The 56,700-nt window shown below is 48.3% G+C and carries 43 protein-coding genes, 6 tRNA genes and 1 rRNA gene; 6 read left to right on the forward strand and 44 right to left on the reverse strand.

The genetic code is table 11. The features are described from left to right. Window positions 1–151: 151 nt before the first annotated feature. Genes asrA through asrC form a run of 3 tightly spaced genes read left to right on the forward strand, consistent with a single transcriptional unit; the run spans window position 152 to window position 2,937 of the window. The gene (gene asrA / locus CI595_RS23345; protein ID WP_095176018.1) at window positions 152–1,165 is read left to right on the forward strand and encodes an anaerobic sulfite reductase subunit AsrA; all 1,014 of its coding nucleotides are present in this window, start codon (window positions 152–154) and stop codon (window positions 1,163–1,165) included. Continuing rightward, complete coding sequence (gene asrB, locus CI595_RS23350; protein ID WP_095176019.1) at window positions 1,162–1,956, forward strand: anaerobic sulfite reductase subunit AsrB; 795 nt, start codon at window positions 1,162–1,164, stop codon at window positions 1,954–1,956. The genes asrA and asrB overlap by 4 nt, the downstream gene beginning before the upstream one ends. Before the next feature lie 12 nt (window positions 1,957–1,968). Continuing rightward, on the forward strand, window positions 1,969–2,937 hold the full coding sequence (asrC, locus tag CI595_RS23355) for a sulfite reductase subunit C (RefSeq protein ID WP_095176020.1): 969 nt from the start codon (window positions 1,969–1,971) through the stop codon (window positions 2,935–2,937). Window positions 2,938–3,060: 123 nt separating this feature from the next. Here asrC and CI595_RS23360 read toward each other — a convergent pair whose 3' ends face one another. From CI595_RS23360 to CI595_RS23405, 10 genes are all read right to left on the reverse strand, one after another. After that, window positions 3,061–4,074, reverse strand: coding sequence for an aldo/keto reductase (locus CI595_RS23360; RefSeq protein ID WP_095176021.1), 1,014 nt, complete (start codon window positions 4,072–4,074; stop codon window positions 3,061–3,063). 7 nt (window positions 4,075–4,081) lie between these two features. Continuing rightward, a complete protein-coding gene (locus CI595_RS23365) occupies window positions 4,082–5,164 on the reverse strand; it encodes a zinc-dependent alcohol dehydrogenase family protein (RefSeq protein ID WP_205728121.1) in 1,083 nt (360 codons plus the stop codon). A gap of 136 nt (window positions 5,165–5,300) precedes the next feature. Beyond that, window positions 5,301–7,970 carry a family 78 glycoside hydrolase catalytic domain gene (locus CI595_RS23370; protein WP_095176022.1) on the reverse strand — a complete coding sequence of 890 codons (2,670 nt, stop codon included), beginning with the start codon at window positions 7,968–7,970 and terminating at the stop codon, window positions 5,301–5,303. 107 nt (window positions 7,971–8,077) lie between these two features. Beyond that, complete coding sequence (locus CI595_RS23375) at window positions 8,078–9,577, reverse strand: FGGY-family carbohydrate kinase (protein WP_095176023.1); 1,500 nt, start codon at window positions 9,575–9,577, stop codon at window positions 8,078–8,080. After that, complete coding sequence (locus tag CI595_RS23380; protein WP_095176024.1) at window positions 9,574–10,506, reverse strand: transketolase family protein; 933 nt, start codon at window positions 10,504–10,506, stop codon at window positions 9,574–9,576. Before CI595_RS23380 ends, CI595_RS23375 begins: the two co-directional genes overlap by 4 nt. Further along, on the reverse strand, window positions 10,499–11,329 hold the full coding sequence (locus tag CI595_RS23385; RefSeq protein WP_095176025.1) for a transketolase: 831 nt from the start codon (window positions 11,327–11,329) through the stop codon (window positions 10,499–10,501). The genes CI595_RS23380 and CI595_RS23385 overlap by 8 nt, the downstream gene beginning before the upstream one ends. A 14-nt stretch (window positions 11,330–11,343) precedes the next feature. Next, complete coding sequence (locus CI595_RS23390) at window positions 11,344–12,750, reverse strand: L-fucose/L-arabinose isomerase family protein (protein WP_095176026.1); 1,407 nt, start codon at window positions 12,748–12,750, stop codon at window positions 11,344–11,346. Between the two features lie 24 nt (window positions 12,751–12,774). Beyond that, window positions 12,775–13,821 carry a uroporphyrinogen decarboxylase family protein gene (locus CI595_RS23395; protein ID WP_095176027.1) on the reverse strand — a complete coding sequence of 349 codons (1,047 nt, stop codon included), beginning with the start codon at window positions 13,819–13,821 and terminating at the stop codon, window positions 12,775–12,777. Continuing rightward, window positions 13,818–14,960, reverse strand: coding sequence for a uroporphyrinogen decarboxylase/cobalamine-independent methonine synthase family protein (locus CI595_RS23400; protein WP_095176028.1), 1,143 nt, complete (start codon window positions 14,958–14,960; stop codon window positions 13,818–13,820). Before CI595_RS23400 ends, CI595_RS23395 begins: the two co-directional genes overlap by 4 nt. An 11-nt stretch (window positions 14,961–14,971) precedes the next feature. Beyond that, window positions 14,972–16,726, reverse strand: coding sequence for an extracellular solute-binding protein (locus CI595_RS23405; RefSeq protein ID WP_162291962.1), 1,755 nt, complete (start codon window positions 16,724–16,726; stop codon window positions 14,972–14,974). Between the two features lie 147 nt (window positions 16,727–16,873). On the opposite strand from CI595_RS23405, the gene CI595_RS23410 reads away from it, so the two are divergent. Beyond that, window positions 16,874–18,694, forward strand: a complete 1,821-nt coding sequence (locus tag CI595_RS23410) for a sensor histidine kinase (RefSeq protein ID WP_095176030.1) — start codon at window positions 16,874–16,876, stop codon at window positions 18,692–18,694. 3 nt (window positions 18,695–18,697) lie between these two features. Here CI595_RS23410 and CI595_RS23415 read toward each other — a convergent pair whose 3' ends face one another. The 7 genes from CI595_RS23415 to CI595_RS23445 form a co-directional block, all read right to left on the reverse strand. After that, window positions 18,698–20,998 (reverse strand): glycoside hydrolase family 31 protein, encoded by a 2,301-nt coding sequence (locus CI595_RS23415; RefSeq protein WP_095176031.1) that lies wholly within the window; start codon window positions 20,996–20,998, stop codon window positions 18,698–18,700. Beyond that, window positions 20,995–23,019 carry a beta-galactosidase gene (locus tag CI595_RS23420; RefSeq protein ID WP_095176032.1) on the reverse strand — a complete coding sequence of 675 codons (2,025 nt, stop codon included), beginning with the start codon at window positions 23,017–23,019 and terminating at the stop codon, window positions 20,995–20,997. The genes CI595_RS23415 and CI595_RS23420 overlap by 4 nt, the downstream gene beginning before the upstream one ends. A gap of 20 nt (window positions 23,020–23,039) precedes the next feature. Beyond that, window positions 23,040–24,383 carry an alpha-L-fucosidase gene (locus tag CI595_RS23425; RefSeq protein WP_095176033.1) on the reverse strand — a complete coding sequence of 448 codons (1,344 nt, stop codon included), beginning with the start codon at window positions 24,381–24,383 and terminating at the stop codon, window positions 23,040–23,042. A gap of 25 nt (window positions 24,384–24,408) precedes the next feature. Beyond that, window positions 24,409–27,126, reverse strand: a complete 2,718-nt coding sequence (locus CI595_RS23430; RefSeq protein WP_095176034.1) for a hypothetical protein — start codon at window positions 27,124–27,126, stop codon at window positions 24,409–24,411. A 134-nt stretch (window positions 27,127–27,260) separates the two neighbouring features. Then, window positions 27,261–28,925, reverse strand: a complete 1,665-nt coding sequence (locus CI595_RS23435) for a type 2 periplasmic-binding domain-containing protein (protein WP_095176035.1) — start codon at window positions 28,923–28,925, stop codon at window positions 27,261–27,263. Window positions 28,926–28,967: 42 nt separating this feature from the next. Further along, window positions 28,968–29,873 (reverse strand): carbohydrate ABC transporter permease, encoded by a 906-nt coding sequence (locus tag CI595_RS23440; RefSeq protein ID WP_095176036.1) that lies wholly within the window; start codon window positions 29,871–29,873, stop codon window positions 28,968–28,970. Window positions 29,874–29,900: 27 nt separating this feature from the next. Then, entirely contained in the window at window positions 29,901–30,842 is a 942-nt protein-coding gene (locus tag CI595_RS23445; protein WP_095176037.1) for an ABC transporter permease, read from the reverse strand. Between the two features lie 276 nt (window positions 30,843–31,118). Between CI595_RS23445 and CI595_RS23450 the strand changes: the two genes are divergently transcribed. After that, window positions 31,119–32,633 (forward strand): response regulator, encoded by a 1,515-nt coding sequence (locus CI595_RS23450; protein WP_095176038.1) that lies wholly within the window; start codon window positions 31,119–31,121, stop codon window positions 32,631–32,633. A 101-nt stretch (window positions 32,634–32,734) separates the two neighbouring features. Here CI595_RS23450 and CI595_RS23455 read toward each other — a convergent pair whose 3' ends face one another. The 4 genes from CI595_RS23455 to CI595_RS23470 form a co-directional block, all read right to left on the reverse strand. Further along, window positions 32,735–33,649: an RpnC/YadD family protein gene (locus CI595_RS23455; RefSeq protein ID WP_095176039.1), complete on the reverse strand. Its 915-nt coding sequence runs from the start codon at window positions 33,647–33,649 to the stop codon at window positions 32,735–32,737. A 432-nt stretch (window positions 33,650–34,081) separates the two neighbouring features. Then, window positions 34,082–35,194 (reverse strand): trimethylamine corrinoid protein 2, encoded by a 1,113-nt coding sequence (locus tag CI595_RS23460; RefSeq protein WP_095176040.1) that lies wholly within the window; start codon window positions 35,192–35,194, stop codon window positions 34,082–34,084. Between the two features lie 160 nt (window positions 35,195–35,354). Then, complete coding sequence (locus tag CI595_RS23465; protein WP_162291963.1) at window positions 35,355–36,218, reverse strand: helix-turn-helix transcriptional regulator; 864 nt, start codon at window positions 36,216–36,218, stop codon at window positions 35,355–35,357. After that, on the reverse strand, window positions 36,199–37,140 hold the full coding sequence (locus tag CI595_RS23470) for a nucleoside hydrolase (RefSeq protein ID WP_095176042.1): 942 nt from the start codon (window positions 37,138–37,140) through the stop codon (window positions 36,199–36,201). Before CI595_RS23470 ends, CI595_RS23465 begins: the two co-directional genes overlap by 20 nt. Before the next feature lie 404 nt (window positions 37,141–37,544). Between CI595_RS23470 and CI595_RS23475 the strand changes: the two genes are divergently transcribed. After that, complete coding sequence (locus CI595_RS23475) at window positions 37,545–38,408, forward strand: TraX family protein (protein ID WP_095176043.1); 864 nt, start codon at window positions 37,545–37,547, stop codon at window positions 38,406–38,408. A 110-nt stretch (window positions 38,409–38,518) separates the two neighbouring features. Here the strand turns inward: CI595_RS23475 and CI595_RS23480 are convergent, their stop codons facing one another. The 23 genes from CI595_RS23480 to CI595_RS23600 form a co-directional block, all read right to left on the reverse strand. Further along, window positions 38,519–39,868 carry a M23 family metallopeptidase gene (locus CI595_RS23480; RefSeq protein ID WP_243135242.1) on the reverse strand — a complete coding sequence of 450 codons (1,350 nt, stop codon included), beginning with the start codon at window positions 39,866–39,868 and terminating at the stop codon, window positions 38,519–38,521. 120 nt (window positions 39,869–39,988) lie between these two features. Then, window positions 39,989–40,303: a hypothetical protein gene (locus CI595_RS23485; RefSeq protein WP_018595182.1), complete on the reverse strand. Its 315-nt coding sequence runs from the start codon at window positions 40,301–40,303 to the stop codon at window positions 39,989–39,991. Between the two features lie 95 nt (window positions 40,304–40,398). Then, a complete protein-coding gene (locus tag CI595_RS23490; protein WP_095176044.1) occupies window positions 40,399–40,959 on the reverse strand; it encodes a Fe-S-containing hydro-lyase in 561 nt (186 codons plus the stop codon). After that, on the reverse strand, window positions 40,960–41,802 hold the full coding sequence (locus CI595_RS23495) for a fumarate hydratase (protein WP_095176045.1): 843 nt from the start codon (window positions 41,800–41,802) through the stop codon (window positions 40,960–40,962). 26 nt (window positions 41,803–41,828) lie between these two features. Beyond that, a complete protein-coding gene (locus CI595_RS23500) occupies window positions 41,829–43,430 on the reverse strand; it encodes an FAD-dependent oxidoreductase (RefSeq protein ID WP_095176046.1) in 1,602 nt (533 codons plus the stop codon). 11 nt (window positions 43,431–43,441) lie between these two features. Continuing rightward, on the reverse strand, window positions 43,442–44,116 hold the full coding sequence (locus CI595_RS23505) for a 4Fe-4S dicluster domain-containing protein (RefSeq protein ID WP_095176064.1): 675 nt from the start codon (window positions 44,114–44,116) through the stop codon (window positions 43,442–43,444). A 308-nt stretch (window positions 44,117–44,424) separates the two neighbouring features. Beyond that, a complete protein-coding gene (locus tag CI595_RS23510) occupies window positions 44,425–45,279 on the reverse strand; it encodes an FAD/NAD(P)-binding protein (protein ID WP_095176047.1) in 855 nt (284 codons plus the stop codon). After that, window positions 45,279–46,319: a 4Fe-4S dicluster domain-containing protein gene (locus CI595_RS23515; RefSeq protein ID WP_095176048.1), complete on the reverse strand. Its 1,041-nt coding sequence runs from the start codon at window positions 46,317–46,319 to the stop codon at window positions 45,279–45,281. Before CI595_RS23515 ends, CI595_RS23510 begins: the two co-directional genes overlap by 1 nt. Before the next feature lie 3 nt (window positions 46,320–46,322). Then, window positions 46,323–47,288 (reverse strand): 4Fe-4S dicluster domain-containing protein, encoded by a 966-nt coding sequence (locus CI595_RS23520; RefSeq protein WP_095176049.1) that lies wholly within the window; start codon window positions 47,286–47,288, stop codon window positions 46,323–46,325. Window positions 47,289–47,356: 68 nt separating this feature from the next. Continuing rightward, window positions 47,357–47,803, reverse strand: coding sequence for a hydrogenase iron-sulfur subunit (locus CI595_RS23525; RefSeq protein ID WP_095176050.1), 447 nt, complete (start codon window positions 47,801–47,803; stop codon window positions 47,357–47,359). Beyond that, a complete protein-coding gene (locus CI595_RS23530; protein ID WP_095176051.1) occupies window positions 47,794–49,782 on the reverse strand; it encodes a CoB--CoM heterodisulfide reductase iron-sulfur subunit A family protein in 1,989 nt (662 codons plus the stop codon). The genes CI595_RS23525 and CI595_RS23530 overlap by 10 nt, the downstream gene beginning before the upstream one ends. 6 nt (window positions 49,783–49,788) lie before the next feature. Further along, window positions 49,789–50,178, reverse strand: a complete 390-nt coding sequence (locus tag CI595_RS23535; RefSeq protein WP_018595172.1) for a 4Fe-4S dicluster domain-containing protein — start codon at window positions 50,176–50,178, stop codon at window positions 49,789–49,791. Next, complete coding sequence (locus tag CI595_RS23540; protein WP_095176052.1) at window positions 50,175–50,975, reverse strand: CoB--CoM heterodisulfide reductase iron-sulfur subunit B family protein; 801 nt, start codon at window positions 50,973–50,975, stop codon at window positions 50,175–50,177. The genes CI595_RS23535 and CI595_RS23540 overlap by 4 nt, the downstream gene beginning before the upstream one ends. Window positions 50,976–51,062: 87 nt before the next feature. Then, window positions 51,063–52,010, reverse strand: a complete 948-nt coding sequence (locus CI595_RS23545) for an L-lactate dehydrogenase (RefSeq protein WP_095176053.1) — start codon at window positions 52,008–52,010, stop codon at window positions 51,063–51,065. 805 nt (window positions 52,011–52,815) lie between these two features. After that, window positions 52,816–55,092 (reverse strand): sensor histidine kinase, encoded by a 2,277-nt coding sequence (locus tag CI595_RS23560; protein ID WP_095176056.1) that lies wholly within the window; start codon window positions 55,090–55,092, stop codon window positions 52,816–52,818. Beyond that, window positions 55,067–55,765 (reverse strand): response regulator transcription factor, encoded by a 699-nt coding sequence (locus tag CI595_RS23565; protein ID WP_095176057.1) that lies wholly within the window; start codon window positions 55,763–55,765, stop codon window positions 55,067–55,069. Before CI595_RS23565 ends, CI595_RS23560 begins: the two co-directional genes overlap by 26 nt. Window positions 55,766–55,954: 189 nt before the next feature. Continuing rightward, a tRNA-Leu gene (locus tag CI595_RS23570) sits at window positions 55,955–56,040 on the reverse strand. Window positions 56,041–56,044: 4 nt separating this feature from the next. Continuing rightward, window positions 56,045–56,118: transfer RNA gene (locus tag CI595_RS23575), tRNA-Asp, on the reverse strand. 34 nt (window positions 56,119–56,152) lie between these two features. Continuing rightward, window positions 56,153–56,226 (reverse strand) — tRNA-Ile (locus CI595_RS23580). Between the two features lie 4 nt (window positions 56,227–56,230). Then, window positions 56,231–56,303 (reverse strand) — tRNA-Thr (locus CI595_RS23585). Window positions 56,304–56,339: 36 nt separating this feature from the next. Then, window positions 56,340–56,411 (reverse strand) — tRNA-Glu (locus CI595_RS23590). A 6-nt stretch (window positions 56,412–56,417) separates the two neighbouring features. After that, window positions 56,418–56,490 (reverse strand) — tRNA-Asn (locus CI595_RS23595). Window positions 56,491–56,579: 89 nt separating this feature from the next. After that, window positions 56,580–56,700: ribosomal RNA gene (locus tag CI595_RS23600) — 23S ribosomal RNA — on the reverse strand; the annotation flags it as partial.

Genomic DNA, 56,700 nt, shown 5'->3' on the forward strand with positions numbered 1-56,700 from the left:
AGAATCATCACGGCATTTTAAAAATACTGCGGCTATACTTATCTGCATAAGCATTGGAAACCGAACGGTCATACCTTACGTTCCATTGCAGCCAAATAAGTGAAGCCGCAGTTTTTTGCGTTCTCACACCATTTATGAAAGAGGTGAAATTATGGGTTATTGTTACAAGACGCAGGATTTACGGCAAGTCTTTTCTGCTCTTACCGAAACTTATGACCTTTACGCTCCCAAACATTTTCCGAAAAAGGGAGCCTTTTCCGACACGGATCTGATCCACTATGACAGGATCACATCCCCTGAAGAGATCGTACTTGACAGGAAATCACGCTTCTCCCCCAAGGAGGTGCTGCTGCCCATTTCCCAGACCTTATTTTATTTCACAGAGGATAAGGTAACGGAACCAAATCCCCCTAAAAAGGACGCCATTATCTTCCTGAGAAGCTGCGACCTTCACGCGATCCGCCGTCTGGACTACATGTATCTGGAAAACGGCCCCGAAGATTCCTACTACAGACAGCTTCGTGACCATGTAAGATTCGCGCTCCTTGGCTGTTCCTCCTGCTTTGACTCCTGCTTCTGCGTGGATATGGGGACAAATAAAAACTCTGATTATGATTTCAGCCTGGATTTTGCGGACGAAACCTGGAAAATAGATGTAAAATGGGAAGAACAGAAAGAACTCTTCCAAAAATATGCGGTTTCTGAAGAAGCCGTCTCCCCCTCTTTTGTGACAGAGACAAAGACCCGCGTACATATTCCCGAAAATCTCACCGCCAAAGCAGCCAAAAGCTCCATTTGGAAAGAATATGACAGCCGCTGCATAAACTGCGGACGCTGTAATCTCTCATGTCCAACCTGCACCTGCTTCACCATGCAGGATCTGTTCTATACAGATAACGGCAAGGTGGGCGAACGACGCAGAGTGTGGGCCTCCTGTATGGTGGATGGCTACACCGATGTGGCAGGCGGAGGAAGTTACCGCAAAACCAACGGGGAACGTATGCGCTTTAAAGTCATGCATAAGGCACTGGATTTCAAACAGAGAGCCGGCTATCAGATGTGTGTGGGCTGCGGACGCTGTGACGATGTCTGTCCGGAGTACATTTCCTTCTCAAACTGTCTGAACCGTCTTTCTGATGCCATGAAGGAGGTGGAAGATTTATGATAAAAAATGAATATATCCCTTTTCGCTCTGAGATCAAAGAAGTGATCCGTCACACAGACATAGAGTACACCTTCCGCATGGAATACACCGGCGATGTAAGACCCGGCCAGTTCTTTGAGGTATCCATCCCCAAATACGGCGAGGCTCCCATCTCTGTCAGCGGCATAGGGGACGGCTTTGTGGATCTGACCATACGCCGTGTGGGTAAAGTCACAAATGAAGTATTTGAACAATATGAAGGGGACACCCTGCTCCTGCGTGGTCCTTACGGAAATGGATTCGACCTGGAAATTTATAAGAATAAAGAGCTTGTCATCGTAGCAGGCGGTACCGGTGTGTCCCCGGTACGCGGCGTGATCGATCATTTTGCCCACAATCCCCAGACAGCAAAAAGTGTCACAGTCATTGCCGGTTTCAAATCCCCACACGACATTTTGTTCCGCCGGGATCTGAAGCTCTGGGAAGAAAATCTGAACCTGATTCTCACGGTTGACAGCCGGGAGGGTGATGAATCCTACAGAGAAGGGCTGGTAACTGCCTATATCCCTGACCTGGAGTTCCGGAATATGGAGGACGCCTGTGCCATTGTAGTAGGCCCGCCTGCCATGATGCGTTTTTCCACCATGGCGCTTATGGACCGGGGATTAAAAGAAGAACAGATCTGGATCTCCCAGGAGCGCAAAATGTGCTGCGGCCTTGGAAAATGCGGCCACTGTAAGATCAATGATGTCTATGTATGTCTGGACGGTCCTGTCTTTAACTTTACCAAGGGCCGCCAGCTGTTGGATTAGGAGGTGCAGGGAATGGATGTCAATACAAAGGCTTTAAAGAAAAATGCATTCCGCGTCACAAAAGAGCGCGGCAAAACAGCCTCCCGTGTCCGTGTGCCGGGCGGCCATATGGATGCCTGTTATCTGTCCATGATACAGGATATCGCAGAGAAGTACGGCAACGGAACGGTACACATTACCAACCGGCAGGGATTTGAGATCCCCGGCATAGACTATGCGGATATGCCCAAAGTCAATGAGATGCTTCAGCCCATTATAGAAGGGCTGGACATCAACCAGACTGACCCAGGCACAGGTTATCCTGCCTCCGGCACCAGAAATGTAAGTGCCTGCATTGGAAACCGTGTATGTCCTTACGCCTGCTACGACACCACCGCATTTGCACAGCGGATTGAAAAGGCCATCTTCCCCAATGATCTGCATTTCAAGATCGCTCTCACCGGATGTCCCAATGACTGCGCCAAGGTCCGCATGCACGATTTCGGCATCATGGGCATGACGCTTCCCCGCCTGGACCCTGATCGGTGTGTAAACTGTGGTGCCTGCGTGAAATACTGCCGCCGCAAATCCGTGGAGGCTCTGGAGACCGTAAACTACCGCCCAAAGAGAAACGAAGAAAAATGTATCGGCTGCGGCGAATGTGTCCTGAACTGCCCTGCTTCCGCATGGACCAGGGACGAAAAGAAATATTACCGCCTCACACTTCTCGGACGAACCGGAAAGAGAAACCCGCGTCTGGGCGAAGACTTCATCAAATGGGCGGATGAGGACAGTATAATTAAGATCATCCTGAATACCTACAAATACGTGGAACACTATATCGACCGCTCCGCACCGGGCGGCAAGGAACACATTGGCTATATTGTGGACCGCACCGGATTTGAGGAGTTTAAAAAATGGGCGCTTGACGGCGTGGAACTGCCGGAAATCGCAGAGGTCACCACACCTATGTATTGGAAAGGCGTCCACTATACAAAATAACATCCTGCACGGCATAAACCGGGAGGCAGACAACAGTAAGTCTCTTTGCAAAGCTCCTGTTGTCAGAAAAAGAAACAGCACAGTGAATCGCCTCCGCAGTTCTCTGTGCTGTTTTCTATGCTTCTATTTTGTAATGTTTCCGTCCATATCCCACAGATCTTCCCATCCCTTTGCACCGGCCCAGAGAAATACCTGGCCTTTTACCAAACGGCAGTTCTTGTCGGCAAGACGGATCTTCTCCATCTCCTCATCTGTGAGCGGGTCCTCAGTGATGCATTTCAGATTGCTGATATACTGGGGTTCCTTCACAGAGAAGGGGATTGGCACCTGTCCCCGCTGCACAGCCCATTTCAGGCACACGACTGCCGGGTGTATCCCGTGTGCTTCCGCGATCTCCAGGATTTCCGGCATCTGGGTATCCGCAACATCCTCAGAGGTCCTGTCACGCTCCGGGCGTGAAGGGGAGCCAATGGGACAGTAGCCGATTGGCACGATATTGTGTTTTTGCACGTAATCAAACAATTCCGGCTGCTGAAAGCCCGGATGAAGCTCCATCTCAATGGCTGCAGGCTGGATCTTGCAGAGGGGAAGCACTGCTTCCAGCTTCGGTATGGTCATATTAGACATGCCGATGTGGCGCACAAGCCCCTCCTCCAAAAGCTGCTCGCACTGTCTCCACACACCCATGAACTCCTCTATGGAAAAGGGTTTGGAATCCGGGTTCCTGGAATCCCCGTCACACCCCGGTGCATGATAATTGGGAAACGGCCAGTGTACAAAGTACAGATCCAGATAGGAAAGACCCAGATCCGCAAGGCTCTGCTTACAGGATGCTATGACCTCCCCATCCCCGTGCATGTCATTCCACACTTTTCCGGTGATAAACAGTTCCTCTCTCTTTACAACCTGATCTTCAAAGAGCCTCCCAAGGACAGCGCCGATTTCTTTCTCGTTCTGGTAAACGGAAGCGCAGTCTATGAGGCGGTATCCGCTTTCGACGGCACCATATACGGCGTCAGATACTTGCTTTGCAGAATATTTATCAGAGCCAAAGGTACCGATACCCATAGCGGGCATTCTGGCTCCTGTATATAAAGTTTTGTATGGCACTATTGCCGGGTCTACTCCTTTTGCCATAATAAACCTACCTTTCATCCTGGTCGCCGAAAATAACCGCAACCTTGCCGCACTGTCCGCCTGCCATCAGCTTATAAGCCTCCCCGGCTCTCTCAATGGAAAATTCATCTGTGATCAGGTCCTCCGGATGGATATTCCAGCGCACCAGACGCTCCACCAGTTCTTCCATCCTCCACAGACTTGTCACCCAGGAACCGTAAATGGTCTTCTGTCCGTGTATAATATCCGGGCTGGGATTGAAGGTACAAGTTCCGCCCTCTCCCACAAATGCAATTTTGCCCCACTCTCTTGTGGCACGGATGGCAAGCTGACGGCCTGCATCATTGGCGCTGGCATCAATGGCCCGCTCCACGCCATGGCCTCCGGTCACTTCCAGAATCTCATCCAGGGTGTTCTCGCCTGGTTTAAATACATGGTCCACAAGCCCCAATTTTTTAGCCAGATCAATGCGGTACTCATTCATTTCCACGCCGATCAATTTATTCGCCCCCAGCGCTTTGGCAAGCATAAGGGCCGCCAGTCCTACCGGGCCAAGCCCTGTGACCAAAACCGCATCATTTCCGCTGATACCGATCTTTTCAATGGCCTCATAAACCGTACCGAATCCGCAGGCCACCTGTGCACCGTCCTTGTATGTAAGCTCATCCGGAAGTGCGATCAGGTCTTTCTCCTCTGCCAGTATGTACGGAGCCATGCCGCCGTTTCTCTGCCAGCCGTATGCCTGGCGGAATCTGCTTTTACAGGAGATATAATATCCTCTGCGGCAGTCATTGCACACTCCGCACCCTGAAATGTGATACACGATCACTCTGTCGCCTTTTTTGAATCTGCGGAGGCCTTCGCCTTCCTCCACGATCACACCGCAGGGTTCATGGCCTGCCACCATGCCCGGAATATATCCCTCAGGTCCTTTTCCCACGTGTTCCCTGTAAATGCAGCGGATGTCACTGCCGCAGATCGTAGTTGCCTTTGTCTGGATCAGCACCTGTCCATGGCCCGGTTTCGGCACATCAAACTCTTTCATTTCAACCGAGCTGTTCCCCGGAAGTATCGCACCTGCCATTTTTTTCGGAAGCATTTTCACTGCCATAATCGTTATCCTCCCAATCCTTCAATTCCAGCGTTTTCTGCTGTTTTTTATTTGTCCTTATTATACCATTCTGTCTGCAGGTTATTAGAGATATCTGCGACACCTTGAAATCTATCATGTCGTGTTTTCGTATATTTTACAGATTCCCAAATCCGTGCTGTTCTCCTCTCCGGAAAAGGATACGGTAAGTGCCTGACCCGGCTTCTGCCTCCATATAGCCACTTTTCTGTACAAAGGAAAGGCTGTCCGCCTCCAGAACCTCTTCTGCCTCGTCCAAACGCACGCTGGCAGTGGTATTGGCAGGGATCCTGACTGTTAGTATGACCTTGTCCTCCTCCGTTTCCCAGCGCACACCCTCCTCCCCATAGATGGAATGATAAGTACCGTCCACGAACTGCAGGCCGCCGCCTATGCGCGGATAAAAAACAGCATGTTTGAACCCTGTGCAGGCTTCATCAGCCTCAATACCGGCCATGACCCGGTACATCCATTCTCCGATGGCGCCGTAAGCATAATGGTTAAAGGAATTCATGCCGGGGCTCCACATGGAACCGTCGGGCTTAATGCCGTCCCAGTGTTCCCAGACCGTAGTGGCACCCATTTTCACCTGATACAGCCAGGAGGGGAAATCCTCCTTCAGAAGCAGATCATAAGCCTCTTTTACACACCCATTCTGACTGAGGGCATGACAGAAATACGGTGTACCCACAAAACCGGTGACCAGATGCCCGTTTTCCTTATCCAGGAGCCGTTTCAGTCCCGCCACAGTCTTCTTCACATATGCCTGCGGTACCAGTTTGAAATACAAGGCAACAATATGGGCTGTCTGTGTCTGGGCTGTCATGGTTCCGTCATCCTTAAAAAATGTCCTCTGGAATTTTTCTACAATATGGCTGTACAGCTTTTCATATTCCCGGGCAGTCTCCTCTTTCCCAAGGACTCTTGCCATCTTTGCAAAAAGTCCGGTGGAATACGCATAATATGCCGTACAAGTCAGGTCATTGGGCGTGGCGCCGAAATAGCTCCCCTCCTCCGCGTCCAGGGCAACCCAATCCCCAAACTGCAGTTTATAATTCCAGATATGATCTTCCGAATGACACCTCAAGAAATCGATCCAAGCTTTCATACTGCTGTACTGCCTCTCTAAAATGGCCTTATCCCCATACATGAGATATAAAGTCCAGGGATTGATCACTGCCACGTCCGCCCAGGCTGCTGCGGAATGAGGGCCCTGTCTCAGAAGCCAGTTTCCGTCCGTACGGCCCTCTTCTATATTGGGCACCACATGGGGCACGCCCCCTTCCGGTGTCTGGTCCGCCTCCACATCTCTGAGCCACTTTTTATAAAAGGTGTAGGTATTCATAAGATAGCAGGCGGTACGGCAGAAAATCTGTGCATCCCCTGTCCATCCCAGGCGCTCGTCTCTCTGGGGACAGTCTGTGGGCACATCCAGAAAATTCCCCTTCAGCCCCCACAGGTAATTGTGGTGAAGCTGATTTAAAAGCGGATGGGAACAGGTTATGTTTCCTGTCCTCTCCATCTCTGAATGCAGGGTACAGGCCGTAAAATCTTCTTTCTCTGCCTCTCCGGGCCAGGAGACGATCTTTGCATACTGAAAGCCCATATAAGTAAAATGAGGATGGTAAGTGACGGTTCCCTCTCTGGCAAATGTATATTTCATGGAAGCCTTTGCATGCCGCAGATTATCCAGATATACGTTCCCTTCATGATCCAGCACCTCAAAACAGTGCAGCTCGATCACGTCTCCCGGTTTTCCGTATGCAGTCACCCGGATGCGTCCTGCCAGGTTCTGGCCGAAATCAATGACCAGTTCCCCTTTCGGTGTTCTGAAGATCCGCTTTGCAGGCAGTTCATCCATTACCCGGACCCTGGAACCGCTCTGTGCCCGGAGAACTCCTGTATCAAAGGGTACCAGTACCACATCTCTCCATTCTCCCTGTGGGGCTGCATCCACGGCCCAGTCTGGGATTTCTTTCGCCGCATCATAAATTTCGCCGTTGTAAATATCCGCAAACACAACCGGAGCGTCACAACCCTTCCAGGATGGGCCGGTGCACACTGTCTCTGTACTTCCGTCCTCATACCGGATATATATCTGCATGGCAAATCCGGTTTTGCTGCCATAGTTGTTTCTGGCACGTGTAAGACCCATAATTCCCTTATACCATCCGGCGCCCAGCATAGCCCCTGCCACATTTATGCCTTCTTTCAGAGCAGAAGCCACATCATAGGTCTGATACAGCAGATGTCTGCGGTAGGAGGTCCAGCCCGGTGTCATCTCGTCTTCCCCCACCTTCTCCCCGTTCAGATAAAAGTTATAAAGACCAAGGGCAGTGGTAAATGCGTAGGCTTCCCTTACTTTTCCCTTTACCCGGAAAGTTCCCCTTACATATGTGCCTTTTGACTCCTCTTTATAGGAATCATCCGTCTCCCCGGAGACAAACGGAGCCTTAAGACCCTCATCCAAAAGAGATGTGACAAACCAGGCCGTTTCACTCCATCCTGTCTCCTCTTCTGCTGTCCATACCCGGACGCGGACAAAATATTTAGATGCCGGCATGATCTCTGTATCCTTAACAAAAATATGCGCTGATTCACGGTCCTGTATTTGCCCGCTGTCATATATAAGTTCCGAAAATGCCCGGTCCGCTGCGATCTGCAGTCTGTAGCTTGTCTGCACCACATTTCTTCTGTCACTTTCCAGTTCCCATCCAAACTGCGGCATAGCCTCCACGCCCACCGGATTGACCTGATAATCCATATGTATCTTTTTTACTTTCAGCATTCTGACTCCTTTTCTATCCTGAATATACAGTAATGTCCCGTCCATTCACAGTCTCGGGCAAAAATCCATGCAGGACCACAGCGCCGTACCCGGCTGCCCTCCAAGCGTCATCCATCCTCTGTATTACTTTTCAGAAGCATAGACAGGGCATCCTGCCATCCTCTGTATTTTCTTTCCCGCTCGGCCCCTGACATCACAGGTGTATAAAACGTGCCGTGTTTTCCTTCAAAAAGCATCTCTTTTTTGTAGATCCCGCACCCCAGTCCGGCAGCATAAGCCGCCCCGATTCCGGACAGCTCCTCGGCATCCGGCACATAAACGGTGCTGCCCAGAATATCACTTTGAAACTGCATCAGCCATTTATTGTTGGTGGGCCCGCCGTCAACACGCAGTTCTATACGGGGAACCTCCCCCGCCTTTTTCATAAGAGACACCACATCCGCGATCTGATATGCAATACTTTCAAGCCCTGCCTTGACCAGCTCGGCCTTTCCTGTTGTACGGCTCATGCCGCAGAAGGCAGCCGACACGTCGCTTCTAAAGTAGGGCGCCCCAAGTCCGGTAAATGCAGGCACAAGATATGTCTTATCCGCCGGATTGGCTTCACGGGCCAGGGTTTCCGACTCCCCCGGGGCAGTCAACAGGCCAATCCTGTCCTTCATCCAGGTGATCACGGCACCTGTATAATTGATATTTCCTTCCAGTACATACCGGACCTCCCCCTCTGTCTTCCAGGCAAGGGAGGTCACAACTCCCAAATCCGAAAATACGGGCTTTTCCCCGATATTCATCATAATAGAAGATCCGGTGCCGTAGGTGGTTTTCATCATCCCCCGCCGCAGACACCCCTGTCCGAACAATGCTCCGTGGGAATCTCCCAGAACACCGTGTATGGGCACTGCATGGGGTAAGAGTCCTTCAAAGTCTGTCTCTCCGAAGAAACCGTCGGAATCTGTGACCTGCGCCATACACGCCTTTGGTATCCCGAAATAAGCCAGAAGTTCTTCATCCCACGCAAGGGTGGTAATATTAAAAAGCTGTGTTCTGGATGCGTTGGAGTAATCTGTCCTGAATTCTTTTCCTTTGGTCAGGCGGTATATAAGCCAGGAATCCACTGTGCCGCAGCAGATATTTCCCCGTTCGGCCTCCGTTCTGACACCCGGAACTTGTTCCAGGATCCAGGCCAGCTTGGCTGCGGAAAAATAGGGTGATAAAAGCAGCCCGGTCCGCTTCCTGACCTCTTCTGAGACGCCGCTTTTTTCCAGCCTCTTACAGATGCCTTCTCCTCTGGCGCACTGCCATACAATTGCGTTATATACAGGTTTTCCTGTGTGACGGTTCCAGGCAAGCGCTGTCTCCCTCTGGCTGCTGATACCCACACAGGCAATCTTTCCCCTGTCTATCCTGCTTTGTTCCAACAAATCTTTTACAGTCTTCAGGGTATTTTGGTAGATTTCCACCGGATCATGCTCCACCCACCCTTTCTCATCTATAAGCTGGGCGTGGCATTTATCCGTGCGCAGAAGCAAATCTCCCCGGCCGTCAAACAGCATGGCCTTAGTGCCCTGGGTACTCTGGTCTATTCCGATACAATATGTTTGCTTCATCCCAATAACTCCACTGCCTTTTTGGCGATCCCTTCTTTGTTCAGACCATAATGATCAAATACTTCCTTTGATGTTCCCGTGATCACAGGGGCGTCCGGAAGTGCCATGCAGGCTGTCCTTTTCGGACAGTCTGCACCAATTATCATGCTGACCATAGAACCAAGACCGCCGTATGGCGCATGTTCCTCCACAGTGATCACTGCTTTTGCACGGGAGGCCGCCCGGATCACCGCTTCCTCGTCCAGCGGTTTCAGACAGTACATATCAAGGACTGAGGCAGAGATGCCTTTCTCCTGCAGTATCTCTGCCGCCTCCATGGCAGGGCGCACCATCTCCCCGCAGGCAATGAGTGCCACGTCTGTACCGTCCCGAAGGATAGTTGCCCTGTCCATAACAAACGGTACATTCTCCTCTGTATAGATGTCCTCCACCGGATTTCTCCCCACACGGATGTAAGCCGGTTTCTCATCCTTTAAAAGGTTCTCTATGAGCTTTTTGGTCTGGTGCCGGTCACTGGGCACATAAACACGCATATTGGGAATTGCACACATAGCTGCAAAATCCTGGGCAGAATGATGGCTCATGCCCAGTGCCCCATAGCTGATGCCTCCGCTGATACCGATCAATTTTACATTTGTATCGGAGTAGGCCACATCCACCTTTGCCTGCTCATAACTTCTGGTGCTTAAAAAACAGGCCGGGGACGCTGCAAAAGGCTTCTTGCCTGCCTTGGCCATTCCCGCGGAAATACTCACCAGATTCTGTTCCGCTATCCCCACCTCCACAAACTGTTCCGGATGTGCCTCTGCAAATGGAGCCAGGGAAGCGCTGCCTCTGGAATCACTACAGAGCACTACAATATCTTTATCGGTATCCGCGTGCTCATTTAATACATGGCAGATCGCCTGCCTGTTAGGTATTTTATTCATTGCGGGCTGCCTCCTCTTTTTCTGTTAATTCCCTCACAGCCTGTTCATACTGCTGGACTGTGGGCACTTTGTGATGCCATTCTGCCGCATTTTCCATAAAGGAGACCCCGCAGCCCTTTATGGTATCCGCTATGACAACTGCAGGCCTTCCCTTCGCCTTTCTTGCATTCCCAAATGCCTTTAAGAGCGCATCCGTATCATTCCCATCCGCAGTCAGCACCTCCCAGCCAAAGGCTGCAAACCGGGCGGCCAGATTGTCATGATGCATGATATCCTCCGTACACCCGGATATCTGCAGGCGGTTTCTGTCCACAACTGCCAGAAGGTTATCAAGACCATACTGGGAGGCCGCCATAACCCCCTCCCATACAGATCCCTCGGCCAGTTCACCGTCCCCCATTACCGTATAAACACGGCTTGGCCGCTTATCCATCCTGCATGCCTTTGCAATGCCCACACAGACAGGAAGCCCATGCCCCAGGGAACCGGAATTCATCTCAATACCGGGCAGCTTATTGTTGGGATGCCCAATATATTTTGAGCCAAATACAGAAAACTGTTCTTTCACTTCCTCTGCCGGAAAAAACCCCTTTGCAGCCAGAACTGCATAATAAGCCTCCACCGAATGCCCCTTACTCATGACAAAATAATCCCTGTCCGGGTCATCCTGATTCTGCGGACTTATATTCATCTCTTTAAAATACAGCGCTGTCAGTATGTCCATCACACTGAAATCACCGCCGATATGGCCTGTTTTGGCCCGGTAAACCATGTCCAGGACATCTCTTCGCATGGCATATGCCTTTGCCTTTAAATCATTCATCTGTCTTTGCTCCTTTATTTAACCGGGTTATAAACCGCTTCCCTGACTTTATCCTCCACCGGGTCATATAGATCCGGTGTCACGCCTATATATTTACATGCTTCATACAAAATAGGGACCACGTTCTTATGGATACCCACACAGTGATGGATGTAGGGGCCGCAGACCAGTTTGTTTTCCAGCCGTTTTAAGTTCTCCACTTCCACCCATACATAGGTCCCCTTTGTGTAAGGCCCTTCCACACCCCTGGCGCTGCCAAGAAGCAGAGAATACTCCCCGTTATCACCATCGAAACGGCACAGGGTCATCTCACCGTGCTTTGCCTCTGCCTCCACTGCCCCCGGATGCTCAAAGGCAAGAGGATATCCTATAGCCGGTTTCTCCTTTGCCACGGAAACAGGCCATGGGCCGCAGTGCTGAAGCAGCTCTCCGTTCTCATTGTCAGGATGGCGTACGGTCCAGTCCGCGAAAAAGGTACGTGCCTCATCCATGCCGGCAGCCTCCGCCATAACCGCTGTAACGGCACCATGGATATCCGTCTCACATACAACAGGGATCCCTTCCTCATTAAGCAGGGAGTTGGCGGCGCAGGGCATAATGCCGATCTCACCCTGCAAAGCGTTCCAGCACTGAATGGCAATGGCATTGCATCCGTATTTCTTTGCAAGGTTTTTCATGGCCACTTTCAGGGCCGCCACATTTTCCAGCTCATGTTCCCTGATCTTTATATACATATTTTCTTTGCACCAGGCAGCCACCTCTGCAGCTTCAGTACCCTCCTCTTTTACCCTCTTCATCTCTGCGGTCAGCTCGGGAATGGGCACCGGGGAAAGCTGGATATTGAATTTTTCCAGAAGTTCTCCCTCATTGCACATGGTTGACCAGAAATCGAAGGGACGCGGCCCAATCTGTAAGATCCTGGTGCTTCTAAATGCCTTCACCACGTTACACACAGCCAGGAAATTGGAAATGCCATTGGCAAATTCCGGGTCTGTCAGCCTGCAGTTTGTCAGGTATGTAAAAGGAATCCCAAATCTTCTGAATACCTTTCCCGTTGCAAAAAGCCCGCACTGGCTGTCCCTTAACCGGACCCCGTTCTCATCCGGCCGCTCATCTCTCGGCCCCCACAGAAGAACAGGGATCCGCAGTGTTTTTGCAAGCCTTGCGCACACATACTCTGTGCCGAAATTACAGTGCGGAAGGAAGAGGCCGTCCACCCCCGCTTTTAAAAACTTTTCAGCTATCTGCGAAACATCCCCGTCATCGTAGAGGAGTCCTTCCTCATTTATATCCTCAATATCTACCACCTCTATGCCCAGTTCCAAAAGGCGGGCTTTTGTAAGAGCTGCATATTTCAGGGCATCCGGGGCGCTGAAAATACTTCTTCTGGTTGGGGCAAAGCCCAGTTTTATCCGTTTCATTTATATATCCTCACTTATCTCTCTTTACTCTATTCCTTTTATCTCCCTGCACGCCCGGAGAAAATACCGTATCTGTGTATCGGGGACCTGACTGTCAATGCCCACACAGGACACGGACACCTTTCTGCCGTTTTCCTGCCCATCCCTTACAAGGGCCTGCACCTCCTCCGTGATCTGGGTTTCTGAGGCGCTCATCAGACGGACCGGGCTGTATCTGGCATTCAAAAACACACCCGGCAGCTTTCCCCGGACCGCCTTTATATCAGAGAAGGCCCCCACCTCGGCAAACGCAAGGTTCTTTATCTTGGAATACCCATCCACCACGTGTTCCATACTTTTCCCACAGTGATGGATGCCAAAATGTCCGAAGGCATCTGCCAGTCTCCGGTCGTGCTTCAGGAGAAATTTTTCATAAATATCATTGGACACCATCTCAACGGAACAGTTTGAAGTCAGATATACATCCGGCACCGTCCTGCGGACAATGGCGGTCACTCCCCCTGAAATATCACCGGAAAGACGGTAAAAACGTTTTCCCACTTCCAATGAAAGCTCCGTTATCTTTTCCAACAGAGTTTCCACCTCCTCCGGGGCTGTATAATAGGAGAGGAGCACCTCCTGCCCCATAAGGTCCATGGCTATATTCTGGATTCCCATGAGGTTCACATAGGTCTCCACATAGCCGAATCTCTCTTTCAGGTAATCCATCTGTTTCTGTATTCCGGCCCATACCGGGCTTTCATCCAGATTGGGCACTTTCACCTCCCCTATGGCATCCTCATCCAGATTCAGACATTCCACCTGCGGCGAATTATCTGCCTGGAAGCGTATCCGGCAGCCCAGTATCTCAGAATGCAGATACCCTGCTGCCAGCAGGTCTGTGCCCAGAAGCGGACGTCTCTTTGGCTCCTTTTCCCCAATCCCGTAATCCCCGAAGTGTTCGTACAATGTTTTTCTCATGCGCACATCACATTCTATCCGGTACCTGGGGTCATCAAAAAATTCCTGGGTAAAATCCACGCCGGCATTCTTATGCCACCAGCTTGGATGAAAGGTTATATCATATCTCATAGTCCTGTCTTTTCCTCCAACTCATGCAGACGCCTGTACAGCCTTTCCTGTTCCTCCGGTGTTTTGCAGTATGTCACACAGATCAGGCGCCGCCCCGGCCTCCAAAGCTGTTCAAAAGCCCGGAAGCTGTTTTCCTCATCTCCCACTGCCCTGGCATTGAGAATAATCCCGCTGTGGGCAAACGCCTCGCCAAACACCCCCGGATCATTTGGACTGGGATCTGTCTCAATGGTAAATGCCCCGTCTGCGCTGAGGATATTCCCGAACCCCTTCACCATGGGGATTTTTTTCTCCCACACGCCGCAGGAATGATATGCCATGCCGCCCAGGATATTTCCGATCCTCTCGTCTGATCCCTGAAAAAGTTCCCGGTAATCATCACCACTTATCATGATAGAGGTATCATCACTGAGTCCCACACCCGCAAAAGCCCTGCTGCTGGCAAATCCATGTCCCGGGCTTGCAAGTGCATCGCCGATCAGTTTTTTCTGTTCCTGCAGAAAGCCGATCAGAAGGTCCGCACACAGTGCCGCAGCACTTTTCAGTCCATCCGGGTCCTCGAAAACTTCCATGAACAGGTCTGTCACCGGAAGCAGGTACGTGAGCATATTGAGGGGCGATTGGATATCGCTGAAGGATACCGGAACCTTTCCCTTGGTCTTATCCATGAAATATTCTATCATTTCCAGGTTCCTGCGGCCCTCCGGTGTCTGTGATATGGGGACAAAGTCCGCATCCAGGATTTCCCGGGAAGATGAAAATTTTGCCTTAACGCTGGGCGCCTGCTGGGGCAGCCACTGGTAACTGCTGCCGAAACAGGATGCAATATACCCAATTCCATACCACGGCTCCAGAAAATTGGCGATATCTGCTTTATAATCCATGCTTTTTTTCAGGGCCCCGAGCTGCAATGCCAGAGATTCTCTGTAATCCCTGCATTTATCATAAAATACGCCGTCTGCCCGCACTCTCCGGTACACCAGCAGACCCTGTTGTCCTTCCCAAAAATCCCTGTTTTTTTCCAGCATGGATGCTTCATATTCCCCATATGCTTCAAGATCAAAGTTTTCCGGGTCTATGGGCGCCACCTGCGTCCCCTGGGAATCTCTCAGTGTCGTGTCAAATTTTATCTGTTTCAAAATATTTCTCCCTATTCATAATCCTCCACCTTTTTAACCGCAGCTTCCCAGGCATCCCTGTAATATGTCTCAACCTGTTCCATACCAAGCTGTCCGGCCTGTGCCCTCATGGACTCCCAGAGTTTTTCAAACTCCTGCTCATCCTGTGCATAGACCATTTTCCATGAAATGTCCCGGACGATCTCACCGATAGCCGAAACTTTTGTCTTCATCTCATCCGACGCGGTGGGTATCATATTGACTGCCATGGTGGATTTTGCTATCATATCATTTTTCCTCAGATACTCACCGATGGTATCTGTGCCTAAAAATCCATTGATCTCCCGCTGAACCAGCGTCTCGTTATTTTTCCCGCTGTCCGGCCAGTACCTGTAACTGATGGTGTGTCCGTCTTCCATAACTGTGGACGCCTGGAGTCCAAGGGCATTGAAGGGGTCAATACCGTCTGCAAAGGAGCCGCCGTTCTCAAACGGCATCAGATCCTCTGACTTATTATTGATGATCTCCCAGCCCTCTTCTGTGACTTTCGGCGTTTTCTCACTGTCATACTCCCACAGACATCCCTCCGGCCCGTTATACAGATATTTTTCCACCTGAGGATCATAAAACCAATTGAGAAATTCACACGCCTTCTCCGGATTTCTGCAGTTTTTGCTGACTGCATAGTACCAGTTCCTTCCAATGGTCTGGTCCGGGGCTTCATAAATCTTCATATCGTCCGCCGGAATATTTACATAACCGTCCGGAATGTATTTGTTATTCACATGTCCGGAAGGAACATCATTGTAGGCTCCTGTCAGCCAGGAAAACCAGGAGAACAGGATCCGCCCCTGACTGAATTTTTTCTCTAGGTTACTGTAACTCTGGGTCCTGGAATCCGGGTCAAGAAGACCTCTCTGATTGGCTTCATAATAAAAGTGGAGTGCCCGCTTATAAAAACTGTTCTCGTCCAGTATGGAACTGGTGGCCTTTGTCAGAACATTTGTCTCCATGAGAGGTGATATATACTCAGTGTCAATACCGTAGAAATAAGAGAGGGCCGCAATCTCCAGAACCGAATATTTATCCCAGTCGGTAAAAAGTGAAAATCCGTATACCTTCTCCCCGTTTTGGGTGTATGGCTTGATCTCCACCATTTTCTCCACAACATCCAGATAATCCTCCAGCGTTTCCACCTTTGGCTTTCCTGCTTTCTTGTAAGTATCCCACTGCAGCATAGGCATCCAGTTGTAAGCATTCTCTGAGACAGGGCCTATGGATGTGGGCATAATATATAAATCTCCCGTTTTGCCGCTGTTGTACTCTCTGGAATAATCCACTGCCTTCTCATAATACTCAGTCTCGAATATGGATGGAAGAATCTCCTCATACTCATTAAGCGGCAGCAGCAGCCCGGCGTCCATGGCCATCTGTGCCTGGTCCAAATCCTTAAAGCCTATAATATCCGGAAGGTTACCGGATGCCATATACTGCTTCAGCTTCTGCTCCACTCCGGTCCCGGTGGGATAAAATTCTATTTTGATATTCGTATCCTCATAAAGCTTTCTGGCTGCCCATCCTTCCCAGATCCCTGCGTCTGCCGTAACTGCCTGTTGGACAAAAGCCGTCAGCACTACATCATTTTCCCCGTTTTCCTCAGTCAAAGCACTTTTTCCCCCGGCTCCGCATCCTGTCAGAACCAATACCGCCGTCCCTGCTAAAAACAGCCTTCTTTTCCATCCTGTTTCAGCCTGTTTCTTCCTTCTGCCCTTATCTGATCCAGCCATTTCCTCTTCCTCCCGTATCTGCATCCTTTGGTATCGTAATTGCATTTTTTAATATCCACTGCTATAATATAGGCATCTTAAACCGCCATTTTACTGTCTTCATTATAACAGATAACACTATACATTCCCATAAACAAGGAGATACCCATGATCAAGAAACTGGCATCCGGATATTATTCTAAAATGCTGCTGATTTGTATCATCACTGTATGTACGGTCACCGTTTCTCTTTTTCTTTTAAGCAGCCGCCTCATTAAGGAGCAGGAAAAAAATGATTTTCTCAAAGATTATGATATTGTGATCAGCAATCTCTCCGCCATCCTGACTGCCAGGCAGAATTCCATGGCCAACACCCTGGCCCCTGTATTTTCCAGCGAATCCAGATACCAGACACTCTGCAGGCTTTACAGAGAAGACTTTTCCCCTGATTCCTCCACAAACTATTCCATTGTGCAGATGCTGGGGGAGATCTGCCGGTATGACCAGAATCTGCGCGGCATTCTTCTGCTGACCAGAACAGGACGGCTTTACCAGTACAGTCCCGCTTACGACACCATCACGCCCCTGAAGCTCAGTCAGAACACTTATAAGATGGAACCTTACCGGCTCCGTGTCCTTTCTGATGCCCAGCTTGATTCCCTCAGCTCCGAATATGAAAAACCGGGGGATCATGTGTACGGCCTTACAGGAACTATTTTTGACTACTCCGGAGACGAGCTGATCCCCTTTGGACAGATGATTCTTCTGTATGGGGTATCAGAGTTTTCCAATACCATAGCAGACTCCCATCTGAACGAATCGGGAGTCTTCACCATTACGGATAAGGAGGATCACATCATCTATAACTCTGCAGGTGAATACACCTCCCCGGAAGATCTGATCCTTCCTGACATTACCTCTGTTGATGGCAATACCCAGCAGACCTCCGCGGTCCGCCGGATGCTGCATGGGGACCCTTATTACCATGCCTGGACAGGCAGCAGCCGCTATGAATATTATACCGGCTACCAGGTTCCCGCTTCCCTGGTGGAAAACAGCTTTTCCCAGATAATCCTGGCATCCCTCGCCCTTGTTATCTGCCTTTCATCCATACTTCTCTACGTGGTCACCCTGCGTACTTCAGACCGGAAGATCAAGACCATCCAGGCCGGTATGGGCCTTGTAGGACAAAACAACCTGGATTACCGGCTGCCCGTACCGAAAAGCAATGATGAATTCACACAGATCATCAGCAGCTTCAACGGCATGTGTGATGAGCTCCAGCGAAATGTGGAAAAAGCATACCTCTATGAAATATCACAGAAGAAGGCAGAGCTGTATGCCATGCAGACCAGTATCAACCCCCATTTCCTGTATAACACCCTGGAACAGATCCGGGTTCAGATCATGAAGGGTCAGTACAGTGATGCCTCCCAGATGCTGCTGCTTCTCTCAAAAATGTACCGGAACCAGACAAGACGCAACCTCTATGTCTCCATCGGCGAGGAACTGAATCTCTGTGAAAACCTGATCAACCTGTACATGTACCGCTATGGTAACTTTGACTACGAATTCATCATCGGAGGCTCCCTGAAAATTTACGGCATCCCCAAAAACACCCTGCAGCCCCTTATAGAGAATTATTTTGTACACGGTCTTGTCCCGGACCGGGATGACAATTTTCTTACCGTTTCTGTACAGCCGGTAAAACAGAATGGGGAAAACTGGCTGGAATTCTACATTGACGATGACGGTTATTCCATATCCTCAGAAGACCTGGCTGCACTGGAGGAAAAACTTTCCCAGCCTGTCCTAAGCCGCAACGAGGATAACGGTTTTGCACTTTCCAATGTAAATACACGGCTGATGCTGGTATTCGGCAAGGATTCCGGCCTGCATGTCTCCAGAGGTTTCGGAGACCATGGATTCCGGGTAACTTTCCGGATCCCACCCATGCTTCCTGAAACCCTTGGAAGCCCCCAGGGGTAAGTCTCAGCCAAACATATAGGAGGCTGTTTTTCCGCAGTAATCCATCCTTCCCTTTTTCAGCGTGCCGTCTTTCCTGTAAAAGCAGATGCCAAAAGTCCTTGGATAGTCATAGCTGCCCTGCACTTTGTCCAGAGATAAGGTCTTCGTCTCATCATTGTACTGCATGGAAATGGCTGCATACTGACCTTCCCGGTACCGGTAATCCATACCGTTATCCATATAATACAAGAAACGGCCATCCGCACCCTCATAAACCTCAATGGTATCGGCAATGCCTTTTTTGCCGCATTTGCTGTCCACGGGAATTATGGAACCTGCCCGGATAAAAACAGGCTGCCAGGTCACAGGGGCTTCCACCTCATAAGCCCTGCCTCCTGCATAGAATTCCTTTGTCTTCTGGTGATACCACTGTGCACCCGCCGGGAGATATACTTCCCAGCTCTTGGGACCCTTCAGCTTCTCATTCTCAGGACCGTATTCCATGGCTTTTGTCACGGGGCAGACCAGATAGGCAGGGCCGTACATAAACTCTCCCGCCATATTCTTTACCTGCGGATCACAGGCAAAGTCAAACATCAGGCTTCGGAACATGGTATAGGAATCCTCCTCAACCATATGGGCCAGGGAATAGGAATAGGGAAGCATCTTATAACGGAAACGAATGTAGGATACTATGGTGTCATAATATTTCTCCCCGGGCTCCCCGAAGTTCCATGGCTCCCTCGGTGTATCTGTTCCGTGGGAGCGCATGACAGGAAGGAAGGTTCCCATCTGCAGCCATCTGGTATATAATTCCCTGTATCCCAGATCCTGTACACCTTTTTCAAAAAGCCCCTGCCAGAACCAGGGCGCCTCCCCCTCACACACATTGCTGAATCGGCGGAATCCCTGGGTGGATCCTGCAAAAAAGGCGCCGATATCCAGTGTCCAGTAAGGGATGCCTGACATACACATGGAGAGCCCTTCGGCGATCTGCCTGCGGAAAACATCCCAGGTGGCCATGATATCCCCTGACCAGAGAACCGTTCCGTATTTTTGAATGGAGAGGGAACCGGAACGGGTCAGGTTTACTACTCTCTTCTCCCTGCACGCTGCCGTCTGATGTTCATAGATCCCTTTGGCATGAGCCAGTGCAAAGTTATTTGCGATCCTTGCATCAAAATATTTTGTCAGCTCACTTTTTGCCAGCTCATACCGCTGTCCATCCTCTCTTTTCTCCAGCCCATTCCAGTCCGGTGTGAAGGGTTCTGTGGAGTCACACCACCAGGCATCCGTGCCCCCTAAAAACAATTCCTGTTCACACTGGCGCCAGTATAGATCCCTGGCTTCCGGGTCAAAGGCATCATAGGTGGAAAGGTTTGCCAAAAGCTTTCCAGCCTCCAGCATTTCCCGGTTATTTTCGCATCCCCGGTTCATATTCGGCCATATCGATACCATGAATGCCGTGTCATCTTCGTGGAGCTGCTCCGTCATGGATGAAAGATCCGGAAAACGGTTTTTATCCATGATCTTGTTGCCCCATTTGCCCTCCTCCCAGGATTTCCAGTCAAGCACCAGGCAGGACAGGGGGATCTGCCTGTCTTTAAATTCCTTCTGGGTATCCAGGATGTCTTCCTGGGATACATACCGCTCTTTTGACTGTATGTACCCAAATGCCCAGCGCGGGAGCATGACAGCTTGCCCTGTCAGGCAGCGGATCCCCTCAACCAGTCTGTCAAAACCTTCCCCGGTGATCACATAGTAATTGATCTGATCCGCAGCATCCAAATCCAGACGGATCTCATTCTGGGCTTCCTCGTAAGTCATCAGGCAGTCCGCGTCAAAAACAACCGCATATCCGGCGGAGGACAGGAACACCGGCATGGGGATCTGCATGTTATTCTGATAGAGGTACTCTTTCGTATTTCTGTAGTTGTAAGTCCCTCTCTCATGCTGCCCCAGTCCGTAAATGGCTTCCTCCCCGCTTATCTTAAATCTAAGCGTACAGGAATAAGAATCCCCGGTCTTCACTGTGGCTGCATTCTCCACAAAGGAGCGCTCTCCGTCAATGGTCTTTTTTGTGACGATCCTGGCTTTTCCGCCCTCGATCATGAACCTGCAGATCTCCCGGGGCGTAAATTCATATTCTGTCTGTACAAGGAACTGTGTCTTATGGTTTTCAAAAATAACAGCTTCTTTTTCCATTCCCGGGGTGCACACAACCGTGTCATAGGTCCCCGGATCTGTTATGGTCATTCCCGGTTCTCTCACCAGCCCATCAGGGGTACACACCACGCGGGTAATAAATCCTGTCTTTTTAATCATCTCTGCCTCCACCTTTTTACCAGTACAAATCCGTTTCTCTCCATTGGTATGTCATTTTCATACACACACCCTAACAGATGATCGTATACGGGAACCTCTGTCTTTACCACAGTATCCCCGGCTGTAAAATTAAAGATATAATAATAGTCTTCGCCGTCCAGCACCCTGTGCACCACTTCCACATTCTTTTCTGCCCTCACCGGGTTGGGGGCTATCCCAGCTTCCCTGCACAGGTCTGCCAAAAGTCCACCCATAGCCTTCTCACTCAGATTGGTCCCCAGATAACAGGCTTTTCCTTTTCCAAAGGAATTTTTGCTGACGATCATAGCACCCTTTTTGTAGTCACTGGTATAGGTTCCCAGAGCCTCCGCGGTTCCCCCCAGCAGGTCACACCACATACCGTCCCCGCTGTCTGCCTCCGTATCTTTTAAAGTCAGATGTACCTGATTACGGTTGCCCGCAAAGATTGGCTCCACCTCCTCCACAGACACACCGAACACATCTGTGAGGCCTGCGGGAAGTGTTTCCGTATATCCCACATTATCTTTGTTTTTTACGGATGTCAGGAATGTGGCAAGTAAGATGCCTCCATTTTCCACATATCCGCGCAGCTTCATCTGAAACGCCCCGGACGTGATAAATGCCGCGGGGAGCACCAACAGTTTATACTTGGAAAAATCAGCGTCAAAGCTGATAACATCCGCATTGTATCCCCGCTCCGCCAAGATCCGGTACATCCTTCCCGCGTAGTCCAGATATTGAAAGTCCGGATCATTGACCGGCTTCATGCGCAGTGCCCAGTGGGAATCATAATCCACACAGACTGCAGCCTGGTTGGAAAATTCCGCTCTCTCCACAGGCGCAAGCTGTTTCAGTAATTTTGCTGTGTCCTGCATTTCATAATATCTGCGTCTCGGAACACCATCCATATCCACAATGGCGTAATTGAGCTGTTCCGCTCCAAACGGAAATGTCCTGAACTGAAAATGCAGCATCATATCCGCTCCGTGGGCAAAAGACTGGATGACGGCCTGTTTCAGTGCTCCCGGATTGGGCTGAACACGCCCGGAACCGCCGAACCGATGGCCGCCGCCCGACATAAATTCCATCACCCAGAAGGACTTCCCTTCCTTTACTCCCCTGGCAAAGGCATAAGGGAACGAATCTACCGCCGCGTCCCTGAGGCCCGGGTAATAATCAAATCCGTAGCAGTCCAGTTTTTTTGTGCTCTCATAATAGTCAATACTGTTGGTGGCAAGTCCGGTTCCGTTGGTTGTCACCGGATAGTCCGTATATCTGTGCAGGATATCTGCCTGGATATTCTGGTATTCGATCTGGGACCGGCTGCTGAAGCGCTCAAATTCAAGCCTTAAAGTGGGATTTTCAAAGTATACCGGCATATCCTGCCAAGCGCTGACCTCTATTGTATTTACCGGCGGCTTTATCTGGTCAAAATCCTCATAATCCTGTCCCCAGAAGATATTGCCGCTGCGCCTGTTATATTCACGGATGGTCTTATATTTATCTTCCATCCACCTGGAGAACTTTTTCCGGCACACCGGACAGCGGCACCTGCCGGATGCCTCCTGAGCCGGCTCATTGTCAATCTGGAATCCTGAAACGTACGGATTTTTCCCAAAACGCTTTGCGATCTCCTCTGTGATCTTAGCAGAATACTCCCGGTACACCGGATTATTGTAACAGTAGAAACGGCGGCCGCCGAAAGGCCGCTTTTTTCCTCTGTTATCCACATACAGCATTTCCGGATGCCGGTAAACCAGCCATGCCGGAGGGCAGGCGGTAGGCGTGCAGATGATGCTGCGGATCCCTGCTTTTCCGAGACGCTCCACCGCCTCCTCCAGCCACTCAAAATCATATCTGCCTTCCTCCGGCTCCATCCTGCACCAGGCAAACTCCCCCATGCGCACTGTGTTGATGCCGGATGCTGTCAAAAGCTCCATATCATGGTCCAGCTCCCCGGCGCTCTTATGCTCCGGGTAATATGCCACTCCATACTGCATGATCCTTCCTCCTGCTCTCTTTATTTTCCGGTGAAATGTATCTCCGAATTTTCTTTTCTCTCCACTTCCCTGTCCAGGGTCAGCACAACAATGGTGTCTGTCTCCGGATTTTTTACGCCGCTTAAATCCAGCGAAAACGCTTCATCCTTCTGTTCAAAAGGCACCTGCTCCCCATGGAACAGGGCCGCAGTCACAATTCTATAGCCCTCAAATGGGATCTGGCTTTTGCTGCACGCATCTGTATCCAGTACATGTAAGTATATTTTATTCTCTTTTGATGTGCTCCCGTAAACTCCATCCAGCGGCTCAATGGGACCGCCTCTTGTTCCATAGACAGCCTCCCCGTACTCTGCAAGCCATGCGCCAATCTCCCGCATACGGTTTTTCACCTCATCCGAAAGCTTTCCGTTTCTGTCAGGTCCTACGTTCAAAAGCCAGTTGCCGTCACGGCACACAACGTCCACCAGCATTTTTATCAGCCATTCAAAACTGGAAACCGGGTCATCTGCCATCCAGCCCCAGGAACAGCCGCTGCATACGCACATGTTTTTTTCCCAGGGTACAGGAAGGATCTTTCCTGTAATCTCATGAGAACCCTCGTCACAGTAAAAATCGCCTTCGTAACCGGACCGCGGATTCAGCAGAGTTTTGGGATTATATCTGCGCACTAATTTGTTGAGTTTTACCGGCTCCCAGAACCAGGCGCTGGAGGTATCGCTTCCCTTGTGGGCCAGCCAGCCTCCGTCGTACCACATGATATCCACAGGGCCATATTTGCTGCACAGTTCTTCCACCTGCCCGTAGCACTGGTCTTTCATAAGCTGTGCATTCTTTGGCAGTCCCTCCGGATCAAAATATCCGGGGAACCTCCAGTCCATAGGGGAATAATAAAGCCCCACCTTCAGGCCTGCCGCCCTTGCCGCCTCTGTATATTCTTTTACAAAGTCTCTTTTTGCCCCTCTCTCATAGGAAGTAAACCCTTCATAGCTTGCAGGACTGTCCCACAGGGCAAATCCATCATGATGTCTGGTGACCATCACCATATATTTCGCGCCGAAATCCTTTGCCAGCTCTGTCCACTCGGTCATGGAAAAATCCTCTGGAATGAACTCGTCAGCCAGGGCCTCATACTCTTCTTTCGGTATCTGCTCATTAAAGCGCGCCCATTCTCCTCTTCCCAGGATCGAATACAGACCCCAATGCACAAACATGCCCACCTTGGCATCTCTCCACCACTGCAGATCCTCCGGCGCAAGCTTCAGCTCCGGGCATTTGACACCTCCCAGGCTTTTCAGGTTGATGCTGCTTTTCAGCATGGATTTCAGTTCCGCTCCCGTCATCTCTCTTGGTAATTTATCTGCCACTTGAAATTCTCTCCTTTTGCTCTTTCTATTCCTCATAAAGCCAGTCCAGGGTTTCCAGTCCCTCACCGGCCAGATTTGCATTTCTCGGCTTCATCACTGTATCCGATGCTATCACGCCTGCTATCAAAAAGGCTCCTGTGCCAAAATAAATCTCATGGGTTCCCTTCTCATAGCGGTAGGCATGTATATTGATGGGCGGGCACGCCTCCGCCTTCATGGCATTTGCATAGACCACCGTCAGGCCTCCCCTGTCATCCGCATGGGTGTTGGTCTCCAGGTCCGGAAGCTGCAGCCACTCCACGCCTTTTGCATTCATATACCCTACCAGCACATAAGAGTCCTGAGGAAGCTCCAGCTTCACCGTAACGCCCTCCTCAATGGCTGCTCCCAGTCCCATGCGCACACCTGTAAGACTAGCAAGCTCCGGTGCCAGATTGATGATCTTGCAGGAGCAGTCAGAAAATACACTCTCTCCCTTTTTCAGATCATAAGTCTCACAACTTTCGGATTTCAAAAGCGTATAAGGCGCCGGTATCAGAGGTTCTGCAGTGACTTCCTTTGCATGATCTGTGGGCAGAATTCCCTGCTGCAGCTCTGACAGATGTGCTCTGAAATGCTCCAACTCCTTCCGGTATTCCGGCAGGCAGGCTGTCCAGTGCCCGTAGGTCTCTCCATTTGGAAAGGGGATCTTTCTCTGGGGTGTCTGCATACTGTTGGCATAGAGGTAAGTCTCCTGCGTCAGCGCGGCCAGTTTTTTGTACTCCTCCAGGGACTCTGCCATTTTCTGCTCTGCTTTTTCAAGAAACGTGATATCCCCCCTGCATTTTTCATCCATGGTATACTTATACCGCAGGATCTCCATAGCTGCCTCTATCTTTCTGCAGTAGGAAATGGTCATACTGTAGACAGCCTGTGCGTCCGTATAAAGGCGGTTCAGTTCCTCCCTGTCCTCCCCTTCCGCTTTTATCACCGCTTCGCACAGCACAAGGGCTTTCTTTGCATGGGCGCTGACTTCTTCCACACAGTCATAAGGGGTTTCACCCAGATGCGGTTCCCGGTTCACTTCTTTTTTCATATAGTCATCCGGCTGCTCGCCTTTTCTTGCCACAGATTCCCATAATTCCCGGTTGGGCCGGAATCTTGTCACATTGGTAAACTGGCTCATGCTCATGCCCAGGCTGAGTGTCTGGCGGTTTCCCTCCGTAATGCCCACACGGCCCAAAAGCTTTGGCGCACACTGGGCGGCATTTTCCTGTGCTGCCAGAAGTTTTTCTGCTGATTCTCGTGAGATCCCATAGTGCCGTGCAAAAACATTTTCCCAGTATTCCCTCTCCGTGTTTTCCTCCCGGTCCGGATTCCATGCATACCTAAACCATGCGGCAAACCAGATATGATCACGGTCCATCTGCAAAAGGCGAGGTGAAACTTTATCCGGTGTGTACGGCCAGTCCCAGTAAAACAGCGGGTAAAGATGAAGTCCGTTGCAGCCATAGCGGCTCTGCCCCGCCTGTACGCATTTCTGGATATAGAGAGGTGCATTGAACTGGAATGGCTCTAAATCCGCCAGAATATGTATATTCATTATATGAGTGGTTCCAAGACCGGAAAGGGACTGGTGTATTTTCTGCCAATTGCCTTTTGGATAGTAGGTTGAAAGGCTTTCCCCGTTATATTTCCACATGGTGTACAGATTGGTATATTTTTTCTTTGCCTCCTCCATGGCCCCAATAGGGTCACAATCATGGCCCCTCAGGATAATGGGCGGTTCCTCCGCAAGTCCCGCTTCCCTTACTCCGTCTTTTACGCCCGGAATAATGGTGTCAATAAACCAGTCCGTCTTATTCTGTGTTCCCCTAAGCGCTTCTCCCAGGCAGACCATAAGGCCGATATGAGGAAAGGATTTTATGAACTCCCGGATAGATTGTCTTGTGTAATCCGCCACCAGGGGACTGATATTGCTCTGAAGCAGTTCCAGCCCGTGAGCACGGGCAAACGGAAGCGGAATGTGGATATTGTAAAACTTCAGCACCACCCAGATCCCTCTTCTGTCACATTCCTTTGTAAGCCAGCCGAAAAGCTCTCTGTTCTGCTGAAACTCCTCCTCTGTCACTTCCAATGCCTCCGGATAATCCGGCACCTTTACAAGAGAGGAAAACGGATGTCCGCTCCAGATATAGAGGACATTACACCGCATATCCAGCAGCATATCCATGAATTTCGTCCACATTTCCCTGTCATAAAACCAGGGAAAACGCCCCGGTGTGATGGGATATTCATAGGTCAGGCGGGGAGCCTCCACTTTTGTCTTCTGAAGGCCAACGGCCGGACCGCGCAGTTTGAATACCGGTGCATCTCCAAAGGTGATCTCTGCCGGCATCTCCCCCATCCGTTCCACTCTCTCCTTCAGTTCCATACAGCCGTACAGGGCTCCCGTCTCACTTCCTCCGCTGATGACCGTAAGCCGTGCAGGGCAGGACTCTATGTAAAATCCTTCCTCCTCCGGCTCCTTTGTATGAAAGATAAGAATCTCGTTTTCCTCCAGCCATTGAAGAAATCTATCCTCCTTCCTAACCCCTGCATAAAGCTTTTTACCCGGTATATTTCGGTAATCCTCAAAATTTTCAGGCATTTTCTCCTCTGCCACCGCATATCCTGCATGTTGGAGTGCTTCTGTGATTCTCTGTATCCCCAGTTCTATTCTGACGCTGCAAGTCTCATTTTTGATTATTGTGATCTGTTCCATAATTCCTCCCAGTCTATAAAAACAGCCCCCTCAGTACCAAATACCTGATATATTTTTGTACTGAAGAGGCTTTTCTCTGCTGCCGCGGTTAGACAAAAGAAAGTATGCTTTGCGAACTTTCTATTGTCATGATCTTATTTTCCGCCCTTAGCGGAGTCTTTGAACTCTTTCTGTATTGCCTTGTAGTCGGCAGAGTCAACGATACCTTTCACAAAAGTTTCCCACTCTGTCTCACCGATCTGCCCCATAACATACTGCGTGCACATGGTATTCACATCGTCTGTCAGCACATTCCACTGATTGTTGTATGTCTCTGACTGCAGGTTCTGGATCTCATTTTTCATTCCTGTGGCCTGCAGGTCATTGGTGACAAATTCCTTCAGTTCTTTTGCTCTCTGAATACTCTCATCAGAAGCTTTCTTTGCGCCGTCTTTCATAAATTTGTCTGTTATCTGGTCCACGTCTGTTTTCAGGAGGATCTGGTTCCACGCACCTACATATCCATCCTGTCTGGCCTTTTTATATTTTTCGTCTGTCGTATCCTTTGTTCCGTCCTCCAGAAGGGTATAATGTACATCCTGGATACCAAATTTCATCACATCATTATATCCCGGATATTTTTCTTCTGTTGCATTGAACATATCCATGATCTTTTCCAGTTTTTCCTCGGAACAGTCTGCGCTTATGGCGATACAGGAATCAATGTCAGTATAGTTTGGACTTACCGTATACGCCTCCGGTCCTTTCACCGGCTTCAGGCACCATGCTTCACATCCCTCCGGTGCGCTCTCATCAAAGTTTTTGTCGCTTACCAGGTCTGCGGACTGGTTCCAGTTATACCAGGTTGCCAGATAGGCAATGGAATTTCCGGCTTTCCACTTGGAAGTATCGCTGTTATTCAATGCAAATTCAGGGTCAATGACGCCCGCGTCATAAAGGTCTTTTACCCAGTTCAGGAAATCAATATATTTCTCATTGAACTGCATATACTGATACTCTCCGTTCTCATCTATAGTCCAGTCCGTTTGTCCCGTAAATGCAGTTGCAAAAGCTTTCAGATGGGTATCCATGAAGTTGTCCCCAAAGTATTCCAGGGCATAGATTTTTTTGCCTTCTCCCTCTGTGGCCGCATTGGATAAGTCGATCAACCATGTCTTCAGCTCGTCCATAGTGGCCGGCTCCTCTTCAAACCCATATTTTTTCATCAGATCCCTGCGCACTTCAATACCGGAATACTGGCCTTTTTCCGTATTGGACCGGGGCATGATATAGATACCTTCATTATATTTTGCCTGGTCCCACATATCCTCGCCCCAGTTTTTCATAACTGCATTGGTCTCTGCGATCCCGTTTCCGTTGTCAAAAAGGTAGGGTGTCATATCAAGGAAAACGCCTGCATCTATAGCCTGTGTGAAGATTGGATAATAATAAGAACCATTTCCCTCCTTGCTGATCTGCACTACATCCGGAATACTTCCCGCGGCGATCATAGTGTTTACCTTCTGATCGTAATCCTCCCAGTTGATCCACTGGATATCCAGATTCACATCAAAGAGATCTTCCCAATATTTTTCCATCTCACTGTCCTGGGCCGGTCCATATCCCCAGTCAATTCCCATTACGGAGATAGTCATTCTGCCATTGCTGTCCTTTGAAGATTCCTTTTCCTCTTTCTTTATATCCGTTCCTTTTTTTGCCGCCGCATCCGCATCCTCGGAGCCGCCGCACCCTGCCAGGCAGGACACTGCCATGGCTGCTGCCATTGTGAGGGCTGCATGTTTTTTAAACTTCTTTTTCATTTTGAAAACCTCCTGTAATGATATAATTTTATTTTTTTATACTCAGCCTTTTACTGCTCCCACCATCATACCTGACTGAAAATATTTTTGCAGAAACGGGTAGATGACCAGCACGGGCAAAACTACAACAACTACTGCTGCCATTCGCATAACTTCCTGCGGCACAGCATTGGCAACGCTGGACTGGACGTCAATCACGTCTGAAATATTGGATGAGAGAACTACTTTCTGTACATACACCTGCAGACTGGATTTTGCCGTGGATGTTATGTACATGATGGAGTTAAAATAGGTATTCCAGTAACCGACAAAAGCGAACAATGTCATGGTTGCCAGCATGGGCTTGGACAGTGGGATTACAATCGTGCCAAAAATCCTAAGCTGTCCGCAGCCGTCTATTTTAGCTGCCTCCTCCAGTTCTATGGGCAATGACTGGAAGAAAGAACGCATAACCATAATGGACCACGCCCCGCAGGCCGCGGGAAGGATACAGGCCCAATAGCTGTCGATCAGATGCAGGGACTTCATATTCATGAAGTTGGGTACCATACCTGCTGCAAAAAGCATTGTGAACATGACATAGGTATTGATAAATTTTTTACCCGGAATGGGTTTGGAGAGCATATATGCCACACCTGCATTTAAGAATACACTCAGAGGCGTACCCACTGCCGTGATGATCAGTGTGGATTTCAGCGAATTCAAAAATCCTGTCCCTGTAACGATCAGTTTATATGCTGCCATAGACCATTTTTTCGGCCAGAGCGTAAACTCACCTGCCACATAAACGGAGGAGTCTGTAAAGGAAAGCACCACCACATATACAAAGGGAAGTATCATGCTGGCAGCAATAGCCAGGAGGAACACCCACAATATAGCCTGGTATACATTCTCTTTTGCCCTCATACCCAGGTCATTTTTTTTCTTAATTTTTACCACGTTCGACATCTCTGTAAACTCCTTTCCTTCCTTCCATTACATAACCCCTTCATAACCCTTACGGTTGGTGATCCAGTTTGTCAATATGACCAGTGCAGTATTGACAACAGATTTGAAGAGACCAATGGCAGTTGTATAGGAATACTGGGTGCTGCCTGTTGCAATACTATTGTTAAATATGTATACCTCGAATACTTCCAGATGAGATTTGACCATGGGGTTGTTCATCAGGAATACCTGCTCAAAATCCACAGAGATGATGGTTCCCATACGAAGAATCAGCATAACCATAACGGTCGGCATAATACTTGGAAGTGTTATTTTCATCATACACTGAAATTTGTTGGCTCCATCCATTTTGGCTGCTTCATACAGGCTCTGGTCAATCCCCGAGATCGCGGCCAGATATACAATGGAATTCCAACCAATGCTTTTCCACAGAGACTGGACAACAATGATCAGATAGATCCATTTGGTACTGAACAGATATGCGGTAGCCTCATTTCCTCTCATCTCTGCCAGTTTATTCAAAAATCCCTGTTCCGTGGATAACAGGAAAAAGGTAAGGCTGGCTACAATTGCCCAGGAAAGAAAGTGAGGCAGGTATACAGAGGTCTGCACAAATTTCTTAAAGGTCTTATTTCTGACCTCATTCATGATCATTGCCAGAAAGATAGGGACCGGGAACGTCAGCAGACTCAGTCCGCTGATGACCAGCGTATTCTTTAACATATTGTAAAATTTCGGTTCTGCTAACAATGTCTTAAAATGCTTCAGCCCCACCCACGGACTCCCAAGAATACCTATTTGGGGATTGTAATCCTGAAATGCCATCAAAAGCCCGCGCATGGGCATATAAAACATTAAAAACATAACGATCAGCCCCGGGATTCCCAACACATAAATCCACCTGTATTCCCAAAGCTGTTTTTTCAAAGTTTTCCGGGCAGCGTATCCTTTTCCCCGCTTTGCCACCATAATCCATTCCCTCCTGTTTCCTTTTATTCCGGTTCCTTCCGGTTTCCTTTTCTTTATAACAAGAGTATATCTTCCGCCCCATGGGTTTTATATAGTAGAGATTCAACATTTTTGAACTAATTTCATATAAATCTTTTTGGCATTCTTGACTTTGTGAAATTTATCCGATACCATTAGAACTACAGCAAACATTTTAGTTTTTCTTTCTATGCGACAGATATGCGCAATGGTTCCGTCGTATATGATAACTTATAATAAATCAAGGAGGGCCTCCCCATGTATCAGGCTGTGATCGTAGACGATGAATCTTTTGTGCTGGACGGTATGAGAACCGCCATTGACTGGTCGGGTTTCAACTTTGAACTCTGCTGCTGTACTACCAATCCCTGTGATGCCCTTACCTATCTGGAACACCACTCTGCGGATCTGCTGATCACAGACATATCCATGCCGCAGATGACGGGGATCGAGCTGATCGAACAGGTTCGGAAAATCAATCCTCTCATTTCTATACTGGTACTTTCCGCCTATGATAATTTTGAGTATGTGCGTTCCGCCATGCGCCATGGAGCGGAAAATTATCTGCTGAAGCCTCTGGACCCCGACGAACTGCGGGAATCCATCAGTAATATTGTGGGCCATATCCAGGAGCGGGCTGAGTTGTCAGGAACCTACGGCTCCACCATGCTGACCTTCAGAAGCCTTTTTATTGAGAACTGGGTAAAAGGCATTCTAAGTGAAGATGAGTTTATCACCCGTGCGCAGATGCTTGGCATTAACCTCAACCTGGACAATTATACGGTCATGATCTTTACCGTTTCCGCATCCTATCCACAAGGCAAAGAAAAAATGGCCGGGCTGTTTGATTACCTTCTCTCTCTTTTCGTAGGAAATTATATCAGCCATTTTTATTTTGAGACGCCCACACGGCTGGTCTGTATTGTCAGCAGCCCCAATCAAACACACTCCATCGACAGTCTTTTGTCACAAACAGACAATGCGCGGATCATCCTGGACTTTCCGTTTTTTATCTCAACCGGGAATACCGTTGATAATTATGAGGAAGTCAGTGTCAGTTACCGGAATGCGGCCAAATACCTTTTTCTTCAGTACAGCCCCATGCACCGTATCATCTCAAAGGACATGGATCTATCTATGGTTTCTGTCAGCATCATTGAGCGTGATTATGACACTGTGCCAAAGGATATCTACATGGAACAGTTGAAGAATCTGTTTTCCACGATTCCCTCCTCAAGGCGTTCGGCATTTGTACTTGGAACCTTAAACTGGGGTGTGTTTCAGACCTCCGCTGAGATGCAGCCGGAACCGGAGATCATTGAACTTTTGAAAAATATTGTATGTGACTTTTCTGATGAATCCCGTGTTTTTCAATATCTGCACACATTTATCTCTACCTGTTACGAAATTGTGGATAGAAAGCACAAGGACCAGTCAGCCACATACCCATGCGTGGACGCGGTGATCGCTGCGGTACATGAGTTCTCAGACAAAGATATTTCCCTGAAAACTCTGGCTGCCAGGCTGAATATGCATCCCTCTTACCTAGGAAATATTTTCCGCCAGCAGACCGGATATTATTTCAATGATTATGTAAATGAAGAACGCCTGAAATACGCGGCAGATCTGGTAGAACATACAGACATGAAACTCAAGGAAATCGTGGACCGGGCCGGTTTTTCCAGCCAGACCTATTTTAACCGCCAGTTCAAAAGGAAATACGGCGCAGCTCCCAATGCTTACCGCCGAGAGATGAAGTTGAAAAACCTATAGAACGCAGAGTATATAAAAAGCTATCCTCTATGGTGCTGACCACAGAGGATAGCCGCTGACTATCTCTTCTTAGAGTATGTATTCTTCTTTGTTTTCGGAAATCAGGTATCCTGTAACATCTTAACGATTCCGGCGATCACCTCCCGGCTTTCCTCCAGCTCTTCCGCAATGACATCTATGGATTTTCCCTTTTTCAATTTTCTTTTTATCAATTCCTCCAATTTCTCCCGCTGACCTTCCTGTATTCCTTCCTGTATTCCTTCTTGTATTCCCTCCTGTCTTCCCGCTGCATAGGCTTCTTCACGCTGTACTTCCACATCCAGATCATAATCATACTCTGCTATCAGCATATTTACCACCTCACTGCCTTTCTTTTTCAGATAATCAGCCAGTATTCCCGTCTTCATACATTCCTCAATGGCATTTTTGTATGCATCAGGGCTGCCCGTCTGCTGATGTTTCCTTAAAATGTCAACAAATTCACTGTACTCTCTCAGTATCCCGCACCTGTCAAGGATTTCATGACCTTCTTCCGGATTTATATTGATAACCTTTACACAGAGATCCAGCATGGGGGATTCATCCTTTTTTGCATATGCATCTGACAAGTGCAGTGTCTTCTCCTTTGCCCAGGGTTCCTTCCCATTGTAAAAAGTATAGAACTCAGGCGTCGGAATCCTTACTATCCTTTTCCTGTAACGGTCACGCACCGGGACGATCTGTTCTAATGCGCGGCCTATATACAGAAGTTCCCTCAGCGGCATGTTTTCATTGATCGTTGACTGGTGCTCTCCAAACACCATCACCTTATCCTCAATGCCAAAAGATATGTCATTGCAAAAGTTCATATAGAGTACATCATCCACTCTGATCTTCCGGACCTTTGTTCCCTCCGGAAGGGGGTCCTCATGTAGTGCATTGTATAGTGAAATCTCATTTTCCTCTGCGGATTCATCCTCGAAAAACAGATCCACAAACACACTGTTTTTGTATTTCAGGTTCTCTTTTGCTGCCATAAATGCCCTCCTAATACAGGTCATATGACCAAAGGAAGACCTTCTTCTATATCTAAGTATAGAAAAAACCTATAGATTATTCAAGACTTTCCCCTGAAAAATGACCCTTATTTTGTTTTAAATATGGAAATAACGGGGGAATACCCCATTTGACAGCCTTTCGGCCAAAAAAGCAGAACTTATGAATAGATAAATCATAAGTGTATTCAGTATACCACAGAAGAGTTCAAAAAACCACTGTTTCCATGAGAAACAATGGTTTTTTGAATCTGAATGTTACTATTCACGGCTGTTATCCCGCGAGGTGTTTTTATGCGCTTGCGCATGAAAATCCCGAGGCAGCCGGCGCGATATGGGGCAGAATGCTCCATATCTGTGCATCGCGAAGCGTGTTACTGGACACGAAGTGTACAGTAACTCTGAATATCGGGGTTAAAAACTTCCTTTTACATCACACCAGTTCTTTTCCGCATAGTCCATCAGTTCCTCTGCCCATTCCAGCGGCATATCGTTGAAGAACAGATACAGACCTTTGGAGCCGTATTTTTTAACAATGCGGTCTGTATTGCGGATCCAGTCTTTCAGGTCCCCGGTGTACACTTTTACCCAGAGCTGTTTTCCTGCTGCCCTGGCCTTGTCATATATCACATCCCACTCTTCCATAGTTCCGTCCGGGCCATGGTCACCGCTGGTCCATTGAAGGGCATCAATCCCCTCTACTTCCATCAAGGCATCCATGTGTTTGATAGATTCCGGACCATCTAAGTGGTACAGTACATGATCCAGGCTCTTTGTGGCCTGTTTCAGAGAATCCAGCACATAGGTACGGAAATAATCCGGTGACAGAAGTGCCGAAAAATCGCACTGCAGCTTCTGGGTCTTTCCGCTTCCGAAAATCTGGAACACCGTGTACGCACTTCCGCCCTCATATTGTGCATATTTATAGAATGCATCATAATACTGCTGATAGCAGTCTGTTACCTGCTGTACTCTCTTTACAATATCATTATCTTCCTCGATCATATCATAAAGCAGATCCATGGAACCTCTCAGGGATGCCAGCACATCCACATTTTCCATTAAATCCGGAATGGCAATAGGAAAATCATTTCCGATCAACTTTTTGCACTCTTCAAAAAGCCCAATATGCTTTTTGAACCATTTATTCTCCGGGTCAAATTTCAATTCCGGATAATCCTCCCACTCTTTCACACAGGGATGAAACCATACCGTTCTGTCCTGGAACTCGATCTCACTTCCAAGGTATGCCGCAAGAGAACCGGGACCAAAATCCGCATTCAAATTCGGAAAACTCTCTCCCAGAAACTCATGGGTTTCGCAATAATAACGATAACGCCTTACCACGCTTTCCGGGTCCATATATTTTTCTTCCAGACTTTTAGACTTGATCTCCTCCGGTATCTGGAAGGGATAATAACCGGGCTTCACGCCTGTAACGCGCATGAGCGGCCTTCCTGTATTTTCCCCTTTCCAATAATCCTCAAATCTCTGTTTTGTAGCTTCCCAGTCTTTTTTATACCGCATTCCAACTTCCTCCTATTATCCATTTTCAATAAATTGCCGTTTGTTATCCTGTTCTGTCTTCAGGTGCTCCATTGCTATGCATTTATCATATCATGGGCATATCCTGAACGCTTGTCTGATATCCGGCAATCTTTGAACTATATTTGGATTTATCGAAATGTCACGTTCCACTCTCCCTACTGGTCACTGCTCTGCGGTATTCCCCGGGAGACATATCCCGTCCCCTTTTAAATACTCTGTTAAAATATGATACACTATTGAAGCCGCTCATCATGGCAATCTCCGTGATGGTATGGCTGGTAGTGGACAGCAGCATACAGGCCCTGTCTATGCGCAGTTGGTCAATGTATTCAAACATCCGAATGTGGAGCACATTCTTGAAACAGGAACAAAGATAACTCTTGTTCATCATCGCTACTTTCACCAGATCATCCAGTTCGATCTGTTCCAGATAATGCTCGTGAATATAATCCACCACAGGCTGAAGCCGTGTGAAGATCTGATGCCGGCCTGCTGTCTGCTCCTCCTCACTCTGTATTTCCAGATAAATACGGTACAACTCCGCCATAAAAAGCTGCGTCCAGGATTTTACAAACAGTTCCCACCCTGCTTTTTTATCCCTGTACTCCAGACGGATATGGGAAAATGCCTCCATCAGACCCTCATACCCCTGCGTATCTTTTCTGATACAGTTGGTAAAGGATGTGCTCCTGTTGAAAAAAGGCTCCAGAAACTGGTATCCCCGCCTCTGCTCCCACAAAAGAGAGGGGTCAAACACTATGACTTCCAGCACAAGGCTGCCGTCATGCACTGCCATATGGCGTTCCTGATTATTGATGATAAAAATATCCCCCGGGCGTATCTCATATTCTTTCTCTTCTATCAGATAATAGCCGCTTCCCTCTTTTACATGATTGATCTCTAAAAGGTCATGAGAATGCAGATACATCTGCCGGGAATTTGATAAAAACATCCGATAGGGAAACTCCCGTTCAAATACCATTTCATCTTTTACATACTCCATCTGCTTCCCTCCGCTTTTGTGCAAATAAAGCCAGCTTGGCATAAAAATCCTCCAGTATCAACCGGGAATCTATTTTATTGTAAACTCTTATAGGACGGAATCTGCCCGTATGTATATAGTTCATGTCAGCCCCCACTGCAGGAGCCTGTTTCCACTCAAAAGAAAACCTGTCTTCATAAAGGATCAGTCCAATTGCCGGTGAATCTCCCAGCACCCAGGATTCCCCTGTCCTAAACGCACTCTTCCTTGGCTGCTCTGTCATAGCATGTTCCATGAGCTGGTCACAGAGATATTCACCGATCTCCCCGCAGGTTCTTACCCGCAGTTCAAGCTCTGCCAAAGTTACCGGCATCATCTCGTAGACGTTCTTAGGCACCTGCCACACTTCCATATCAGATCCAAACACTACATTTGCCGCATGAATGTCATTGCCCAGATTGAACTCTTCACCGCCGTGGGGATAAAGCCCTCCTCCGATCCAGATAACAGTCAGCCTTTTAGCAATACGTGGTTCCATCAGATAAGCGCTGGCTATATCTGTCAGCGGCCCCAGAAAAACGGCAAACAAAGGCCTGTCATCCCCCTTCATAGCCTCCTCCACGATCAGCCTTGCTCCTTCACTTTCTATAAAAGTCCCCGCATCGGGCAGACCGCAGGGCGCACCGTGATACAGGGGCACCTGCCCGTCAAATCCCATCTTCCCTACCAAAGTTTCCAACTCTCTGTAGCTTTTCTCCATACTGTCCCTATCTCTGTCTGTACCATAATGGGCAGCCACTAAACCTACATTTTCTATTTTGGGGCTGAGAAGCGCCTGTACCACGGCAAAGTCGTCATCCGCTTCATTTTTTGCATCTGTATCTGTGATCAACCGTACGATTTTCTCCTCGGGCACCTGAAAAACATAATCTGTATATCTCATATTTTATCCTCATCCTTTTTATACTTACAGCCGGTTACCTTATGTCTACTATTTTTTCAGACAAATGTCAATCCTTTTGTTACTGCCATTCACAGCTAATGTTACTATTTACAGCCCTGCAAAAAGCGCAGTTCTGTAAACAGTAACACGCTTCGCGATGCACAGATATGGAGCAATCTGCCCCATATCTGTCCTGCAAACCTCCGGTATCTTGCTGTCTGCCTTTTGTTTTCCTTTTATTGTACCAAAGTATCTGTTCTTTCTCTTGTCAGTGATTTGGGTAAATTTGAACTATATTACAAATTTGTAACATTCGGCCCAAAAATGTAAGGTTAATCGATGGATAACTCCCCTTTCATTGTTTATAATCTGTAACTGAAATACATCAAATACGGAGGAATAAAATGAATATAATTGCATCACCAGACAAAAAAAGCGTCACTGGATGGGGATTTACTTCCTATTCCCTGAAGGTTTTGGCTCTTTTGCTTATGACGCTTGACCATATTTACTATTATCTGGGCGGCGGGATCCTGCCTGTCCCCCATTTTTTCACTCTGCTTGGACGAATTTCCGCACCACTGTTTCTGTTTGCAATGGCAGAGGGATTTTCCCATACCCATGACCGGAAAGCTTATCTCAAACGGATGTATATCGCCTCTGTTCTCATGTCCGTGGGCAATGACCTGATCAACTCTTATCTGCCTCATCCCAATGGTGCCATGGTAATTAACGGCATGTTTGCCACTTTGTTTCTTGTAGGGCTTTATATCTGGGCTGTGGAACTTTTGATTGAAAGTGTAAAGGAAAAAAACCGAAAAAAAATAGGTGCTGCCCTGGCTATGTTCCTGATCCCTGTATTTTCCAGCATTGCAGTCACCCTGTTTCTGGGAAATGCCGCCGGTGTTTCATTTATAGGAAGAATGGCTGTCCGCGTATTAAGCACTCTGATCCCCTCACCAATCTTTGTGGAAGGCTCTGTGTTCTGGGTGGCCCTTGGAATCGGATTTTATTTTCTCAGGGATAAAAAAATTGGTCTTTCCGTCTTCTATGTACTTATGTCCGGGTTCTTCTTTCTCTCTGCAGCAGGCGGGGGAATGACCTATGAAAATCTGTTCATTCTGAATGACCAGTGGTTTATGATCCTTTCCCTTCCCTTTATCCTGCTATATAACGGACAGCGGGGAAGAAGGATGAAATACTTTTTCTACGTGTATTATCCCCTGCACGTATATGTGCTTGTGGTTCTGGCCAGAATCCTTGCATGATCAAAAGGCCGTATCAAAAGGACAGCAAATCGTCACTGTTCCTTTTGATACGGCCTCTTTTTCTAAAAATGTAAAAACTTTTTATTTCTTTTTGGACTGAAAAATACATCTTACTTGTTTGCGGGATCAATGTCCGATGTCTGTTTTCCCTGGTCTGACTCCAAATACGCCGAAGCCTCAGGGTCCTTTATCTGATATACTCTTGACCATTCTTTTGTGGCATCATCTCTCACCACCTCTGACTGGTTCTTATACAAAAACTTCACCAGTTCATAGACATCCACCCAGATTTCATGGTTTCCCTCTCTCTGGGATTCGTCAAAGATAAGCTGCAGTCCAAAATGCAGATGGGTGGTGTCAATGTTGTTCACATTTTCTTTGGCGCTGTATCCGGTACGGCCCATATAACCGATCACATCCCCGGCCTGCACAATGCTGCCCACTTCCAGGGATTTGCAGTAGGGAAAATTCTGCCGCAGGTGAGCATAATAATAATACCGTCTGCCGTCAAAGCTGCTGATACCCAACCGCCAGCCCCCATACTGGTTCCATCCCATGGCAGAAACGTAGCCGGATTCCACCGCAACAATGGGAGTACCTGTCTGCCCCATCATGTCGTGTCCCAGATGTTCCCGCCTGTAGCCATAACTTCTGGCCACACCGAAATCGTCATAGTCGTTATAGGGAAAACTTTTTGCTATAGGGCTGTAGCCTTTCAGACCGTACTTTTTTGTCCAGCTTACTTCCCCCTGGCTCTCCTGGCTCTCCTGACCCTGGGCGCCCTGTCCCTGGTCTTCTGCCTCTATCTGGTATTCTCCCACCAGCCCATCCAGAACTGCACCGTAGGCTTCCCGGTAGTAATCAAAAGATTTGATCTCAGCGGACAGTTTTTCCACTGTAGTCTCCCCTTTTTGAAGCCTTTCGGCAATCTCATCCATGTCTTTTGCCTTATACTGCTTGAAATCACCGCCGTATCTGGCTCCCAGATAAGCCAGCAGGTCCACCCAGTTAAGATGGCCTTCCTGCCCATATGTATCCACATCGTAGGCACAGGCCTGCCGCATGGCCTCACTTGTCACATGGAAGTCCACCCACTTTATGTAGTCCTTCCCCGTACTGTCGGTGCCGGAATTCCCTCCACTGTCCGTGCCGGAATCCTCTGCACTGTCGGTGCCGGAATTCCCTCCGCTGCCCGTGCCTGAATCCTCTCCACTGTCCGCGCCTGAATTCCCTCCACTGACCGTGCCTGAATCCTCTCCACTGTCCGTGCCAGAATTCCCTCCGCTGCCCGTGCCGGAATCCTCTGCACTTTCTGACGAAGAGTTATTCTCTGCCTGCTCTGCGCCATGTCCGGCGGCAAAGGCACCTTGTGAAACATCTTTCCAGCAAAGCGCGGCTGTCAGGGTCAGCACAATGACCTCTGCCATAAAACCATATTTTTTCCATCTCTGTCTGTTCATGTCCGGCCCCCGGTCACATTCTGTATCAGTTTATGTAACGAATCAAAATCTTAGAACCGGGCTGTGGACCCATATGGCCCTTGTCTGCACACCACTATCCGGGGAAGAGTTTTGGTGATCTCAGGCTTTTTCTCTTGCCTTATCCAGTTTTACATTTCTAAAGTAAAGCGCCATATCAATGGAAATCTCCACAATATTCAGTATGTAGAAGAACCATCCCAAATAGAACAGCCAGTCAAGTGAGGTACCTGCTGCCCCTGCTTCCATCCACAGGATCACTTTACGGGCAATACCGAATACATAACCGATCCAGATAAAAAATTCAAAGAACAGGCTCTTTCCTTTTGCGGTTCTGGAAATCCAGGATTTACGGATTGAGATCGGCCATGATAAGCCGAAGCAGAGTATCATAAGTGCTTCTAATAGGTTTGTCATTATATTTTCTCCATTCCCTCTTTTAATGTGTTATCAAAGACCGCTCCTGTCATTTCAGAAGCGGTCTGTCTCTATAGGCTCGTCTTTGCTGTCTGTTATTCTCTATGTTGTGCCAGATATGCGGCTCTTCCCTCTTCGTACAGGTTCTTTCCCTCGCTGTCAATGATAACGAACAGAGGCATATCCTCCACATATAATTTTCTCAGCGCTTCCGCACCCAGGTCTTCATACGCAATAAGTTCTGCCTTCTTGATACATTTTGCAAGCAAGGCGCCTGCTCCGCCGATGGCTCCGAAATAAACACCGCTGTATTTTTTCATAGCCTCTATCACTTCCGGAAGACGGGCACCTTTTCCAATCATGCCTCTGGCCCCCACAGACATCATGGTGGGTGCATAGGCATCCATACGTCCGCTGGTAGTCGGGCCTGCGGAGCCGATTACCTGACCGGGTTTTGCAGGTGTAGGACCTACATAATATATCGTGGCATCTGCCGGGTCAAAAGGAAGTTCCTCGCCTCTTGCCAGGGCTTCGCACATACGCTTGTGACCTGCGTCACGTGAGGTATAGATCGTTCCGGTCACATATACGGTATCTCCTGCATGGAGCGTTTTTGCCAGTTCCTCGGTGAGGGGCAGTGTAATATGTTTTTCCATTTAAATCACCTCCGTTTTGTGGCGGGTCACGTGGCAGTTGATATTGATGGCACATGGCATACCTGCAATATGTGTAGGCATGGTTTCAATGTTCAGGCCAATGGCTGTGGTCTTGCCGCCGAATCCTTGGGGACCGATGCCAAGCTTGTTGATCTTGTCCAGCATTTCCACTTCCAGCTCTGCATAGTATGGGTCTTCATTGGAAGAATCAATGGGGCGCATCAGTGCTTTCTTTGCGAGAAGAGCTGCCTTATCAAAAGTACCTCCAATGCCCACGCCCACTACCATAGGCGGACATGGGTTCGGGCCTGCGGTCTCGACGGTCTCCAGGATAAAGTCTTTGATCCCCTGAAGTCCTGCGGAAGGCTTGAACATGCGGATCGCACTCATATTTTCACTTCCGAACCCTTTTGGTCCCACTGTGATTTTGATCTGCTCTCCGGGAACGATTTCTGTATAGATCATAGCCGGCGTATTGTCTCCGGTATTGCCTCTGCGTACGGGGTCCTTGACTACGGATTTTCTCAGATATCCCTTGTCATATCCGCGGCGCACGCCTTCATTTACAGCATCGCTTAAATTGCCGCCTGAAATATGTACATCCTGTCCGATTTCCAAGAATACACAGGCCATACCGGTATCCTGGCAGATTGGAACATTCTGTTCGTCAGCAATTTCAAAGTTCTCAATAATATTGTCCAGCACACCCTGTGCGATTTCCCAGTCTTCACAGGCCCTGCAGTCTTTAATTGCACATTTTACGTCCTCAGGCAGATGTTCATTGGCCTGAATGCAAAGATTCTCAATGACATCTGTTATCTGGCTTGCCATAATTTCGCGCATATACGTTCACTCTCCTGTCTTACTTGTTATCTTTCATGACGGGCATACTTGGGAAGCAGTAATGGAGATACATCATCGGAAGCAATGCCTGCGTTTTTCAGTTCCTCTGCATATTGTTCAATATGTTCCAGTGTCATGGATCCCAGTTCTGTCTCTTTTGCTTTCGCTGCTGCAGCCTTGCCTGCATTGCGGCCGAATACAATGATATCCAGAAGAGAGTTGCCCATAAGACGGTTTCTTCCGTGGATCCCACCCACTGCCTCGCCTGCTACCAGCAGATTATCAATAGCTTTTGTGTAGCCGTCCCCGCCGATTTCCAGACCACCGTTCTGATAATGGAGTGTAGGATATACAAGAATCGGCTGTTTTCTCATATCAATGTCATAGTTCATGTACATACGAAGCATGGCAGGGATACGTTTTTCAATAGTTCCCTCTCCGCCGATCCTTTCGATCATGGGAGTATCCAGCCATACACCGCTGCCCAGAGGCGTGGCCACACCTTTTCCCCTGTCGCTGCACTCGCGGATAATGGAAGCTGCTGCCACGTCGCGTGTCTCCAGAGGATGCATGAAAGCTTCACCGTCAATGTTTACCAGCATAGCTCCCAGAGAACGAACCTTCTCTGTGACCAGGGCACCGAAAATCTGTGCCGGGTAAGCAACACCTGTTGGGTGATACTGAATGGTATCCTGGTATAAGAGCGGGGCGCCTGCGCGGTATCCCAGAACCAGTCCGTCTGCGGTTGCCCCGTAGTGGTTGGAAGTTGGGAAGTCCTGGTAATGAAGACGTCCTGCACCGCCTGTGGCAATGATGACTGTCTTTGCTTTTGCCACCAGGTAGTCATCTGTCTCCATATTCTGCAGAACAGCACCTGCAACCTGTCCCTTGTCATCCTTGATCAATTCCACTGCGGAAGTAAACTCCACAACAGGGATCTGACGGTTTATAACCTCATCCCGCAGAGTACGCATGATCTCCGCACCGGAGTAGTCCTTGCAGGCATGCATTCTCTTTCTGGAAGTACCGCCTCCGTGGGTGGTAACCATATTTCCCTCTGCGTCCTTGTCAAACATAACGCCCAGCTTGTTCAGCCACTGGATCGCGTCAGGCGCCTCCATGACCAGTCTTTTCAGCAGTTCCGGCCTGGCTGCAAAGTGTCCGCCTCCGAAAGCGTCCAGATAGTGCTGGACCGGAGAGTCATTTTCTTTATCTGCTGCCTGGATACCGCCCTCGGCCATCATGGTGTTTGCATCCCCAATACGCAGTTTTGTGACGATCATAACATTGGCGCCTGCTTCATGAGCTTCAATGGCTGCAGAAGAGCCTGCTCCGCCGCCGCCGATCACCAGCACGTCCACGTCATAATCCACTTTGTTCAGATCTATATCCACATTTAACAGACGGCTGTTGGAGTGGAGTAAATGTCCCAGCTCTGTGGGCGCTTTCTGGCCCTTGTTCGGGCCAATCTTAATCTCAGTAAACCCGTCTTTTTTATAGTCCGGATGATAAGCCTTCAAGAGGGCATCCTTTTCATCAGCAGTCATACGTCTGGGTTCCATGCCCATACGCTCGTCTCTGGTGGCTTCCACCTTTTTAATGGACTCAAGCATTTCTGGTGTAAACATGGCTATCCTCCTTATTTCTCAATCTCTCTGGTATTGTAAAGTTCCTGCATTTCCGTAATGGGTTTTTCCATGATCTGCTCGATCAGTTCATCGTAAGCGCCCTTATGGATCTCCTCCACACGGTTTTCCAGGTGTTTTGTCTCAGGTGCAATATATTTTCCTGTGAGGCGTCTTGCAAGAAGACCAACCATAGGATGAGAAATACCGGCCGGACATCTTACGGAACAGCAGCCGCAGCTTACACAGTCAAAGGATTCCTCTGCACATTTCTCAAATTCACCTCTCTGTGCGTAAGCGATGTACTGCATAACGTTCAGATCCTGTGTACAGGCTTTTGTACAGGCATTACATCCGATACAGCTATAGATTTCCGGATACAGCTCCATCATGATCTGCTGGGTGGGTTTGATCTCCTCTATATCATACGTTCTCTTGTCTGTAGGGAAGAAAGGAATACTTGCCACATACATGCCCTCCTCCACCTGTGTCTGACAGGCAAGACATGTCTTCAGCTCGTTCTTTCCTTTGATCCTGTATATCGTAGCACATGCTCCGCAGAAACCATGACGGCAGCCGCACCCTCTTTTCAGGGTATATCCGGCATATTCCATGGCTGTCATGATCGTCAGATCCGCAGGCACACTGTATTTCTTACCGAAGAAAAATACATTAACCATTTTTTCCATAATAGGTATCAATCCTTTCATCAACTTCATCTTTGCCCCGCAGTGCCACCTCGATTCCGCTTCGCTTCATCTCGGTTGAGGGCATTCGCCCTATGCCGCAACGTACAATCTGTCCGCTTATGTGCAAGCACAACGCTGCCAGCTTGGACGTTATGGCGCACTGCCTCTACTCCGCAGTGCCACCTCGATTCCGCTTCGCTTCATCTCGGTTGAGGGCTTTCGCCCTATGCCGCAACGTACAATCTGTCCGCTTATGTGCGAGCACAACGCTGCCAGCTTGGACGTTCCGGCGCACTGCTCATTGCCTGTCAATACTCGTTAGGTAATTCGTCGATCTCGTCGCAGCGGAATACCGGTCCGTCTTTGCACACATATTTGGAACCGATATTACAGCGGCCGCATTTGCCTACGCCGCATTTCATACGGAGTTCTAGTGTTGTGTAGACCTGCTCTTTAGAGAATCCCATCTCCTGGAGGGCTGCCAGCACGAACTTGATCATGATCGGCGGTCCGCAGACAAGGGCTGTCTTGTCTGTGGTGAATCCCACCTCTTTTAAGTAGTTGGGTACAAATCCCACATGGCCGTCCCAGCCTTCCTGTTCCCGGTCAATGGTCAGATATACGTTCACACCCTCTGTCTTCATCCAGACTTCCTGTATCTCTTTTAACTGGACCAGATCGTCTGCGGAACGGGAACCATAGAGAATATCCACGGTTCCGTAGTTCTCTCTGTTATCCAGCACATAGTTGATAACAGAGCGAAGAGGTGCAAGACCGATACCGCCTGCAATAAACAGCAGGTTCTGGCCTTTTAACTCGGTCTCTACCGGGAAATGGTTACCGTACGGACCTCTCACCGTAATCTCGTCGCCAACCTCAAGGCTGTGAAGATAATCTGTGAGGATACCGCATTTCTTGATGCTGAATTCCTGGAATTCTTTATTTGTGGGTGAGGAAGTAATGGAAAACATACCTTCACTGATGCCCGGTGCACACACCATGGCACACTGTCCGGGCATATGTTCAAAAAGCTTTCCGCCCTCCGGTGCATTTACCCGGAAGGTCTTTACGTCCGGTGTCTCCTGGCGGATATCTGTTATGACTCCCACCTGAGGAATCAGCGTATCCAGCGTATAATTTTTATGACAGGTACATTCGCTCATTATTTGTCACCTCCCTGTTTCTGAAAGGATTTGATAACTTTCACAATATTTAAGGAAGCCGGGCATTTTTCCACACATCTGCCGCAGCCTACACAGGAATACATCCCGTCATTGTTTGCCGGGAAATATACCAGTTTATGCATAAATCTCTGGCGGAAACGCTGCATCTGGCTTGTACGGTTGTTTCCGTGAGCCATCATGGTGAAATCTGAGTACATGCAGGAATCCCAGCAGCGGTATCTCTTGATCCCATGGCCTGTGTCATAATCCTTGATGTCATAGCACTGGCAGGTGGGACATACAAAGGTACAGGTACCGCACGCCAGACAAGGCTTGTACAGCTCTTCCCAAAGTTCAGAATTGAATTTTTCATTTAACATATCCCCATTCCATCCTTCCAGGGAAAGATTGGTATAAGGAAGTTTTTCAACAATTGCGCGGATGGAAGCTTTCTCTTCCTCCACTTTCTTTTCCGCATCAGCATCGGCCTGCGTCAAAAGGCTGTCCACAGATTTTGTAAGGGCTTCTCCCTTCTCTGTAAGAGGATTCCAGTAAAGCGCATCTCCCGCCATCCATACAGCTACATCCGCTGCAGGCTCTGCGCAGTCCACGCCAAACACCTTACAGAAGCAGGTTTCCTCCGGTTCATGACACGCCATGGCTACGATGGTCCCATGTTCACGTCTTGCCGCATAAAAGGAATCCACCGGATCAGCTAAAAATACTTTATCTAAAACTTCCACGCCCTTCACGTCACAGGCTTTCATTCCAAATACCACGAAATCCTGCTCTTTCAGTGCTTCCGGTTCAATGGTCAGTTTTTTCCCGTCTTTTTTGCAGGTATACAAATCCTCACTCTGAGGGAAAAATACGTCTTTGGGGGATTTCACTGTCTTCAGTGTATCCAGGTCAACCTCCGCGTCCTCACTCCATGCCCTGAAGTTCACCTGTCCGCTCACCTTTACCGGGACATATAATTCCTGGGCACCGGCAATTAACTGGAATAATGCCGCCAGATTTTCTTTTGCTGTCTTATACATACATTATCCCCTTTCTGCCACAATGCCTGGCTCTACGTCATCAAATGTAAAGTTTGTCAGCGGCCCTTTTGAATCTGTATCCTCGCCGGCCTGATATTCTCCGTAGAATTCATCAATATCCTTGATAAATTTCCGGTTAAACAGATGAAGGGGAATTCCCTGGGGACATACACGGCTGCATTCTCCGCAGTCTGTGCAGCGCCCTGCCACATGGAACGCGCGGATGATATGGAACATCTTCTCCTCAAAGGAATCCGCATTGGCCTTCTGGGAACTGTCAAACTTGTTGCTGTCAAATACACATTTTCTGCAGCTGCATGCAGGACATACATTTCTGCAGGCATTACAGCGGATACATTTGCTTAACTCATTCTGGAAAAATGCGAATTTCTCCTCCGGGCTCATGGCCTCAATGGCCGCCACACCGTCAAAACGTTCTGCATCCTTTGTCTCTTTTGATTCTCCGATCAGCTCATCGTAAATCTTATGTTCTTTGCCCTTGCAGACATGGCATCTCTCCAGCATGGCATCTGCGTAGGAACATGTTTTCTCTCCGTAAAGAGTCCGGATGGCAAGTGTGTCCGCTTCCTCTGTGATCTCTGCCCCGGAAATGCTCTCGATTCCCTTAATCCCCATGCCCTTGATCTTTTCAATATCCAGCTTGCCTTTGCAGCCAACGCCTATAATATAGGCTTTTTCCCTGTCGACCCTATGCTCCTTAATGAGCTGGTTAAAGCTGTAAGTGTCACATGGTTTCAGACATACAAGGGTCTTCCCCTCCAGCTTGGAAGCCTCGATCATATATTTGCTTAAATTGGCTCCGCAGAACCCGTTGTACACGAAGTTCTCAAAGTCCTCTTCTTTTTCAAAATAAGCCGGTTCCGGATTATAAGGCAGGTCTCCCGCTTTCCAGCCGAGGACACGGGCCACGGTACCGTCCGCTAACAGCTCTTTTGCACGGTTTATCACTCGAGTCTGCGACTCTCGTTGTTCTGCAGTCGCCAAATGTGAGCAAGCTCCCACTTGGCTCGTTGCTGCTACAAGTTCCTGCATCTCAAATCCTCCAATCTTACATTCTTGCCCAGAGAGCGTACTTTTTCCACAAACTCGTTCATGGTGGTGGAGAATTTTACACCCTCTGCTGCGGACACCCATTCCACACGGGTACGTCCGTTTTCCACACCGATATAATCCAGCATGGAGAATAAAAGTGTCATACGCCTTCTGGCATAGTAATTTCCTGTGCTGTAATGACAGTCTCCCGGATGACATCCACAGAGGATCACCCCGTCTGCACCTTTCTCAAATGCCCGCAGAATGAACATGGGATTTACACGGCAGGAACATGGCACGCGGATGATCTTAACATCTGCAGGGTAAGCCAGACGGCTGCTGCCGGCCAGGTCCGCGCCTGCATAACTGCACCAGTTACAGCAGAATGCCACAATTTTAGGCCTGAATTCTTCTTTTGCTTCTATCGACATATTGCATCCACCTCCGCTATGATCTGTCTGTTGGAGAATCCCTGTAAATCCATGGCTCCTGACGGGCAGGCAACTGTGCAGGCTCCGCATCCCTGACACAGTGCATTGTTCACGACTGCAATGCGGCGTGTCTCGCGGATACCGTGGTCATTCACCTCTTTCTCCTCATAGGTGATGGCACCGTAAGGACACACATTTGCACAGGTGGAACATCCGTTGCAGAGAAGTTCATCGGATTTGGCTGTACATGGGTTGGTCATCAGTTTATCTTTTGCAAGGAGTCCGATGGCTTTCACCGCTGCAGCACCTGCCTGAGAAACGGTCTCCGGAATATCCTTTGGTCCCTGGCATACGCCTGACAGGAAAATACCTGCTGTGGGGGATTCCACCGGACGAAGCTTGGGATGTGCCTCTGTCAGGAAGTTATTGGTGTCAATGCTGGCTGTGAGCATGGTAGCAATCTTTCTCACAGAGGGGTCCGGTTCAATGGCTGTGGCCAGGACCACCATGTCTGCTTCCATGAGGATCTGCTTGTTATCAATGAGGTCAACGCCCTTTACGAGTAACTGTCCGTCTGGCTGGGGAGCGACTTTTCCCACCTGGCCTTTGATGTAGTTCACACCGTATTCCTCCACGGCTCTTCTGTAGAATTCATCAAAGTTTTTGCCCGGGGTACGGACATCAATATAAAATACAGTCACGTTCACATCCGGATACTTGTCGCGGATCAGCATGGCATGTTTTGCTGTGTACATACAGCAGATCTTAGAACAATAGCTCTTTCCCCGCTTGTCTGCGCAGCGGCTGCCCACGCACTGGATAAACACCATATTCTTGGGGGCTTTTCCGTCAGACATGCGCTCCAGATGGCCTTTGGTGGGTCCTGCTGCGTTCATGATACGCTCCAGCTCCAGGGATGTGATAACATCCTTGCTCTGGTTGTATGCATACTCATCGTAATTGTCCAGTTTGATGGTATCAAAACCGGTGGCAACTACAATGGCACCGTACTTCTCTGTAACGATCTCATCCTTCTGCTCATAATCAATGGCACCTGCCTGGCATACCTTGGCACAGACACCGCATTTTCCTGTTTTGAACTTAATACAGTTCTCCCTGTCAATTACCGGGACATTGGGGATAGCCTGGGCAAATGGTGTGTAGATGGCGCTTCTTGTGTTCAGCCCTCTGTTAAATTCATTTGCATTTTTCTTGGAGGGGCATTTCTCCTGGCAGACACCGCAGCCTGTACACTTGTCCATATCTACGCTTCTGGCTTTCTTGCGGATATCCACAGTAAAATCACCCACAAAGCCGGAAACCTTTTCCACTTCACTGTATGTATAAATGTTGATCTTCTCATGGGCAGATGCTTCCACCATCTTTGGTGTCAGGATACATGCGGAACAGTCAAGGGTTGGGAATGTCTTGTCAAGCTGTGACATCCTTCCTCCGATACTTGGGGTCTTCTCCACAATATCCACTTCATATCCGGCCTCTGCAATATCCAGCGCCGTCTGGATACCTGCAATACCCCCGCCGATCACAAGTGCACGTTTGGTTACAAGGCTCTCTCCCGGCTTCAGGGATGCGTTTAAGTTTACTTTGGCGATTGCCGCTCTTGCAAGGATGACTGCCTTCTTGGTGGCCTCCTCCATGTCCTTATGGATCCAGGAACAATGTTCACGGATATTGGCAACCTCCACCATGTATGGATTCAGGCCGGCTCTCTCCGCTGCTTTTCGGAAAGTGGTCTCATGCATACGCGGTGAACAGGAACATACTACAAGTCCTGTAAGCTTCTCATTTTTTATGGCCTCTGCAATCTTGGACTGTCCCGCCTCGGAACACATATACTGATAGTCTTCCGCATGGACAACTCCCGGCTCCATTTTAGCCATTTCCACTACTTTTTTCACATCTACCGTGGCGGCAATGTTACTGCCGCAATGACAGACAAATACACCTATTCTCTGCACTTAACCTCACCTCCTGTATCTTCTGAATGCACTGACTAAAAGCTGCTGGGGAAGTTCCGGGTCCAAAAGCTCGGGGATCTCGTCAGCCGTCAGATAATCCCCGCCCTTTTCACGGACAACCAGCTGTCTTGCCGCGTCAATAAGTTTACCAGGCTTCACATCCCTTGGGCAGCGCTCCACGCACGCAAAACAGGAAAGGCATTTCCAGAGGGATTTTGAATTTACCAGGGACTCAATGTCTTCATTCTGCACATAAGATACAAACTGATGAGGTTTGATATCCATTTCGTTGTAGGATGGACATGACGCAGAACACTTGCCGCATTTCATACATTTCAGCGGATTGACGCCGCTGATCTCCTTTATCATTTCAGCCTGTTTCTTTGGAGTATTCATGCTTTTGCCACCTCCTCTTTCACGCCCAGAGCTTCTGCCAGGAGCTCTGTAAAATAAAATACAGGAAGTTTGCTGCCGCTTGTGCTCTTATTCAAGTTATACAGGCATAATGGACAGGCAGTGATCAGCATATCTGCTCCAAAACCGGATGCGCTTTCCATGATCTTGTCAGACATGGTCTTTGACATCTCTTTTTCTTTCAGGGATATGTAGCCGCCGCAGCATTCATTTCTGTATGGATAGATAACCGGTTCTGCTCCGATGGCCCGGATGAAATCCTCAATGATGGCGGGATTCTCCGGATCATCAAATTGCAGAAGCGTGCTTGGACGAAGGAGCAGACATCCGTAATAAGCGCCTATCTTTTTCCCGGTAAGCGGAGCGGTTACTTTCTCCTTTAACGTGTCGAAACCTATGCGGTCACGGAGTACCTCCAGAAAATGGAGCACTGACGTCTCACCTGCATAGGGTTCCTCAAGCTGCATATAATTATTGGCTCTGGTGCGGATGTCATCTACATTCTTCATATCATCGTTGACACGTTTGATCACATGATGACAGGCAGAACAGAGCGTTACCAGATCCTGGCCTTTTTCTTTGGCCTCGTTGAGAGCACGGACGGAAGAAAGTTTTGTGGCGATCTCATCAGTACCCAGCGGATAAACGCCGCCGCAGCACTGCCAGTTTTCAATTTCTTCCAGTTCAAATCCCAGTGCCCTTGCAGAAGCTCTGGCATAAGCATCCAGTTCCACTGCTTTTGTCTTCAGGGTACACCCCGGATAATAACTGTACTTCATAGTTCCTCCTAATAATCCCGGAAACGGAACAGTACCCTCATAGCTGCCGCTTGGCGGACCAGAGGATACTGAACCGTTTTCCTGTTTCTACAGTTCTATCTGTTTGATAACTTCTTTCAGTGCATTGGCACTTGCCTGAAGTTTTGCAATCTCTTCTTTGTTCATCCGCATCGGCACTTTCCCCTGGATACCATTAGGTCCAACCAGAGTCAGTGTGCTCACGCAGACATCCTCAATGCCGTATTCACCGTGCATCATAGAGGAAACGGTTGCAATGGAGTCAGAAGATGCCAGCAGGATTCCGCACAGCTTACATACTGCTGCAGATACTGCGTAGAAGGTGGCTCCTTTGTTTGCGATCACCTTGCCGCCGGACTTCTGAACATAAGTCAGCATTTCTTCCTTGTCAAGCTCTTCTACATCCTTGCCAAGGTTCTTAGCCAGCTCGTAATACTCATCAAGGCTTACACCTGATATATATGCGCCCGTCCAGGGAATGAAGGAAGTGTCACCGTGCTCACCAAATACATAAGCGTGGATATTCTTCTGAGCAACTTTAAAGTGTTCAGAGAGTCCGCAGCGGAGACGTGCAGTATCCAGAATCGTTCCGGAACCGATAATCTGATTCTCCGGCAGTCCTGAAATCTTTGTAAACACATAAGTCATAATGTCAACAGGATTGCTTACGATGATGTAAAGAGCATTCGGTGCAGCTTTTACGATTTCCGGTGTGATGCTCTTTAAAATATTTACATTGGTCTGTGTCAGCTCAATTCTAGTCTGACCCGGTTTGCGGGCAATTCCTGATGTGATAATTACGATATCGGAATCCTTAGCATCCTCGTATTCGCCTGCAACAATATTAATGGGATCGCGGAAACAGGTTCCCTGCGCAATATCCATTACTTCCCCTGCAACTTTTTCCTTGTTGATATCAATCAATACAATCTCTGATGCGATATCCCCGTTTGATAATGTGTAAGCAATCGTTGAGCCAACGCTTCCGGCTCCGATGACAGTAATTTTACTACTCATGCTTGCTCCTTTCCCCTTCCATATGGGCTGTTGTTATTGTCTTTTTTTTAACAAATAAAGTTCAAAAAAATATGAAATCACAAATTCCGTCTTATTGAGTATAGGATTCCGTTAAAGTATCTTTACTCAATTGCCCCAGATTCTAGGGGTTTGGTGTTGAATTTGATTTCGCGTTACTGATTTAGGATATCATATTGATAAGAAATTAACAACAACTTTTTAACGATTTTTTGTATTTTTTTGTCTTATCTACCACGTTAATGTGCGAAATTATTTTTCTGACAATTTCTGGCCTGCCGCGTGCCATACAAAAAGGGAAACTTCTTGATTTTTATGTATTTTTCTGCGTGCAATTTATTTTTAGACCTTTTTTATCCATTATTTTATGGCTTTTTTTCCGGATTTTTATGTCTTATTTTATCTATGTATACAAAAAACACTAACTGCTTTTTTCTTTATTTTTCATACATTTTAAAGGTGTGCTTTCATGTACAGCGCATGTAAAAAAAGGATTGCCCCAGTTGGTTCATACATTTAAGAACCCACAGAGCAACCCTTTCTATTATATCAAACGTGTTAGTTAGATAACCATTCTATAATGCCCACAATGAAACTGTGATTACTATTCACAGCCCTGCAAAAAACGCAGTTCTGTAAACAGTAACACGCTTCGCGATGCACAGATATGGAGCATTCTGCCCCATATCGCACCGGCTGCCTCGGGATTTTCATGCGCAAGCGCATAAAAACAACTCGCGGGATAACAGCCGTGAATAGTAACAAACTGTGATCCATTTTCATTGTATCAATCCTGAAGAATCGGAAATTCCACCGTGACCACAAACAAATCCGCATCCACTTCTATTCCGAAAACACCTCCGCATGCCTCCGTAAAACTTCTGGCAATGGAAAGTCCCAATCCGCTTCCGCCGTCGGTACGGCTCTCGTCTCCGCGGACAAAACGTTCTGTAAAGTCAATTTCAGAAGGAATCTCGTCCTGGGAGATATTTTTAACAGTGGTTTTGGCTGATTTGCTGTCTGTTTTCAGTGTAATGAACACACGGGAACCGTTCAGAGAATACTTCAGGGCATTCTGCAGCAGGTTCTGGAACACTCGGTACAGACGGCTGCCATCCGCATGGATCATCACCGCATCTGCAGGGATCTGTGCCTTGACTGTCACAGAGCTCTCTTCAATCTGTTCTTCCATATCAGCCAGGGTCTGACGGAGCAGTTTGCCCAGATCCAGATCTTCCAGATCTACAGGAAGCTGCTTGGATGCCGCTTTGCTGATCTCAAAAACATCCTGCACCATGGATTTCAACCGCTGGGACTTAATGTCCAGGATGCGTATATAATCCTTAACCTCCTCCGGAAGATTTTCTTCCTGTTTCATAAGATCCACGTAGCTGATAATGGAGGTCAGGGGCGTCTTAATATCATGCGATACATTCGACACCAGCTCCACCTTCATGCGCTCACTTTTCATCCTTTCCGACAGTGCCGTATCCATACCGCTCTGAATGTCATTTAACTGCTGCACAGCTTCATACAGGTCAGAATCTTCCGGCACTTTCAGTTTGTCTGTCATGTTGCCATCGTGAACTTTTGTTATCTGATCAACTAACCGGCCAATCTCACTTGCAAACACCTGGTTATCGGACGCATACTGTTTCATCATTCCCACCAGAAGTACAATCACAAGGACTACCAAAGCCACAAGCAGCAATACAACTCCAAAACTCCCGCCATCATCATACAGGTAATACCCTGTCACAAAACAAGCCAGAGCCGCAATGACAGATAAGATGATACCGGAAATCATGACCGGTGAAAATTTACGGATCATTTTTTTTTGAAAAGGATATTCCATATTCCTGGTCTGAAGAAGTTTTTGTATATCTTTGACCAGCGTTTTTCCGGGTTTCTTTTTGTTATATCTGTAATCATTCACAAACAGATATAAGGTCCAGAAAAATACCAGCACCAAAATGGGATTTGCAAACAGAGAATACATCATCGGATATAAAACTTCCGCCGCGTATTCATAATACCCCCATCCATAGTAAATATCTATATAGTTATTAAGCCCTGCAATGCCCCCTGCGATCACCAGAATAACCAGCCCGGCTTTACATTCCATCCAAATCTTGCCTGTACAAACCGCAATGGCCCTGTCACCGTCTTTTTTATACTTTCTCAAAGCCAGGTAAATCCCCAGCAGTATGAGACCAACAATAAACTTTACAATCTGAGCTACATAGGCGTTTTTAGCCTGATTCAGATTTCTGACCGTATCATAAAGGCTGCTTGTTCCATAATAACTGCCCGAGTCGCTGGAATAGTTTCCCTGTACATAGTTTACCGGCGTTTTTCTGACTGCCATGCGTACTTCGGCTTTCTTCGTTTTATCATCTACCGTATAGTTCTTGTACCCGGGAATCTGCCACTTGCTGTCCTCCCGGTATAGATCATCCCCATACACATCCACGGCTTTTTTGTCTTTAACTACAGATGCTTTTCCATCTGCAAAGGACAGATAAAAGTTATAATCAGAAGGCAGGTCTTTCTCCCCGTTCTTCAAAAAGCCTTCATCATCATTGGTATACACCGACTTACCGTCATACCTGATATCATAGAGCAGATTTTTATCATTTTTTATAGATGCATGCACTTTTTTCGGAGATACGGTGTACTCCCAGTCATCCTCGCTGTAATCCCCGCTGTAGTCCCAGCCCTGTTCAGCAATTTCCTCGACTACAGCAGTGGCTGTATTCTCAATATCTCCAATATTCCATGTGGTGTCATCAGAATACGCCACATCCCCATACCTTCCATACCAATTCACCGGGCCGCCTGTGGCCATAGAAAGAAACGTATCCAGGTAGTCTGACACAAATCTGCGAAATTCCTTTGTGTCCTCATAATCTGATGAAAACGCATCTTTGACACCCACTCCGCGGGGGCCATTTCCACTGAGCACATTCAGGGTGGCCACACCACTCTCCACAAGCAGGCAAATACTTAGGAAAAACGCTGCCCAGGCTGCTATCACTTTACATTTTTTCGATTTTATATCCAATTCCCCACACCACCTTTAAATATTCTGGCTCCTTTGGATTCAGTTCAATTTTCTCGCGAATGCGTCTGATATGCACCATAACTGTATTCTCAGGGGCAAAAGCATCCTCCTCCCAGACTCGGCGGTAAATCTCCTCCGCTGAAAATACACGTCCCAGGTTGCGCATGAACAGATCCACAATCTTTGTCTCCGTGGCAGTCAGCCTCACGGACTCCCCGTCAGCATACAGAACCCGTTCCTCCGCATGATAGCTAAGACGGCCGCTCTTAAATTCCTTTGAGGCACTCACTGCATTGATATCACCCAATCTGGTATAACGCCTGAGATGGCTTTTTACTCTGGCAACCAGTTCCTGTGAATTATATGGCTTGGTCACATAATCATCCGCTCCCATGGAAAGTCCCAATACCTTATCTGTGTCCTCGCTTTTAGCGCTCAGGACAATGATCGGGATATTCCGTCTCTCACGTATTTTCATAATAGCGGATAAGCCATCCATGCGGGGCATCATGACATCCATCAATATCAACTGGATCCGGTTCTGTGCAAGAAGGTCCAATGCCTCCAGTCCATCATAGGCCGGCAGGACTTTATAACCTTCCCTTTCTAATAAAATTGCTATGGCCTTTACGATCTCTCTGTCATCATCTGCCACTAGAATACATTCGCTCATGTCTCCTCCTCCTTAAAGCTTGTATTTATAATACCCCCTCTGTCTTACAAAACAATGGACAGATTCCTTACGGATTTCTTACAATTCTGTATCTGCTAAAAAGGAGAAGCACCTTAGGTACTCCTCCTACTTCTATTTTCGATTATACTAATAACGAAAAAAAGAGCGTAAATTACGCTCTTAATACGATGCCGCAGACCGGAATCGAACCGGTACGGGTATCACTACCCACGGGATTTTAAGTCCCGGGCGTCTGCCAGTTCCGCCACTGCGGCAAAACGACCCAGAAGAGACTCGAACTCTCGACCTCCGCCGTGACAGGGCGGCGCTCTAACCAACTGAGCCACTGGGCCAAAACCTATAAAATTGTAACCTTTAACTAATAAATGGACCTTCGGGGACTCGAACCCAGGACCGACCGGTTATGAGCCGGTTGCTCTAACCAACTGAGCTAAAGGTCCATAAAGCCGATGATCGGACTCGAACCGATAACCTGCTGATTACAAATCAGCTGCTCTGCCAATTGAGCCACATCGGCGTACCTGTTTAACTTATTGTTTCATTCTTTGTTGAATGACTCCAAGGGGATTTGAACCCCTGTTACCGCCGTGAAAGGGCGGTGTCTTAACCGCTTGACCATGGAGCCAAAAAACTCCCCCTGTTGGACTCGAACCAACGACACTGCGGTTAACAGCCGCATGCTCTACCGACTGAGCTAAGGAGGAATAGATACACTGATACACCGTACCTTCAAAACCGCATATACAAAACACAAAAACCTTTTTTTCTTACCCGCCGTTCGCACTTCCGTGCTTAGGTCAAGCCCTCGACCGATTAGTAGCAGTCAGCTCCATACATTGCTGCACTTCCACCTCTGCCCTATCCACCTCGTCGTCTTCAAGGGGTCTTACTTCTTTATAGAATGGGATATCTCA

The organism is Blautia hominis (assembly GCA_002270465.1).
Classification (GTDB): Bacteria; Bacillota; Clostridia; order Lachnospirales; family Lachnospiraceae; genus Blautia; species Blautia hominis.

Bases quoted from the DNA above. Each gene is read 5' to 3' on its own strand.
- asrA (WP_095176018.1), top strand. From the start codon at position 152: ATGGGTTATTGTTACAAGACGCAGGATTTACGGCAAGTCTTTTCTGCT.
- asrB (WP_095176019.1), top strand. From the start codon at position 1,162: ATGATAAAAAATGAATATATCCCTTTTCGCTCTGAGATCAAAGAAGTG.
- asrC (WP_095176020.1), top strand. From the start codon at position 1,969: ATGGATGTCAATACAAAGGCTTTAAAGAAAAATGCATTCCGCGTCACA.
- CI595_RS23360 (WP_095176021.1), bottom strand. From the start codon at position 4,074: ATGGCAAAAGGAGTAGACCCGGCAATAGTGCCATACAAAACTTTATAT.
- CI595_RS23365 (WP_205728121.1), bottom strand. From the start codon at position 5,164: ATGGCAGTGAAAATGCTTCCGAAAAAAATGGCAGGTGCGATACTTCCG.
- CI595_RS23370 (WP_095176022.1), bottom strand. From the start codon at position 7,970: ATGCTGAAAGTAAAAAAGATACATATGGATTATCAGGTCAATCCGGTG.
- CI595_RS23375 (WP_095176023.1), bottom strand. From the start codon at position 9,577: ATGAAGCAAACATATTGTATCGGAATAGACCAGAGTACCCAGGGCACT.
- CI595_RS23380 (WP_095176024.1), bottom strand. From the start codon at position 10,506: ATGAATAAAATACCTAACAGGCAGGCGATCTGCCATGTATTAAATGAG.
- CI595_RS23385 (WP_095176025.1), bottom strand. From the start codon at position 11,329: ATGAATGATTTAAAGGCAAAGGCATATGCCATGCGAAGAGATGTCCTG.
- CI595_RS23390 (WP_095176026.1), bottom strand. From the start codon at position 12,750: ATGAAACGGATAAAACTGGGCTTTGCCCCAACCAGAAGAAGTATTTTC.
- CI595_RS23395 (WP_095176027.1), bottom strand. From the start codon at position 13,821: ATGAGATATGATATAACCTTTCATCCAAGCTGGTGGCATAAGAATGCC.
- CI595_RS23405 (WP_162291962.1), bottom strand. From the start codon at position 16,726: ATGGCTGGATCAGATAAGGGCAGAAGGAAGAAACAGGCTGAAACAGGA.
- CI595_RS23410 (WP_095176030.1), top strand. From the start codon at position 16,874: ATGATCAAGAAACTGGCATCCGGATATTATTCTAAAATGCTGCTGATT.
- CI595_RS23415 (WP_095176031.1), bottom strand. From the start codon at position 20,998: ATGATTAAAAAGACAGGATTTATTACCCGCGTGGTGTGTACCCCTGAT.
- CI595_RS23420 (WP_095176032.1), bottom strand. From the start codon at position 23,019: ATGCAGTATGGAGTGGCATATTACCCGGAGCATAAGAGCGCCGGGGAG.
- CI595_RS23430 (WP_095176034.1), bottom strand. From the start codon at position 27,126: ATGGAACAGATCACAATAATCAAAAATGAGACTTGCAGCGTCAGAATA.
- CI595_RS23435 (WP_095176035.1), bottom strand. From the start codon at position 28,925: ATGAAAAAGAAGTTTAAAAAACATGCAGCCCTCACAATGGCAGCAGCC.
- CI595_RS23440 (WP_095176036.1), bottom strand. From the start codon at position 29,873: ATGTCGAACGTGGTAAAAATTAAGAAAAAAAATGACCTGGGTATGAGG.
- CI595_RS23445 (WP_095176037.1), bottom strand. From the start codon at position 30,842: ATGGTGGCAAAGCGGGGAAAAGGATACGCTGCCCGGAAAACTTTGAAA.
- CI595_RS23450 (WP_095176038.1), top strand. From the start codon at position 31,119: ATGTATCAGGCTGTGATCGTAGACGATGAATCTTTTGTGCTGGACGGT.
- CI595_RS23455 (WP_095176039.1), bottom strand. From the start codon at position 33,649: ATGGCAGCAAAAGAGAACCTGAAATACAAAAACAGTGTGTTTGTGGAT.
- CI595_RS23460 (WP_095176040.1), bottom strand. From the start codon at position 35,194: ATGCGGTATAAAAAAGACTGGGAAGCTACAAAACAGAGATTTGAGGAT.
- CI595_RS23465 (WP_162291963.1), bottom strand. From the start codon at position 36,218: ATGGAGTATGTAAAAGATGAAATGGTATTTGAACGGGAGTTTCCCTAT.
- CI595_RS23470 (WP_095176042.1), bottom strand. From the start codon at position 37,140: ATGAGATATACAGATTATGTTTTTCAGGTGCCCGAGGAGAAAATCGTA.
- CI595_RS23475 (WP_095176043.1), top strand. From the start codon at position 37,545: ATGAATATAATTGCATCACCAGACAAAAAAAGCGTCACTGGATGGGGA.
- CI595_RS23480 (WP_243135242.1), bottom strand. From the start codon at position 39,868: ATGAACAGACAGAGATGGAAAAAATATGGTTTTATGGCAGAGGTCATT.
- CI595_RS23485 (WP_018595182.1), bottom strand. From the start codon at position 40,303: ATGACAAACCTATTAGAAGCACTTATGATACTCTGCTTCGGCTTATCA.
- CI595_RS23490 (WP_095176044.1), bottom strand. From the start codon at position 40,959: ATGGAAAAACATATTACACTGCCCCTCACCGAGGAACTGGCAAAAACG.
- CI595_RS23495 (WP_095176045.1), bottom strand. From the start codon at position 41,802: ATGCGCGAAATTATGGCAAGCCAGATAACAGATGTCATTGAGAATCTT.
- CI595_RS23500 (WP_095176046.1), bottom strand. From the start codon at position 43,430: ATGTTTACACCAGAAATGCTTGAGTCCATTAAAAAGGTGGAAGCCACC.
- CI595_RS23505 (WP_095176064.1), bottom strand. From the start codon at position 44,116: ATGGAAAAAATGGTTAATGTATTTTTCTTCGGTAAGAAATACAGTGTG.
- CI595_RS23510 (WP_095176047.1), bottom strand. From the start codon at position 45,279: ATGAGCGAATGTACCTGTCATAAAAATTATACGCTGGATACGCTGATT.
- CI595_RS23515 (WP_095176048.1), bottom strand. From the start codon at position 46,319: ATGTATAAGACAGCAAAAGAAAATCTGGCGGCATTATTCCAGTTAATT.
- CI595_RS23525 (WP_095176050.1), bottom strand. From the start codon at position 47,803: ATGTCGATAGAAGCAAAAGAAGAATTCAGGCCTAAAATTGTGGCATTC.
- CI595_RS23535 (WP_018595172.1), bottom strand. From the start codon at position 50,178: ATGAATACTCCAAAGAAACAGGCTGAAATGATAAAGGAGATCAGCGGC.
- CI595_RS23540 (WP_095176052.1), bottom strand. From the start codon at position 50,975: ATGAAGTACAGTTATTATCCGGGGTGTACCCTGAAGACAAAAGCAGTG.
- CI595_RS23545 (WP_095176053.1), bottom strand. From the start codon at position 52,010: ATGAGTAGTAAAATTACTGTCATCGGAGCCGGAAGCGTTGGCTCAACG.
- CI595_RS23565 (WP_095176057.1), bottom strand. From the start codon at position 55,765: ATGAGCGAATGTATTCTAGTGGCAGATGATGACAGAGAGATCGTAAAG.